The organism is Nostoc sp. (assembly GCF_036917415.1).
Taxonomy (GTDB): domain Bacteria; phylum Cyanobacteriota; class Cyanobacteriia; order Cyanobacteriales; family Nostocaceae; genus Nostoc.
The window spans coordinates 57,672-104,651 of the sequence record NZ_JBALDJ010000075.1 but is presented as its reverse complement, the minus strand read 5'-3'; the positions used below and the strand labels follow the sequence as shown (position 1 = coordinate 104,651).

The 46,980-nt window shown below is 40.4% G+C and carries 46 protein-coding genes and 5 pseudogenes; 17 read left to right on the top strand and 34 right to left on the bottom strand.

Going from position 1 to position 46,980, the window contains the following annotated elements:
• Nucleotides 1–35: 35 nt before the first annotated feature.
• The 5 genes from V7K41_RS15875 to V7K41_RS15855 all read right to left on the bottom strand — a co-directional run bounded on the left by V7K41_RS15875 (nt 36) and on the right by V7K41_RS15855 (nt 4,562).
• Entirely contained in the window at nt 36–410 is a 375-nt protein-coding gene (locus V7K41_RS15875) for a hypothetical protein (RefSeq protein ID WP_334849608.1), read from the bottom strand.
• 17 nt (nt 411–427) lie between these two features.
• On the bottom strand, nt 428–1,714 hold the full coding sequence (locus V7K41_RS15870; RefSeq protein ID WP_334849606.1) for a SagB/ThcOx family dehydrogenase: 1,287 nt from the start codon (nt 1,712–1,714) through the stop codon (nt 428–430).
• Nucleotides 1,677–2,165 (bottom strand): ankyrin repeat domain-containing protein, encoded by a 489-nt coding sequence (locus tag V7K41_RS15865; RefSeq protein WP_334849605.1) that lies wholly within the window; start codon nt 2,163–2,165, stop codon nt 1,677–1,679. The genes V7K41_RS15870 and V7K41_RS15865 overlap by 38 nt, the downstream gene beginning before the upstream one ends.
• A 339-nt stretch (nt 2,166–2,504) precedes the next feature.
• Complete coding sequence (locus V7K41_RS15860) at nt 2,505–3,644, bottom strand: homocitrate synthase (protein ID WP_334849603.1); 1,140 nt, start codon at nt 3,642–3,644, stop codon at nt 2,505–2,507.
• Nucleotides 3,645–3,680: 36 nt separating this feature from the next.
• The gene (locus V7K41_RS15855) at nt 3,681–4,562 is read right to left on the bottom strand and encodes an AAA family ATPase (protein WP_334849601.1); all 882 of its coding nucleotides are present in this window, start codon (nt 4,560–4,562) and stop codon (nt 3,681–3,683) included.
• A 316-nt stretch (nt 4,563–4,878) separates the two neighbouring features.
• Between V7K41_RS15855 and V7K41_RS15850 the strand changes: the two genes are divergently transcribed.
• Entirely contained in the window at nt 4,879–5,088 is a 210-nt protein-coding gene (locus V7K41_RS15850; protein ID WP_334849599.1) for a TOBE domain-containing protein, read from the top strand.
• Between the two features lie 801 nt (nt 5,089–5,889).
• Here the strand turns inward: V7K41_RS15850 and V7K41_RS15845 are convergent.
• From V7K41_RS15845 to V7K41_RS32905, 12 genes and pseudogenes are all read right to left on the bottom strand, one after another.
• Nucleotides 5,890–6,189, bottom strand: a complete 300-nt coding sequence (locus V7K41_RS15845; RefSeq protein WP_069069799.1) for a 2Fe-2S iron-sulfur cluster-binding protein — start codon at nt 6,187–6,189, stop codon at nt 5,890–5,892.
• Nucleotides 6,190–6,420: 231 nt separating this feature from the next.
• Complete coding sequence (locus V7K41_RS15840) at nt 6,421–6,795, bottom strand: HesB/IscA family protein (RefSeq protein ID WP_334849597.1); 375 nt, start codon at nt 6,793–6,795, stop codon at nt 6,421–6,423.
• 93 nt (nt 6,796–6,888) lie between these two features.
• Nucleotides 6,889–7,695, bottom strand: coding sequence for a HesA/MoeB/ThiF family protein (locus tag V7K41_RS15835; RefSeq protein ID WP_334849596.1), 807 nt, complete (start codon nt 7,693–7,695; stop codon nt 6,889–6,891).
• A gap of 10 nt (nt 7,696–7,705) precedes the next feature.
• Nucleotides 7,706–8,023: a nitrogenase-stabilizing/protective protein NifW gene (gene nifW / locus V7K41_RS15830; protein WP_334849595.1), complete on the bottom strand. Its 318-nt coding sequence runs from the start codon at nt 8,021–8,023 to the stop codon at nt 7,706–7,708.
• 91 nt (nt 8,024–8,114) lie between these two features.
• Nucleotides 8,115–8,315, bottom strand: coding sequence for a CCE_0567 family metalloprotein (locus V7K41_RS15825; protein WP_334849593.1), 201 nt, complete (start codon nt 8,313–8,315; stop codon nt 8,115–8,117).
• Between the two features lie 143 nt (nt 8,316–8,458).
• Nucleotides 8,459–8,935 (bottom strand): NifX-associated nitrogen fixation protein, encoded by a 477-nt coding sequence (locus V7K41_RS15820; protein WP_334849591.1) that lies wholly within the window; start codon nt 8,933–8,935, stop codon nt 8,459–8,461.
• The gene (gene nifX / locus V7K41_RS15815) at nt 8,932–9,345 is read right to left on the bottom strand and encodes a nitrogen fixation protein NifX (RefSeq protein ID WP_334849617.1); all 414 of its coding nucleotides are present in this window, start codon (nt 9,343–9,345) and stop codon (nt 8,932–8,934) included. Before nifX ends, V7K41_RS15820 begins: the two co-directional genes overlap by 4 nt.
• 51 nt (nt 9,346–9,396) lie before the next feature.
• Entirely contained in the window at nt 9,397–10,725 is a 1,329-nt protein-coding gene (gene nifN, locus V7K41_RS15810; protein WP_334849589.1) for a nitrogenase iron-molybdenum cofactor biosynthesis protein NifN, read from the bottom strand.
• 160 nt (nt 10,726–10,885) lie between these two features.
• Nucleotides 10,886–12,265 (bottom strand): nitrogenase iron-molybdenum cofactor biosynthesis protein NifE, encoded by a 1,380-nt coding sequence (gene nifE / locus V7K41_RS15805; RefSeq protein WP_334849587.1) that lies wholly within the window; start codon nt 12,263–12,265, stop codon nt 10,886–10,888.
• Between the two features lie 201 nt (nt 12,266–12,466).
• Nucleotides 12,467–12,820, bottom strand: a complete 354-nt coding sequence (locus tag V7K41_RS15800; protein ID WP_334849585.1) for a Mo-dependent nitrogenase C-terminal domain-containing protein — start codon at nt 12,818–12,820, stop codon at nt 12,467–12,469.
• Between the two features lie 179 nt (nt 12,821–12,999).
• Nucleotides 13,000–14,535: a nitrogenase molybdenum-iron protein subunit beta gene (gene nifK, locus V7K41_RS15795; protein WP_334849583.1), complete on the bottom strand. Its 1,536-nt coding sequence runs from the start codon at nt 14,533–14,535 to the stop codon at nt 13,000–13,002.
• Between the two features lie 205 nt (nt 14,536–14,740).
• Nucleotides 14,741–14,908 (bottom strand): annotated as a pseudogene (locus tag V7K41_RS32905) (nitrogenase molybdenum-iron protein alpha chain); the annotation flags it as partial.
• A gap of 178 nt (nt 14,909–15,086) precedes the next feature.
• Between V7K41_RS32905 and V7K41_RS15785 the strand changes: the two are divergent.
• From V7K41_RS15785 to V7K41_RS15770, 5 genes and pseudogenes are all read left to right on the top strand, one after another.
• Nucleotides 15,087–16,430 (top strand): annotated as a pseudogene (locus V7K41_RS15785) (site-specific integrase); the annotation flags it as partial.
• Between the two features lie 110 nt (nt 16,431–16,540).
• Nucleotides 16,541–16,606, top strand: coding sequence for a DUF433 domain-containing protein (locus tag V7K41_RS32900; RefSeq protein ID WP_442943201.1), 66 nt, complete (start codon nt 16,541–16,543; stop codon nt 16,604–16,606).
• A gap of 230 nt (nt 16,607–16,836) precedes the next feature.
• Nucleotides 16,837–17,970, top strand: coding sequence for an AAA family ATPase (locus V7K41_RS15780; RefSeq protein WP_334849581.1), 1,134 nt, complete (start codon nt 16,837–16,839; stop codon nt 17,968–17,970).
• A complete protein-coding gene (locus V7K41_RS15775; protein ID WP_334849579.1) occupies nt 17,963–18,736 on the top strand; it encodes a hypothetical protein in 774 nt (257 codons plus the stop codon). Before V7K41_RS15780 ends, V7K41_RS15775 begins: the two co-directional genes overlap by 8 nt.
• Before the next feature lie 228 nt (nt 18,737–18,964).
• A complete protein-coding gene (locus V7K41_RS15770; protein WP_334849577.1) occupies nt 18,965–19,579 on the top strand; it encodes an HNH endonuclease in 615 nt (204 codons plus the stop codon).
• A gap of 158 nt (nt 19,580–19,737) precedes the next feature.
• On the opposite strand, the gene V7K41_RS15765 is transcribed toward V7K41_RS15770, so the two are convergent.
• Nucleotides 19,738–20,307, bottom strand: coding sequence for a Uma2 family endonuclease (locus V7K41_RS15765; protein ID WP_334849615.1), 570 nt, complete (start codon nt 20,305–20,307; stop codon nt 19,738–19,740).
• A gap of 208 nt (nt 20,308–20,515) precedes the next feature.
• Here V7K41_RS15765 and V7K41_RS15760 point away from each other — a divergent pair, with 208 nt between their 5' ends.
• From V7K41_RS15760 to V7K41_RS15750, 3 genes are read left to right on the top strand one after another with little or no spacing between them, the layout of a single operon-like run.
• A complete protein-coding gene (locus tag V7K41_RS15760; RefSeq protein WP_334849575.1) occupies nt 20,516–20,932 on the top strand; it encodes a XisH family protein in 417 nt (138 codons plus the stop codon).
• The gene (locus V7K41_RS15755; protein ID WP_334849573.1) at nt 20,920–21,258 is read left to right on the top strand and encodes a XisI protein; all 339 of its coding nucleotides are present in this window, start codon (nt 20,920–20,922) and stop codon (nt 21,256–21,258) included. The genes V7K41_RS15760 and V7K41_RS15755 overlap by 13 nt, the downstream gene beginning before the upstream one ends.
• 2 nt (nt 21,259–21,260) lie before the next feature.
• Nucleotides 21,261–21,479 carry a hypothetical protein gene (locus V7K41_RS15750; RefSeq protein ID WP_334849571.1) on the top strand — a complete coding sequence of 73 codons (219 nt, stop codon included), beginning with the start codon at nt 21,261–21,263 and terminating at the stop codon, nt 21,477–21,479.
• Here the strand turns inward: V7K41_RS15750 and V7K41_RS15745 are convergent, their stop codons facing one another.
• Nucleotides 21,480–22,019, bottom strand: coding sequence for a DUF2267 domain-containing protein (locus V7K41_RS15745; protein ID WP_334849569.1), 540 nt, complete (start codon nt 22,017–22,019; stop codon nt 21,480–21,482).
• 283 nt (nt 22,020–22,302) lie between these two features.
• Here V7K41_RS15745 and V7K41_RS15740 point away from each other — a divergent pair, with 283 nt between their 5' ends.
• Nucleotides 22,303–23,100, top strand: a complete 798-nt coding sequence (locus V7K41_RS15740) for a dienelactone hydrolase family protein (RefSeq protein WP_334849567.1) — start codon at nt 22,303–22,305, stop codon at nt 23,098–23,100.
• A 444-nt stretch (nt 23,101–23,544) separates the two neighbouring features.
• Here V7K41_RS15740 and V7K41_RS15735 read toward each other — a convergent pair whose 3' ends face one another.
• Complete coding sequence (locus V7K41_RS15735; RefSeq protein WP_334849565.1) at nt 23,545–25,761, bottom strand: sensor histidine kinase; 2,217 nt, start codon at nt 25,759–25,761, stop codon at nt 23,545–23,547.
• 441 nt (nt 25,762–26,202) lie between these two features.
• On the opposite strand from V7K41_RS15735, the gene V7K41_RS15730 reads away from it, so the two are divergent.
• Complete coding sequence (locus tag V7K41_RS15730; RefSeq protein ID WP_334849563.1) at nt 26,203–27,087, top strand: glycoside hydrolase family 75 protein; 885 nt, start codon at nt 26,203–26,205, stop codon at nt 27,085–27,087.
• 145 nt (nt 27,088–27,232) lie between these two features.
• Here V7K41_RS15730 and V7K41_RS15725 read toward each other — a convergent pair whose 3' ends face one another.
• Nucleotides 27,233–27,658, bottom strand: a complete 426-nt coding sequence (locus tag V7K41_RS15725; RefSeq protein WP_334849561.1) for a hypothetical protein — start codon at nt 27,656–27,658, stop codon at nt 27,233–27,235.
• A 308-nt stretch (nt 27,659–27,966) separates the two neighbouring features.
• Here V7K41_RS15725 and V7K41_RS15720 point away from each other — a divergent pair, with 308 nt between their 5' ends.
• On the top strand, nt 27,967–28,125 hold the full coding sequence (locus V7K41_RS15720) for a hypothetical protein (protein ID WP_334849559.1): 159 nt from the start codon (nt 27,967–27,969) through the stop codon (nt 28,123–28,125).
• A gap of 135 nt (nt 28,126–28,260) precedes the next feature.
• Nucleotides 28,261–29,967, top strand: a complete 1,707-nt coding sequence (locus V7K41_RS15715) for a tetratricopeptide repeat protein (RefSeq protein ID WP_334849557.1) — start codon at nt 28,261–28,263, stop codon at nt 29,965–29,967.
• A gap of 134 nt (nt 29,968–30,101) precedes the next feature.
• On the opposite strand, the gene V7K41_RS15710 is transcribed toward V7K41_RS15715, so the two are convergent.
• Nucleotides 30,102–30,710 (bottom strand): TraX family protein, encoded by a 609-nt coding sequence (locus V7K41_RS15710; RefSeq protein WP_334849556.1) that lies wholly within the window; start codon nt 30,708–30,710, stop codon nt 30,102–30,104.
• Nucleotides 30,711–30,876: 166 nt separating this feature from the next.
• Here V7K41_RS15710 and V7K41_RS15705 point away from each other — a divergent pair, with 166 nt between their 5' ends.
• Together V7K41_RS15705 and V7K41_RS32895 are read left to right on the top strand one after the other, a co-directional pair.
• On the top strand, nt 30,877–31,455 hold the full coding sequence (locus V7K41_RS15705; RefSeq protein WP_334849554.1) for a hypothetical protein: 579 nt from the start codon (nt 30,877–30,879) through the stop codon (nt 31,453–31,455).
• Nucleotides 31,456–31,580: 125 nt separating this feature from the next.
• Nucleotides 31,581–31,760, top strand: a pseudogene (locus tag V7K41_RS32895) (hypothetical protein); the annotation flags it as partial.
• Between the two features lie 260 nt (nt 31,761–32,020).
• Here the strand turns inward: V7K41_RS32895 and V7K41_RS15700 are convergent.
• The 4 genes and pseudogenes from V7K41_RS15700 to V7K41_RS15685 form a co-directional block, all read right to left on the bottom strand.
• Nucleotides 32,021–32,239, bottom strand: a complete 219-nt coding sequence (locus V7K41_RS15700) for a DUF5615 family PIN-like protein (protein WP_334849553.1) — start codon at nt 32,237–32,239, stop codon at nt 32,021–32,023.
• Nucleotides 32,236–32,487, bottom strand: coding sequence for a DUF433 domain-containing protein (locus V7K41_RS15695; RefSeq protein ID WP_334849614.1), 252 nt, complete (start codon nt 32,485–32,487; stop codon nt 32,236–32,238). The genes V7K41_RS15700 and V7K41_RS15695 overlap by 4 nt, the downstream gene beginning before the upstream one ends.
• 352 nt (nt 32,488–32,839) lie before the next feature.
• On the bottom strand, nt 32,840–34,735 hold the full coding sequence (c2c8, locus tag V7K41_RS15690; RefSeq protein WP_334849551.1) for a type V CRISPR-associated protein C2c8: 1,896 nt from the start codon (nt 34,733–34,735) through the stop codon (nt 32,840–32,842).
• Between the two features lie 410 nt (nt 34,736–35,145).
• Nucleotides 35,146–35,727: pseudogene (locus V7K41_RS15685) on the bottom strand (nitrogenase component 1); the annotation flags it as partial.
• 449 nt (nt 35,728–36,176) lie between these two features.
• Here V7K41_RS15685 and V7K41_RS15680 point away from each other — a divergent pair.
• The gene (locus V7K41_RS15680; RefSeq protein ID WP_334849550.1) at nt 36,177–36,377 is read left to right on the top strand and encodes a hypothetical protein; all 201 of its coding nucleotides are present in this window, start codon (nt 36,177–36,179) and stop codon (nt 36,375–36,377) included.
• A gap of 531 nt (nt 36,378–36,908) precedes the next feature.
• Here the strand turns inward: V7K41_RS15680 and V7K41_RS15675 are convergent.
• The 4 genes from V7K41_RS15675 to V7K41_RS15660 form a co-directional block, all read right to left on the bottom strand.
• Nucleotides 36,909–37,592, bottom strand: a complete 684-nt coding sequence (locus tag V7K41_RS15675) for a transposase family protein (RefSeq protein ID WP_334849548.1) — start codon at nt 37,590–37,592, stop codon at nt 36,909–36,911.
• Nucleotides 37,593–38,489: 897 nt separating this feature from the next.
• Nucleotides 38,490–38,621, bottom strand: coding sequence for a hypothetical protein (locus V7K41_RS15670; RefSeq protein ID WP_334849546.1), 132 nt, complete (start codon nt 38,619–38,621; stop codon nt 38,490–38,492).
• A gap of 68 nt (nt 38,622–38,689) precedes the next feature.
• Nucleotides 38,690–40,786 carry a VapE domain-containing protein gene (locus tag V7K41_RS15665; protein ID WP_334849544.1) on the bottom strand — a complete coding sequence of 699 codons (2,097 nt, stop codon included), beginning with the start codon at nt 40,784–40,786 and terminating at the stop codon, nt 38,690–38,692.
• A 302-nt stretch (nt 40,787–41,088) separates the two neighbouring features.
• Nucleotides 41,089–41,379, bottom strand: a complete 291-nt coding sequence (locus V7K41_RS15660) for a hypothetical protein (RefSeq protein ID WP_334849543.1) — start codon at nt 41,377–41,379, stop codon at nt 41,089–41,091.
• Between the two features lie 379 nt (nt 41,380–41,758).
• Between V7K41_RS15660 and V7K41_RS15655 the strand changes: the two genes are divergently transcribed.
• Entirely contained in the window at nt 41,759–42,019 is a 261-nt protein-coding gene (locus tag V7K41_RS15655) for a hypothetical protein (protein ID WP_334849541.1), read from the top strand.
• Nucleotides 42,020–42,793: 774 nt separating this feature from the next.
• Here V7K41_RS15655 and V7K41_RS15650 read toward each other — a convergent pair.
• The 4 genes and pseudogenes from V7K41_RS15650 to V7K41_RS15635 form a co-directional block, all read right to left on the bottom strand.
• The gene (locus tag V7K41_RS15650; RefSeq protein ID WP_334849539.1) at nt 42,794–44,200 is read right to left on the bottom strand and encodes a site-specific integrase; all 1,407 of its coding nucleotides are present in this window, start codon (nt 44,198–44,200) and stop codon (nt 42,794–42,796) included.
• Between the two features lie 98 nt (nt 44,201–44,298).
• Nucleotides 44,299–45,213: pseudogene (locus V7K41_RS15645) on the bottom strand (nitrogenase component 1); the annotation flags it as partial.
• Nucleotides 45,214–45,376: 163 nt separating this feature from the next.
• Nucleotides 45,377–46,270 carry a nitrogenase iron protein gene (gene nifH, locus V7K41_RS15640; protein ID WP_334849538.1) on the bottom strand — a complete coding sequence of 298 codons (894 nt, stop codon included), beginning with the start codon at nt 46,268–46,270 and terminating at the stop codon, nt 45,377–45,379.
• Nucleotides 46,271–46,621: 351 nt separating this feature from the next.
• Nucleotides 46,622–46,978 carry a globin domain-containing protein gene (locus tag V7K41_RS15635; RefSeq protein ID WP_334849536.1) on the bottom strand — a complete coding sequence of 119 codons (357 nt, stop codon included), beginning with the start codon at nt 46,976–46,978 and terminating at the stop codon, nt 46,622–46,624.
• Nucleotides 46,979–46,980 lie beyond the last annotated feature (2 nt).

The following is a 46,980-nucleotide window of genomic DNA, read 5'->3' as shown; positions in this document are numbered from 1 at the left end:
AACTTTTAATTAACAATCCAAAATCTAAAATCGAATTACGCCCAATCTCGATAAACAGAAAGTTCATCTACCCTCATTTCAAAAGGTATGCCTTGACTTTCTGGCGGACAAACACGGATTTTAGCACTGTTAACAATTCCATATAGCAATGTCCCCATTGGCACAATTTTTTGTAAAATACGCCAATTAGTAACTGTATCGGGACATTCAATTACCAATGTTAGAGCATTGGCATGGGTTGTGACATACCACCGACAATCAGATAGCAGACTTTGAATCGTGCGATCGCACGCATCATAAAAGTATTTGCTAATAGAATCCTCTAGTTGTTGCCGCAGTATAATATCCGCAGATGTCGGTTGTATAGGATGTGAATCATCACCATTTAAGTAATACATCTTTCTAGCCATGTCGTTGAGCTTCCTGTTTATATTCCAATCACCATTCCATAAAGTACATCTTTATTTGTTTCTAATAATTCTTGGGTTTCGTCATCATAATAAGCCCCAATCCCACTACACTGAATTCCCAAATAATTACTAGTTAAATAAAGTCTCTGTCCGAGAAAACCAGCTATTTGCATAGCAGTTTGATAATTTAAATAATCTGATACAAAAAATAAAGTTACAGCGCCATCCCTTGCAATAGCCTGATTAATACATAAATAACCTGTCTTTTCACTAAAATTACCCGTTTTAACCAGATGTGTACCTTTATATAACCCAGGTGTCATTCCCTCTACTCGATGCACCACTGAGTAAATTTCTATTTCCTCATAATTTTCTGTTGGTATTGACTGCTGAAGTTGTTGCACTACATATAAATAATCTTCTTGAGAAATAGCCTCTTTCCGGAAACGTCTAATAGAACGTCTATCCCAAACAGTTTGATAAAATTTATCCCGATCGAAATCAAATTGAGGATACTCTAATTTTTGCTGACGACTCTTTTCTAGAGTCGTTGCTTGATAGGCATCTTCAATAAATTGATTGGCTTCAAAATAATCAGTACCACAAACAAAAGGAACTTTCAGCCTTAAGCGTCTGATTTTCTTGTCTTGTACTTCTCCTGACACCGCACAAGCAACGATCAACTCTTTATTCTCAAATCCCAAATCAAAATTGAGGGTAAGTTTATCAAAGTCAAAAATTAGTTGTATATCTCGGTTGTAGAGATAAGCTGAAGCTGCGATCGCACCTAAATGATGTCCGCTATCTAAGAAGCAATATCTTATGCTCCTGTTTTGATATTTCCAGCTAGACCTATAATAAACACAACTAATTAAAAAGATGAATCCGTTGATACTTTTACCCGGTATAATATAACTCTCTAACCCATCATCAATTAATTCATAGATGAGAGTTAGACAATTATTCTCAACTTCTAGATGGTATATACCATTTACTATTCCCTCAATACCGCGAACCTGTACGTAAACTTCTGTAGGATACAAAGCGCCTGCTGATGGATTCACTCGTAGTTTTAATGGGCCATCTTTATATACTTTTTCCAGTGTTATCGCACTGGTTAATGAGATAAAAGCATGAACAGGATTATTGAGATTTAATTTCACTCTCCGATAAAACTTGGGATAAACTTTAAATGAAGATGGCTGTGTTGAAGCATCTACATAATTTGGGTCAAGTTGTACCGATAAATAAGAATGCTTGGTAGCGTCATGATAGGCTTTGCCCGATATCTGACTTGATGGCATTTTTAATTATCCTTAAGACTTCTACGTTACTAGCAAAATCTATCGCTTTATAATCGTCTAAGTTTTTTAAATATAAATTAGGCTGATATTGTAAAAGTAACTTGACGACTTCTGTCTTTCCGGCTGATGCTGCGTACATTAAAACAGTTGCACCATTATCATTTTGGTTATCAATATTGATGTTGCCAGCCAAAAGTAAATTAATTAAATCGTAGTGATTACCAAAACAAGCAAACCACAAAGCATTGTTGCGATCGCTATTTCGAGCATTGATATCCGCACCAGCATCAATTAATTCTTTTACGACCGTATAAACTCCCTCTCTTGTCGCTTTCATCAAAGCGGTATCACCATTTTCACTCGGCTGATTTAAATCACCAGGATTATAGCTTTTTGCTATTAGCCATTGGGTTGTTGCTTCACTCAAATTTTGACAGTTTGTTTGATTCATCAGTATTCCTTAGTTAACTTTATTTCTGCCAATTTACTAATATAAATTTGCTTGGCAAACAGAATGGTGAGCAATACCCACCATTATTTAAAAAATATTATCTAAATTATTTAAGCTTACATATATGCTATCAGTTTTATAAGTTTAAATTATTAATCATTTATAAATATCGCCTGATATTTTTCTTAAAAAAGCTTGAAAAACAATAGAAAAGCAGTCATTTTTACAGTTTTGTTTGATAAAATAGATTAGTAGCAGATGTGTCATAAAGGTGAATTTAAATCCCCGATTTCTTCAAGAAGTCGGAAATTTAAGCAGTAAGTGTGTAGATTTTTAAATTTACTGGCAATGATAAAAATATAAAATCTTGTCTACATCTTCGATAGTAAGACTTTGTTTATCAGCTAAAATTTTTAACATATTGGTAATATCTTTAAGCTGGGATAAATTAAATGAAAGTCCTAATTCATTAGCTCGGTGATTAACTGCCTGTTTTCCAGCCAATTTATGATTGATTAAAATTGAGCGCGTTACACCAAAACTTCGGGGATTAATAGCTTCATAAGTCTCCGAGTTATTGAGCATAGCCTTAGTATGAATGCCAGCTTTATGACTAAAAGCACTCTCCCCAAAAAGACAGTGATTAAAAGGAATAGGAATTCCAACTTTTCTCGCAACTACTTCATGCAAGTAACCAAGTCGATCTAAGTTATATTTAGACTTAACCTGCTCTGGATTTGTAGCATATAACCTAGCGATGAATCCAGCTAGTGAGGTAATACCATTGCGTTCACCAATTCCTAGAACACAAGTGTCAATATGAGTTGCTCCCGCTTCCAGTGCTGTATAGCTGTTAGCATTTGCACATTCTGTATCATTATGACCGTGAAACTCAATATCTAAATTAGTGAACTGGCGTAAAGTCTTCACTAATTCAAATACTTGCATCGGCGTAATAATTCCTACTGTATCAGCAATTCCTATGCGTTTGACAAATCCTAATTTCTCAATTGCCGAGTAAATTGTGATTAAATCTTCTATGGAAGTGCGTGACGAATCCTCAGCCGAAAACCGTAACTCAATATCGGGAGCTTGTTGATGAATAAAAGTTAAAACTTCAGATGCTAAATCAATAATTTGATTAATATTTTTACCATGACTGAACTGACGCATTAAAGAAGAACTACCGATAGTTAAATTAATCCCAGCTACGCCTGTCGCTAAGGCAACTTTAGCATCTTCTAAGTGACAGCGAATGTGAGTTAATATTTTGGATGGCAAGCCTAATTGAGCCAATCTTTCGCAGTCTCCTCTAGACTGAGGTGAAGCAATTGGTGATGTTAACTCTATATATTCCACTCCAAATGCAGCAAGAGCTTCAGCAATTTCGACTTTATCGTCTGAAGAAAAATTGGCTTTGACAAATTGTTCGCCTTCACGGAGAGTGCTTTCTACAATTGCAAATTTAGATAGCGACATTAACCGTTCCCTTGTGCTAATTGTTACCAATTATGCTTACTTGTTAGTTTTAATATCACCATATTTGCATAATTGACAAATAATTGCTTTGGCTGATTCTTGGGGACTGGCTATAGTATCGATTATAAGAGAGCGATCGCTCGTATCCATCGCCTCTAAAATCTGTTTTGTCGGAACCGAATCATAGTTCTGACTCTCTTCGACAAATATTTTTAGTTTGTCCCGCAATTCTACACCTGTAACAACTCGTTTTTTTACAAGTTCTAAGATTTCTTGTTGTTCTTCAGGAGTAAAATAAGCAGAAGCCTCTGGTACGCCCAAACTAGCAAAATTGGTCAATACTCCTGGGATAATTTGCATAGGATCGTCTAACTCTTGATTAGCAATCCAATCGAAAGAATCATGACGTTTCAAAAGTCTTTCTAAACGCACTGTATTTGGTGCAGTTAACATTACAAATTTAGCATTTTTTAAAGCCTTAGCTGCATAGCGAACTTCATTTTCACCACGCAAACTATCGAAAACTAACATAGAGTTGACTTGTTGCGGATTGATGTGTAGCGAAGCTAAAATATGACCCATTCCACCAGGGAAGTATTCTCGATAAAGGCGAGTATAAGTTAGGCGTTTGATCCGGCAATGGGATTGCATAAGTTTCTCTTGTATTTTTAACATTGGCGCAATTATTATGCGTTCGGTTAAAACACGACGATTAGGTAAAAGTATAAAATCCAAGCCTTCTTCAACCAAAGCTTTTGTAATTGTACTTTTTCCCACCCCAGTCATACCTACTATGATTAGTAAAGGAAAACTTGTTATTGGCAACCAGTCTTTAGGAACAGGAAATCCTAAGCCTACACCTGGACTCAAGTGTTCAAAAAATAGATTTTGTCTTGTTGTATTAAGTCGATCCTGCACAATATAAACCTCTTTTTAGTCTAGTTATTATAAAAACGTATTTTTTTTATAACCTCAGTGTTTATACATAACTAGATAGCTAGATTAAATTGATGATAATATCCATCAATAATTAGTTTTTTTTAATTTTTATCTTACTTTTTGCAGCAAATGACCGCCTCACCCATTTGTGTAATGCTCGTCAAGCAGAGATACTACTGTTAAGTAAATGAGAATTATTTCAAAATTATTAAGATATCTTAAAAAAAGCTAGTTTTAAAATAAAAACTTGCTAACTTACTAAAGTATAAATAGTTCAATTTAGCGAATTAAAAACATGGAAATTAGCGCTCGTAATTCTCTTAAGGGTACTGTCAAAAAAGTTGTACATGGTTCAGTTAATACTGAGATAACTTTGGAACTAGGGCCAGGAGTAGAGCTAGTGTCAATCATCACAAAATCATCAGCAGAAAAGCTATCACTTGCAGAAGGTAAGCAGGCTTATGCTGTAATTAAATCATCAGATGTGATAGTTGCTGTTGATTAAAAAATAGAGTTGGCTTCCTTTACAAGCCACTCTATTTTTCCTATAAAATTGCATTTATATAATTTAGTGACTAAAAGATTGCAAGAGCGTAGTCAAGCATAATTACAGTAATCATATTAGATTGTAGATTTTTCAGAATTGAAAATTATAGATACCCGACTTATTTAAAAAGTCGGGTATCTGATTTTTCATAAATAATCAAGTAAGGCTATACATAAAGGTTAATTAATGGAATTATCAATAATGCGAACATAAATGGCTCGAACACTTTATAAATCTAGTACAAAATCTATGTTCTCAATATTGTTGAAGGAGGCAGGAGGCAGAAGGAACAATTGGGAGAGGATTCAGACCCCTCCCGCCAGTTCTTTTATGCAGGCGTTCCCGTCCATCAGACTGGCTCCCTTTTTGTTTGCGCCGTACGGTGAGGTCTTAAACCCCTGCTCCCAAGGCGTCGCGGCAGGAGGTAGAGGGCAGTTTTCCTCCACTCTTGAACTGCCCTCTGCCTACTGCCTTCCTTGATAATTAAAGAAGGAAAGTGTTGTTTTTAAGTGATGTGAGTTCCTGTTACTATTCCCATTGACAAAAGGGTTTTCAATATTGTTTTATCCTGAGTTTTACAAAAAGTTACGATTCCTACCTCTACCGTTATTAATAATTCTAATGAACAGCCAGTAACACTAAAGCGGGTAAACATTTTAATTATAAATTAGGAATTTTGAAAGGAAGAAGGAAGTATAATTTCATCCTTCATCCTTCATCTTTTATTTGGTTTCAAAAGTCAACAACCAAAGTAATAATTTAGACTAGATATGCTTCTTGATGTGTTTTAATTGTGCAATTAGAACGAGGATAAGTTACACAAAGTAGAGCGTATCCTTTAGAAACTTGATCGTCATCTAAAAAGTTTTGATCGTCTTGATTAACTTCACCTTCGACAACTTTACCAACACAGCTAGAGCAAGAGCCTGCATGACATGAAAAGGGCAACTCAATACCATTTTCTTCTGCTGCTTCTAAGATGGTGGTTTCTTCGTCAACTTCAATTGTGGTGTCGATGTCTTCTTTTTTGTTGATTAATCTAACTTGGTAGGAAGCCATTTTCTGATTCTCCTCAAACGTTATACAGTTGGTGTAATTTCTGAAGTTTTTGAGCAACCTATCCTACTTTTTGCTTCCCTTCTACTTACGGAGATGCTACGCTTAGTCGGCTTCTCTATAGGAGTAAGGGATGCAACGCGAACTAGAAGCCACCTCAAGCATCTATGAAAAACTGCGCGGAGTGCGTCTATGGGAAGCCTCTACAATTGACTTGGCACTAACGGAATGATGTTAGCTGCAAGGTACACCAGTAGGCTTACCGTCGCCTGCTTTGGAGGACTTTCCACAACCACTGCATTTATCAGTTGCATTGGGGTTGATGAACTTAAAACCGCTTTCCATCACTCCCTCAACGAAGTCAACCACAATTCCTTCTAATAACGACGCACTTTTGGCATCAACGTAAACCAGCACTTTACCTTGCTGGCTTACCAAATCATCTGGTTGGGGCTTGCTGGTGATATCCATTGCATATTCATGGCCACTGCAACCACCATCTTTTACTGAGATGCGGATACCTTTAGTTGCGCCATTAGCGTTGGGTGTGGAACCTTGGAGCAATGCCTGCAGATGAAATTCTGCTTTTTCTGATAAAGTAACGGTCATCAGGTCTCCTGATTTGTAGCGATTAGTTGTTCTGATTTCAGATGTGGGTTGTCCTTTGTCAGTTGTTATTTACTAATGACCAATAACCAATGACTAATGACTATTTTGTGCAATCCCTGTGGCTTCTATCGAATTGGATTGAGCGTGTCTCCAAGGCGCACTATTACCGCATACTGGACAAGAGCGATCGCGGTAAGAACGGCGTTTAGCAAATTCCATCCGATTTAAGTCGATTGTCAGCAATTGCGACAATAGAGGCTGACTAAACCCGGTGATCAGCTTGATAGCTTCCAAAGCTGTTAGACAAGCTAGTGTCCCAGAAACAGCGCCTAAAACTGAAAAGCCGCGCTGATCCCAATCAGGCTTTTCTGGAAACAGACAAGACAAGCAAGGAGTCACACCAGGAATAATCGTTGTCAGGTAAGCCTCCATCCCATTCATTGCGGCTTCTACCATTGGCTTACGCGATCGCACACAGGCTTCATTTAACAAATTCCGCTCTGTAAAATTGTGGGCGCAATCAAGAGCCATATCAGCAGATTGCACTAACGAATCTACATTTTCCGGGGTGATGTAATCATGAACAGCTTCCACTTGGACATCAGGATTAATCGCATCCAGAGTTTCTTTAGCTTTGAATACCCTTGGCTTACCTACCCAATCATCAGTCATCAGAACCTGACGATTCATATCATCTAGCCGCAAGTCACCACCCCGGACTAAGATTAGCCGCCCAACGCCTGCTACTGCTAAGTAAAGCGCCGCCGTACCACCTAATCCCCCCACACCCGTAACCAGAACTGTCGCTGACTTTAGGCGCTTTTGTGCTGTTTCGCCAAAGTTCGGAAGCATCATTTGGCGACGATAGCGTTCTAATTCGGTAGGCGTTAGGTTAACCAATTTATACCTCCTAATCAGAAGTGATTTCTGTCAGTGTGACTACATTTTTCGGCTTGTCGTTAAACACTTTGAACAGCTTTTGTTCGTGGGGTGTTGATTCGATAAATACCTGATAAGCTTTTTGTAAAGCCAAAAAATATTGATTTAATTTCTCTTCTTGACTCAAGTCAGGAGAATTCTCATCAATTTCCTGGATGTATTGAGAAAACTTTTTCAAAATATGTAGACGATTTACATTCACAACTTCTAAGTCGTAGGACATATTAAAGAATTGAAAAAATTCTTCTGCATCTACGAGCTTCTTGAATTCATCAATAGTTCCAGTCACGTCGCTTCGCTCCGAATTCAAAATTCAAAATTCAAAATTCAAAATTAACAATCCCCACAATTTTAGGGGGTTGTATCCTTTTCCTCTTAGGTCATTTAGCATTCTCCAATTGTTTCAAATGTTGCTTAAGTTCATCTAACTGGCGATAGATTTCATAAGTTGCAGCTGCAACATCCATAAGTTGTTTGTAATCTGTTGGCAGACCTTCGGCTAAATCATGCAGATCCATTTTCATTTGACCTGCTTTGCTGTTGAGCCGTCTGATTTGTCCTTGTATTTCCTCAATTGTCATTTTTCATTTGTCTTTTGTCTTTTGTCCTTTGTCATTAGTCATTTGTCTTTTACTAGTGACCAATGACCAATACTTCGACTACGCTCAGTACAAGTGACCAATGACTAATGACTAATGACTAATGACTAATGACTAATGACTAATTAAAGTTTGCCAACTTCAGGAAAGCGTTTCGCCAAATCAATGCCTTTTTTGACGTAGTTTTCTCCCTCTTCTGCCAATTTATCTAGCGAGTCAAAGCCAAAGCGATGAGCATCTCGCAAGGTTTTTACAGTTAGCAAAAGACGACTAGAAAAAACTAGCGCCCAGCCAAATCCTTCATGGCTCAAATCAACCACAACCTGAGATATCAAACCTGTTTCTTGTTCAATCCCAGCAGCTACAGCTCGAAAAAATGCCATAATCCGTGCTTGAGTGATCGGATCGACTTCACCCTCAATGGAGATTTCCCGTTTCTTTTGTTTGGTGACAATAAAGGGTTTGAGAATTAACTCATCCGACCAACTACGATAAACTCCATAACTGTCTTGACCACGGATTTGTTTAATTAACACCTTAAGAAAAGGTGAGTTCAAGACTTCAGTTGTAGCAGTTCCGTTAACACTATTATTTGTGGTCATACTGTTGCTTCATTTTCAACTTCATCGGCAAAATTTTTGGGTTTTTGCTGTAAAGCTTTACGCAACCAAGGTGGAGGATTACCTTTGAGGGTTTTTACTAGCTTGTTTAGTACTTTGCTAATTTCGTCCTCTTCCGATCGCGCCTTCACTGGGGTGACACCTTTCTTGATTAACCGAGCAGCCGCGCTCCCGCCAATTGCGAAAACATAAATAATTGTGCAGTCAGTTAATGCTTCAATTTTTGGTGCGAGTTTACCCTCATTATTCTCTTCTTGGATTTCATAATTAAATTTGAGACTTTCTACAAATTGATATCCTTCATCTGAAATTTCATAAACATCAATTTGTTCTGAGCCTCCAAAGTGAGTATTAATATGAACTCCGTCACTCGTCGTAAAGGCAATCTTCATCGTAATTTGTCCTTTGTCATTTGTCATTTGTCCTTGGTCATTTGTCCTTTGTCATTTGTTTCTTACTAATGACGAATGACTAATGACTAATGACTCTTCTTGCTCTAAAAACAGGTTGCCGATGCCATACACAAGTTCCATCGTGCCTCGATAGCCAACTTTGGTAAATTGACCATTACCTAAGCGGTCATAAATGGGCAATCCTAGACGATAAAGAGGAATCGAGAGTCGTTTAGCGATCGCACTGACATTCGAGTTACCAATCAGCAAATCAGAACCGTCTGCAAGACTCTCAAAGTCTTCTAAATCACCGATGGTGACACTTTTAACCGGGAGTTTCTCCAAGAGGTGCGATCGCGTGGTTGTCACCGTCGCATGAATTTGCGCTCCCATCGATTGCAAAAAATGCACTGTTGACCACAACAAATCTGGTTCCAGCGCGAGGGAAACTCGTTTTGCACCGAAGTAAAAGTGCGTGTCCAGCATTGCATCTTGCAACTGACAGCGTTGGCGGCGGTATTTTTCGGGTACGCTGTTACCACTCAGAAACGCCAATGCTTGGATAAATTCATCTACTGGTTCTAATCCAGTCAGATCGCCAAACACCTCATAAGGTGTGCCAAACCGTTCTTCCAGAATCTTTGCAGCATCTCCCATACTTTCACCCAATGCTAGGGTGAAAGCAGAACTACCTACTTCTCGTAGCTGTTTTAAGGTAGTCCCACTGACTGTAACTGCACTATAATTATCCTCTAAGTGTCCATCTAGGGAAGCGCCAAGGTCAGGTACAAAGATCGGCACTAATCCAAAGGAAGTGACTATCTCTTTGATTTCCTGTAGATCCCCTGGTGTGAAGGCAGAACCCGCCAAAATCGTCACCTGTTCAGTTCTGAGTTCACCTGGTTGAGGAATTTCTTTAACTATGCTTTCCACAGCAACAGCAAAGCCATCTTGCAACGCCCCTTTAAAATCTGGGGTAGGCGCAAAAACGATCGCCAAATCATTCAATTCAGGATGGCGATCGCGGATTTCCTTAATAAATCCTTCGATGTCATCGCCTCTGGTTTCCGTTAACCCAGTGCTACATAAACCAATAATTTCTGGGTTAGCCTTTTCTACCAGAGTCAGAATTGCTTCTTCCACATTTTCTTCACCACCCAAGATAGTGGTGACTTCCGTCATTGCTGTGGTGGCTAGGGGAATCGCTTCTCGGAAATGCCGCACCAGGACAACTTTGGCGAAAGCAGTACAACCTTGAGAACCGTGGAATAAGGGCATCGTCCCTTTCAATCCTAAAAAGGCTAAGGTTGCACCCAAAGCTTGACTTTGCTTGAGGGGATTAACTGTCAGTGCTTTGTTAGAAGTGGTAACGATCGCCATTAAACTACCTCCTCATTTGGAAGCTCTTTACTCTGCGTTCTCTGCGCCTCTGCGGTTGAAAAATGATTTTTTTGAACCACAGAGGACGCAGAGTACACAGAGAGAAAAAGATGAGAATTTGGTGTTGTCACCAAGGAATTTAGGAACATTGCGATCGCCATTAAACTACCTCTTCGTCCCAAGGAGCGGGCTTGCGTATTTGTTCCCAAATCGGGCTATACAGAGCTTCGTACAATTCCCGCGCCATCTCAATCATTCCCACATAACCTGCATAAGGATGGTGGCGTTCTTGGTTGATATCAAGGAAAGGAATTCGAGCTTTCAAAGCAGTGTATTGGTTGCGTCCACCAGCAATCAGCATATCTGCTTTGGTATCTTTAACCACTTGTAGCAATTCCTTAGCGTTGCCCTTCTCCAACATGATGCCATCGTTGCCAAGCAACTTCTTGATTTTGGCTTTATCTTCCTCAGTACTTTTGCGAGTACTGGTAGCAACAACTTCAATGCCCAAGTCTCTAGCTGCTGAGATAATCGACCAACTCTTGACACCACCAGTATACAAAACAACCCGCTTACCTTTGAGTCGAGCGCGATAAGGAGCCAATGCCAAATCTAAAGCAGCAATTTCTTCTGCAATCAGCTTTTCTGTCCGCTCCTGTAAATCAGTGTCGCCTAATTTAGCAGCAATATTTCGCAGACAACGATTCATATCATCGATGCCGTAGAAAGACTCTTCAATGTAAGGGATGTTGTAACGCTCCTCCATCTTTCTCGCCATATTGAGCAGCGCTCGTGAGCAGATCATGACGTTGAGCTTGGCACGGTGGGCGTAGCGAATTTCATCGTAGCGAGCATCGCCCGTAATTTTAGACAAAATGCGGATGCCTAACTTTTCTAATAGTGGTGTTACTCCCCACATTTCCCCGGCGATGTTGTATTCACCGATTAAGTTAATATCATAGGGCGTTGTATGTTCCGGTTCTGCTGTGCCGACAACATATTCCAACAAAGCTTCACCACCAAAACGGTTGCCCAGATTTTTACTGCCAATGAATCCTGGGGCAATGACGGGAATAACAGGAATACCAATTTTCTCAGCCGCCGCTTTGCAGACAGCATCCATATCATCACCAATTAAGGCAGTAACACAAGTGGCGTAAACGAATACTGCTGAGGGTTGGTAGCGCTCTTTAAGTTCCAGAATCGCTTTGTAGAGTTTCTTTTCGCCACCGAAGATGACATCATTTTCACCCAAGTCAGTGGTAAAGCCCATTTTGTAGAGTTGCGGGCCAGACGACAGACTACCACGACTGCCCCAGGAATTACCAGCACAGGCTATAGGCCCGTGGACTAAATGAGCAGCATCTGCGATCGGCACTAGGGCAATCATTGCACCATCAAAGGCACAGCCCCCTTGAGCCGCGCCAGGTTGTGCCTGTTGAGCGCATGACTTGTTTTTCTTTTCGGATTGTTTGTGCTGATTATGCTCGCATCCTGTTTCAGTGAGCAGTTCGTTGATTTTGCCTTGGGTGATTTTCATCTCTCTTCTTGTACTGAATCGTTAATTGTCCTTTGCCATTTGTCCTTTTTCATTTGTTAATTGTCATTTGTCCTTTGAATAACTAACAACTAATGACCAATGACCAATGACTAATGACTAATGACCAATGACCAATGACCAATGACCAATGACTAATGACCAATGACCAATGACCAATGACTAATGACTAATGACTAATGACTAACAAATGTATTTTGTGACATCCTCTCCACATACATCTGTGAGGTAAGATAGAGCACGGAAACGCAATCCTACAAATTCGTCATATAAAGGATTGAGTTTACATAGTGCTGGGATATTAATAGACCGTCCAAATAATTTAATTTGTTGCTCAAAGGGACAACAACAAGGAATTGTTTGGCAAATTAGATGAGCGATGCGATTATGTTTAACCTGAATTCCATCCACCACACGGCGCAACGGATTAAGAAGATTGTTGAACCACCCTCGTTTTTTCTGGTTGGGTGGATGGTAATTAGGATGAGGATGAGTGTGAGTATGTTCGTGAGTGTGAGTGTGATTGATGGTTTCCATTTATAGACACCTTGGGTAAATGCTAAATTGGGTACTGGGTATTGGATACTGGGTACTGGGTATTTGGTATTTGGTATTGGGTATTGGGATTATTTTTTAATTGCCAGTCCCCAGTTCCCAGTCCCTAGTCCCCAGTCCCCAGTCCCTAGTCCCTAGTAACCTGTATTTCTACGCAATTTCTAACGAATCAAGTCGTAGGAAATATCTGTCTTAGAAGGAATGTTGGTGTTGCGATCGATTTCTTCAAACAGGGTGTTTACAGTCCAGTTGAGCAAGTTGATCACGCCTTGATAACCAATGGTGGCGTAGCGGTGTAAGTGGTGGCGATCCATGATGGGGTAGCCGATTCTCACGAGGGGAATCTTGGTGTCGCGCCACAGGTACTTACCGTAGGTGTTACCAACAAGGAAATCTACTGGTTCGGTGAACAGCAAAGAACGCATGTGCCACAAATCTTTACCAGGCCAAACAGTTGCATTTTTACCGAAGGGGCTAGAAGCAAGCAGTTCTTTCATTTCTGCTTCAAACACTTCGTTGCTGTTGTGAACCAAGATATGCACAGGTTCAGCACCCATTTCTAGCATAAAGCTAACTACGCTGTATACTAAATCTGGTTCGCCGTAGATAGCGAAGCGCTTGCCGTGAATCCATGAATGGGAGTCAGTCATGGCATCAACTGCCTGACCGCGTTCAATTTCCAATTGTTCGGGAATGGGGATACCACTCAGTTCGCTGAGTTTCATCAATAACTCATCAGTACCCTTAATACCCCAAGGACGGAAAACTGAGGTTGGTTGCTTCCACTCTTTTTCAATGTACTCGCGGGTTTTGAGGGTGGAGTGTGCTTGCAGAGCAATTGTAGCTTTAGCATTAATTGAATCTTCTGCATCTTCTAGCTTTGTACCACCTGGGTACATATTGAACTCACCTGTGTTGGGTGAATCCAGGTAGTCGCTGTTGTCAGCTAGAATGGTGTAGTCAAAGCCGAACAAGGAAGCAATCCGTTTGATTTCCCGGTTATTGCCTACATAGGTGTCAAAACCTGGGATGAAGTTGATCTTACCGTTGCTAGTTTCTTTCTTATGACCTGCGGTCAAGTTAGAAAGAATTCCCTTCATCATGTTGTCATAACCAGTGATGTGGGAACCAACAAAGCTAGGGGTGTGAGCGTAGGGTACTGGGAAATTTTGAGGAACTGAACCAACTTCCTTGGCGTTGTTGATGAAAGACTGTAAGTCATCACCAATTACTTCTGCCATACAGGTGGTGCAGACAGCAATCATCTTGGGCTTGTAGAGTTGGTAAGAGTTCGCCAAGCCGTCAATCATGTTTTGCAGACCACCAAACACGGCTGCATCTTCAGTCATTGAAGAAGATACACCAGAGAATGGTTCTTTGTAGTGACGGGTTAAGTGGGTGCGGAAATAAGCGACGCAACCTTGAGAACCTTGAACAAAAGGTAGAGTACCTTCAAAACCAACAGCAGCAAAGATTGCTCCCAATGGTTGGCAACCTTTAGCAGGGTTGACGGTTAAAGCTTCACGAGCGAAGTTCTTTTCACGATAATCCCAACCCTTCGTCCACTCTGCAACCCGTTGTACTTCTTCGGTTTCGTGAGCATTTTCAAACTGCTTTTTGTTTTCAAAAAGTTGTTTGTACTCCGGTTGATGGAATAACTCTACGTGGTCTTGAATTTTTTCAGGATTCTGAGGCATTTTTGGATCTCCAAGCTTACTGAATTCTTTACTAATCGAGGAATGAGGATTTGAGGCGGGAGTGGGAATTGAGAATATGATTCAAAATTCAAAATGCAAAAATCAAAATTAATTTTTAATCTTTTAATTTTGAATTTTGGATTCCCAACTCCCTCCTGGGGTTCTAGCCCCAGGTTATCCTTACTTATCTCTCTCTCCCATTTCCCTAAACGGCAGCCTTAGCCTTAGCTTCAGCCTTCTTAGCCTGAGCTTTTTCATTCCAAGGAGCGCCAATTAATCCCCAGGTTGGGCTGTTGAGTGCCAAATCCATGTCACGTGCGAAGATGGCGAAGCCGTCATAACCGTGATAGGGGCCGGAGTAATCCTTTTTATGGTTTAATTCTTTTCAATAGCCTAATGTTTGCAGTAAACAGTGTCAGCGATAAGCATTGTTCGCTGATAACACATTTATTTTTAGGCTAAATATAGGCTAAAAACACAGCATAATTAGGTTCAGGACTAACGCATCATCTAAATGTTGTTCTGAGCCAAGGTGATTAAAAAATCGCCCGTTTTTTTGCTCATCTCTGCAAGCACAGCAGCAAAAAGAACACATGAGAACCAAAGTACTACTAGAATTAGAGAAAGTTAATCTGCGTTTGAAGTCTGCAAAGGCAAAGGTAACAATTAGAGAATCGAATGGAAGTCTGCAATTACGGGCAACGTTACCAATTAAGCCGGGAGACAAAGATAGTAATGGTACTGGAAGAAAGCAATACAATCTCAGTTTGAATATTCCCTCTAACTTGGATGGACTCAAGACGGCTGAGGAAGAAGCCTATGAATTAGGGAAGTTAATTGCTCGTAAAACATTTGAGTGGAATGATAAATATTTAGGTAATGAGGCAATAAAAAAAGAATTTAAAACTATAGGCGAATTGCTCGAACAATTTGAAGAAGAGTATTTCAAAACTCATCAACGAACTACCAAAAGCGAACATACTTTTTTTTATTACTTTTCCCGAACTAAGCGATTTACAAATTCCAAAGATTTAGCGATCGCTGAAAATCTCATAAGTTCAATTGAACAAATCGATAAGGAATGGGCTAAATATAATGCAGCTAGAGCTATATCGGCATTTTGTGTCATATTTAACATCGACATCGATTTATCTAAATATTCTAAAATGCCTAAGAATAATTCCCGAAATATACCGACCGATGCAGAAATCTCTGAAGGAATTAACAAGTTTAAAGATTACCAACATAATAGAGGTAATCAAGTTAATCAAAGTGTTCAAGATAGCTGGCAGCTTTGGCGCTGGACGTATGGAATGTTAGCGGTCTTTGGTTTACGTCCACGGGAACTTTTTATTAATCCTGATATTGATTGGTGGTTGAGTCAAGAAAATGCAGATTTGACATGGAAAGTCCATAAAGATTGTAAGACTGGTGAGAGACAAGCATTGCCATTATATATGCAATGGATTGAGGAATTTGATTTGAGAAATCCTAAATATTTGGAGATGTTAAGGGGTGCGATCGCTAAAAAAGATAACACTAATCATGCGGAGATAACGGCGTTAACACAGCGAGTTAGCTGGTGGTTTCGCAAAATCGGATTGGATTTTAAACCCTATGATTTACGTCACGCTTGGGCAATTCGGGCGCATATTTTGGGGATACCAATTAAAGCGGCGGCAGATAATTTGGGCCATAGTGTGCAAGTTCACACGCAAACTTATCAGCGTTGGTTTTCTTTAGATATGCGGAAGTTGGCGATTAATCAGGCTTTGAGTAAGAGAAATGAAGTTGACTTGATTAGGGAGGAGAATGCTAAATTGAGAATGGAGAATGAACAATTGAAGCTGGAGATTGAAAAATTGAGAATGGAAATAGTTTATAAGCGGAGTTAAATTTACTAATAAATTATACTAATTTTATATAAGTTGCTATGATTTATGGGTAAAAATCATTAAAGTAAACTCATTAGGATATTTATGTCGACTACTGACATTGGAACACTATTGTTAAGTCACCTGAAACTCTAGGCGGTCGTCCCTGCATTGCTGGTACTAGAGTTTCTGTTTAACGCATCACAGCTTGGTACAAACTTGGGCTGAATGCAGAAGAAATTGCTGAACACATGGGAAATGTAAATCTTGTACAGGTTTATGCTGCTCTAACTTATTATCACGCTAATCGAGAGGAAATTGAGGCGTACATTTTTGCTAAAAAGCAGATTACAAGCGGTTAGCTACATAAATGGAGTAAGTAATATGAGTTCAATTCAATTATTTCTAGAAGGATGTTAGCAATCAAATGCTAGAAAAAGTAATACTTCATAATTTCAAAAGTCATAAATCTACGGAACTTAGATTTGATAGTTCTAGATTACATGCCCTTGTGGGAAAAAACAGCGCTGGTAAAACAACCGTATTACAAGCGCTACATAATCTCAGTAGACTTGCTGCTTCACCATTTAAAAGTATTTTTCAGTATGAAAGATCACCTCAATTCATTACAACAATTGGGGAAAAAGACATTTCTGTTACTGCAAGTGGTTTTTGGGGATATACCAATCGGCAGAATTGGCAAGCTTCCTATAATTGGAAGCAGGAAAACAATGATTCTTGGTATCCGACAGCATCATGGAAGATAGATGGAAAGCCAGGAGAATTAGGAGGATGGTCAAGTTCTTTAAGTGAATCTCCATCTCCAATTCCTCAATCTCTGAAATATGCTGTTTACCTGAAGTTAGTTGCAAGTAATCTTGCTAAAGCAACTTACAGTGAAGAAATTACGCCGAGGGTTGAGTTTGACGGTTCTGGATTAGCACCCACTTTAGATTTTTTGCGTAATGATGCTCCAGACAAATTTGAATTAATAGAAGAAATGTTAAGTCGGATTGTACCAAATGTCCGCAAAGTTGGCATAAAGCGAGCAAAAGTTCCAGTTATTCGTAAACGTTTAATCGAAGTTGATGGTAAGTCCATTTCCTATGAAGAAAGTCAGGAAATGACAGGGCAAGAAGTGATATTAGATATGAATACAGGTAAGCGGATTCCAGCCCATGCAATTAGTGAAGGGACAATGCTAACATTAGGTTTAATAACTGTGTTAATGAACCATACTCAACCTAATTTAGTTTTTTTAGATGATGTGGAACAGGGACTTCATCCAAAAGCACAACGTGAGTTGATGACTGTTTTTAAGGAAATTATTCAAAATAATACAAATCTGCAAATTATTTTTTCTACTCACTCTCCTTATATTATTGATGAGCTTGTTCCTTCTCAGGTACATATATTAAATAACAGTAATTCCGGCTTCACAATCTCCAAGCGATTGGATGAACATCCTGATGTGGAATGGGCCAAACAAACTTTAACAACTGGTGAGTTTTGGGATGCTGAGGGTGAAGAGTGGGTTGTTGCAGGAGAAGTCAGTGATTGAGTTCATTGTAATAGTGGAAAGTGGTGCAGATGCACGAACAGCTACTAAATTAGCCGAGCGCGTTTTGACGGAGCAAATCGATTGGTTAGAGCCTGAACTAATAAAACATATATTTAACTGGAGTGGCTTAGAGCTAGGAACAGAACATTCCTGCTGGAGCGACGTTACAAAAATCATTGATGATGCAAAAGATCAACTAAAATATAAACCTCCAAGATTTCTCGGCCATGATAGTAAGAATCTATCGTTAAAAGCCGATGGAGCAGCATCTATCAAGGTTCTTAATTTGGTACGTTTTCTTCAAAGAACACGACAGATTAAAGCTGTTCTCTTTATCCGTGATTTAGACAATCAACCAGAGCGTAGAGAAGGAATTGAGCAAGCACGCTCAGAACATATTAATCGACAGCCCCAACTAAAAATTGTTATTGGTGCAGCTAACCCAAAGCGTGAAGCATGGGTTCTCAATGGGTTTATTCCGTCTAATCAAGAAGAACGAATTCTACAAGAAATTAAGACTCGATTGAATTTCGATCCTTGCATAGAGTCACACAGACTACGCTCTAACTCACAGGAAGAACCCGAGCGAATTAGAAATCCAAAAGTAATAGTTGAGCAGCTAACAGGTAGAGATATGGAACGTGAACAACAGTGTTGGGAAGATACAAGTTTGAAACTTCTACGTGAAAGAGGTGTTCATACAGGTTTAAGAGCCTACATTCAAGAAATTGAGCAACACTTGACTCAAATTATTTGGTCTGAGTAAAAAATTAAGATAATTATGAGTGCGATCGTGTGGTGGAAGTATTAGCATTACAGATGCAACAATAACATGCAATCAGTTCAAACGTGATTTACAGAAAGACTATCAAGTCGTTGAAATTACAGAAAGTATTTAGTTTTGTTATTTATATAGATGAGTATGTGCTATATAATTTGAAATAGTACAAAATAACTATTAACATTACTGCTAAATTTAACAAATTTTAGTTAGATGAAAAAACGAAAACCTATTGAAACTTCCCAGCAAGATATTGTCAGCTATTGGGCAAGGCATGAAGACGAGAGTGGTCTTGCTATTGATTGGTCAGATGCTTATAAGCGGTGTTGGCGTTGTGGATATCAGTCACGCCTTGAGCGATGTCACATAGTTCCTGATTCCCTTGGAGGTTTGGATGCTCCATCCAATCTCGTTTTACTGTGCCGTCGTTGTCATGGAGAAGCTCCTAATGTTGCTGACCCACATTTTATGTGGATATGGCTTCGTGCAACTTGTGTACCCTTCTATGACTCATATTGGTCAATTCGTGGCTACTTTGAGTTTGAGCAAATGTTTGGACGGCGACCATTTATAGGTATTGGACTAGATAAATCACAAGCAGACCAAGTAGAGGAGTTACTTTGGAAGGAGATGCAAAATGCAACTATTCACTTTGGTGAAGGTCGAATGAACCCTGCAACTCTCGCTTGTATATTTGCAAAAGTAGAGGAAACACTAACCGGAAATCCTCCGAAATTAAAGTGTCCTGAATGGGGACAGCAATATACTCATCAGGTAATAGGATTGAGGATAATCCCATCAAATATTTTAGAAGATGAAATCAGCTAATAAGTATGATGATCGCATCTTTGAGATCAAAGATATCATATTTGATTGCTGCTTAATTCCCACACAGCCACATATAAACTTGTTCAACTACTGGAATCGGACCAGCGATGTCTACGCCTATGCACCCCTCCCAAAGCATACATCGTCACAAAGCTGATTTACTCAAAAACAACGCCGCGATAAATTTCTGCCATCGATAATGCGATCGCAACTGAATCTAAAGAAATAGATACCTCCAAACCGCTAAAATCACTGAGCAACCAACCATTGCCTTGTTTACTGTAGCGTTCCACAAAAGGTTCATCCTGCTCGACTAATAAATATTCGCTAAAACTCGGAATTGATCGATACATCCGAAATTTACTAAGTCGATCGTAATCTGCGGTGGAAGGAGATAAAACTTCAACAATCAAAATGGGATTCAAGACTTCATCTAAACGTTCACCATTTAGTTGCGGTTCGCCGTCAAAAACCATTACGTCTGGATATACTCCGCGTCGATGTTCGGGAATCCACAGCCGTAAATCGCTGTTAATTGGCTCAAATTGAGTATCGCGCAGCAGAAACTTGAAAAAGGCAAAAATGTTTCCACCGATGCGGCTGTGTTTAAGCGTTCCTGCGGCCATGGGTACAATTTCTCCATCTCGATATTCGCTGGGTCCTTCGGCTTTTTCTTCGATCGCACGATATTCGTCTAAACTGTAGCGGCGCTTGATGGTAGAAATCATAGATTGTAACCGATCGCATTGGCTGTAGAGCAACAAAACTATTTTGTCACAAATTTGATAGTGAGGGGATATTTTTTCTTTTCTACGAGATGCTGCGCGATCGCCTTCAGATTCTGTAAAGGGGAATGCATCTACATTTAATGCTGCTTGAGTGGGATACACGATAGAATTTAGGCAAAGACTTTATTTTTGTGGTTAGCTGTCTACGATGTCTGCAAGGGATACGTTTCATGAACTGGTCAGGACTGCCCTTGAAAAGGAAGAGTGGGTGATTACTCACGATCCGTATCACATTGATTTGGGGTTTGTTGATTTCTACATCGACTTGGGTGCAGAACTGTTGCTAGCAGCGACAAAGGATGAAGTAAAGATTGCAGTTGAAATCAAAACGTTTTTGGCACCCTCAACGATTTCTGAGTTCCATACTGCAATTGGACAATTTATTAACTATCGCATTGCGTTGGAAGATGATGATCCAGAACGGCGGTTGTATTTAGCAGTTCCGCTCGATGTTTATAGGCGATTTTTCAGATATCCATTTATTCAAACGGTCATTGTCCGTAACAAAATTCCCCTTTTGGTGTACGACACAGAAAAACAGGAGATTGCAGAATGGATAAGCTAAATTTGTATCGTGAACTAATTCAGAGATTATTAACGGCGCGAGCAAAGTTGCGTTCTGGGAGCGATCCAATAGAAAGTCAAACCATTTTTGATACTACAAAAGACCACTATCAGCTTGTGCATGTAGGATGGAAGGATAGCAGTACCCGGATTTACGGCTGTGTGCTGCATATAGATATCAAGGATGGGAAAATTTGGGTGCAGCATGATGGAACGGAGGATGCGATCGCAGATCAACTAGTGAGTGAGGGAGTGCCTAAACAAGATATTGTGATAGCATATCATGCACCTCATGTAAGACAATATACAGAGTTTTCTGTAGGGTAACTTTGAAGCTATCAACTGTTTTTAACCATCCAAACAAAAAATCCGAGAATTTGTTCCACTGGTGGGAGAGGATAATCCATTTATCGCCGGAAACCACGCCCAGTGGTGAACCAAACAGTGAAGCTTGGGGAGTGATTGGCTGTGAATCAGTAAACCTATTATATAGAAAACCTGTTTGCGATCGCTACTCACAAACAGGCTTGACTTTTTTAGCTTTCTAATTAAGCCTGCTCCCAAAGCTGACGTACATAGTCAGGTAGCCAGCTAGCAATTTCCTGAATCCGCTCTTCGGAAAGCTCGTCTTTGGTGGCAGAAAATACTGCTTTAACCGCTTGCTCTCGATCGACCGATCGCGGCATTCCACTTTCATTAGCAACTCGGAACAGGAAGCGATCGGAATCGATATTAAAGATACCTGGGCCTTTCCAGGGTGGACGAACCCGGCTTAAAAATCCCACAATTGGATTGGTGTCTTTCCAGAGATCGGACACTTCAAACTGGAGTGCTTTCTCATCAGTAGGTACAGCCTCTGTATGCAGTTCTGCCTCGACGCGATCGCTGGCTTCTGTGGTCATCACGTCGCGCATCACGCGAAATACAACTTCGGTAAAATCTCTTGCATCATAGGGGTCTGCAAATCCGGCTTTGACCTGAACTTTTTCTAGGAACGAGCGATGTTCGTCGGCGATCGCAGCTCGATTATCTTCAATCTCCGTTGGATCAATTTCTGGAACGTTTGTTCTAAAACTTTCGTCGGGCATTGTTTTTTCTTGTGCTTATTAGTTTTGAGTTTTTATGCTTACTTTAAGTAAGATTGCACAAATCAAAAACCCTTGGGATCTTCCAGAAGTTTGAGATGGCATCTATTCAAAAGTTAGAAATTCATCCGATCTACTCATTACAGCAAAGTCATACTTGAGGTAAGCAATTTCCCTTTATTGAGCAGAGCAACACTCTGGTGTTTCTGCGTGTCGTAGTCATCGCCCATTGGTCTTAAAAAACAGTCAGAATAGATGAATTGGTATAAATTCTGTCGAAACAAAGATGCTAGAAACAACAAACATCGAAATTAACACTTGTTATGTCAAAGTACCTAATAATGACTTAGAAATCGATGCTTACTTAGCTCAACCAGCACAAAAGGGAACCTTTGGGGCGGTTATAGTTTTTCCAGAAATTTTTGGAATCAACAGTAATATTAGAGATATCACCGAACTAATCGCTAAAGAAGGTTATGTAGCGATCGCTCCGGCGATGTATCAACGTATTGCTCCCGGTTTTGAGGCTGATTTTAGCCCTGAAGATGTTGGGTATAGCCCAGAAAGCTATCGGCTGGGCTTGCAATACTATCAACAAGTAAAATATCAAGAAATATTCAGCGATATTCAAGCTACCATTACTTACCTCAAAACTTTACCCAATGTCAAAGATAATGCGCTCGGTGTCATTGGTTTCTGTTTTGGCGGTCATGTTGCTTATATGGCTGCAACTTTACCGGATATCAAAGCTACAGCTTCGTTTTATGGTGGCGGGATTACCACTGCTAGTTATGGTGAAGACACTCCAAACATTAATCGCACCTCAGAAATTAAAGGTACTATTTATGCATTTTTTGGTACAAGAGATGCATTAGTTTCCCAAGAAGAAAACGAGCAAATTGAAGCAGAACTCCAGAAACATCAAATAAATCATCGTGTATTTCGATACGACGCCGGACACGGATTCTTCGCTGGATTCTTCAAAGATCAATACCCATTTTTAGCCCAGCACCCAAGTTATAACCCAGAAGCCGCTCCTGATGCTTGGCAATATATTTTAGAACTGTTTCAAAACAACTTGTGATATCAAGTCCGGTTAATCACTTCTGATTACCGCATCTGTGCAAAAATCCCAAAAGCCTCTTTCCCCCTGCCCCCTGCTCCCAGCAAGAACTGCGGTCTAAATGATAAGTCTTTACCCGGACATGACATGATGCGGCTTGTCGTAGATATCGCACTCTTGTCCAATGAGTGCGATACTGATTTTTATTATTTAGTTATGCGTATAATATAGGTCAATAAAAATATTGACTACCGTAATAATAGCTAGATTATATAGCAATTCGCAATTAGTATTAAGTTATATTAAGTCCGGTTAATCACTTATAATTACCGGATCTGTGCAAAAATCGCAAAAGTTTCTTTCCCCCTGCCCCCAGCTCCCTGCCCCCTGCTCCCTCCTGCTCCCTGCCCCTTGCCCCCAGCAAGAACTGCGGTATAAATGATAAGTCTTTGACTGGACATGATATTAAACCACTCCATGAACCTTTAGCCGCAGAGGAATCTGAATGATAAACTCGGTTCCCTTTCCAGGAGTTGAGAAGCACTCCAGCTTACCACTATGTTTTTGTGTGACGATTTGGTAGCTGATAGACATACCCATTCCAGTTCCTTTGCCAATGGGTTTGGTGGTGAAAAAGGGATCGAATATTCGTTGCTGAAATTCTTGAGAAATACCAACTCCGTTATCAGCGATCGCGACTGACAGCCACGTTGAATTAACTACCGATGTGCGAATCTTAATTTGACTGGGATTGTTCTCAATCTCCTGATAGGTACGCTTAATATTATTTTCTTCTAAAGCATCAATCGCATTTACTAAAATATTCATAAACACCTGATTAAGTTGTCCGGCATAGCATTCTACTAGGGGTACATTGTCGTAGTCTTTAATCACCTCAATTTCAGATTGTTCTGGTTTACCTTTGAGGCGGTGCTGCAAAATCATCAAAGTACTGTCGATGCCTTCATGAATATCGACCCTTTTAAATTCCGCTTCATCAATGCGAGAGAAATTCCGCAGCGACAGTACAATTTGGCGAATGCGATCGGTGCCCACTTTCATAGAAGACAATAATTTTGGTAAGTCTGACTGCAAAAACTCCAGATCGATGTCTTGAGCAACAGTTTGAATTTCAGCAACAGGGTAGGGATGATATTGCTGATACAACTGCATAAGTGTTAATAAATCCTGCGTATATTCCTGCACATGGGCGAGGTTGCCATGAATAAAGTTGACTGGATTATTAATTTCGTGTGCAACTCCAGCAACTAGTTGTCCCAAACTAGACATTTTTTCACTTTGAATAACTTGAGATTGACTGCGCCGCAATTCCTCTAATGTATTTTTCAGTTCAATGGTACGTTCTTCTACCCGGTCTTCTAGTTCTTCCTTGCTTTTCTCTAAAGCCGTAAACGATTCATGCAGTTGTCCTGCCATGTGGTTGAAAGAGTTAAACAGAGTATTAAGTTCTCGAATACCGCTAGTTTCTACTGTCTGATTTAGATTGCCAGATGCCATTGCCTCACTTGCCCAATTCAAGCGCAGAATTGGGCGTACAATCCAATGAGAGGTAAACACGCCCATCGCTGAGGCAACAATTAATGCGCCCAAACAAAGAGCGATCGTGGTGTGCGTGTTGGCGTTAATTTGGGTCATGAATGTGTTCTCTGGCACACTCACCACCATCAGCCAATCCAAACCATATTTGTCACGCCAAGGTACAACATTGACAAAATTCCGTTTTCCTTCCACCTCAAGTTGAAAATCTGTATCTTGGGTGATAGAGCCAAACCCGGAGATTTGGAGGTGTTTGGCAATGTTCTGTATTATTGGGTCAGAACTGTCGATCGCCTGCAATCGCCGGATCTCTTGATTGACCACAACAAAAGGCTTCTCTGTACCGGAACTGGCAATTAATGTGCCATCCCGCTCCAAAAGGAACACGTGCCCAGACTGACTAATATTCAAACTGCGTAAAAAATCGCTGAGTTTCAACAGGTGAATATCCGTTGCAATCATTCCTAGTAAGCGACTTTGCGAATCATAAATCGGACGACTGGCAGAGGCGGCAATGTAGGGGCCGGTGGGATAATTTCCAGTTACAATCTTTGTCCAAATAGGTTTAGCAGCAGCGATGGGTTGGGTATACCAAGATTCAGTGAAATTGTTCCAAGTCCACCGAGCATTCACCTGAGTTCGATTACCTTGATTATCTGTGGTGTACGTAGAGGTATTATTGGAAAGCTTGGCAGTCCAATCATCAATGGTAATAGTCTTGCCATCATAACGAGCGGCTCCCAGCCCCTCACCTGTTGTTAGTCCAATACCAATATAAGTTAGGTCATAAGCCTGCATCTGATCCCAGAAATACTTGCCAAGGGTTTTGCGATGCCTACGGCTGGCTTTGCCTACGCCCACATCCAATAGTCCCCTGTGAATAGCATCTGCGTTGATCTGATTAAGGGTTTGTGGAATGGAAAGATAAGACTTCAGGTGTTCATCCACGACATCGCTGGTGCGATCTATCAACTGTTCGGCTAGGTCATTAACTGCTCTTTGTCCATTTTTAAAGGACAAATAACCCACTAAGCTGACCGCTGCAAAAATTTGGATAAGGAAGGGAACAATAAGAACAATCTGTAATGGGAACGCCTTAGCTTTGCTGAGATAGTGAGTCTTCATTACTGGAAGCTGAAACTTGTGCTAATTTGATTTGCTTCTATAGTTCCCAAGATGTTTGCATACTCACGTTTGTTTAAATTTTTTTGTCAAGTCAAAGGCAGCTTTAGGGTGGAATGGTACTTTCTTAAGCAAAAATTGCTGCCCAAATCCCCAACTTCTACCCTCCGGGTGTCTGCAAGAAGTCGGGGATCTAAATCCAGCGATTTAGTAAGTGACATTTAGACTTAGGGTGCGTTGCGAGGGTTCCTTCTCCTGTATTCGCCTTGCTTCCTTCCAGGGAAATTAGGTATTGCCCGCCCAACTGACTCCCTGTTGTAGCAGCTGGCGCGACACAAAAAAATCAGAGTTTGAGATGTTTTAGATATTAGCAATAGCATCAGCACAAAATTTTGTTTTCTTAATGTATTTTCATGAGTTCAACTTTTAAACTTGGAGTAATTTATGCAGCAATTTCAAGTAATCTCAGATAGTTTGAATATACGTTCAGCACCGATTGTTGACGAAGCTAATCAAATAGCAACTCTTCCAAAAGGATATATTGTATCTAAAATTAAAAATTCGGATAATGACAAGTGGTGGAAGGTTGCAACCATTATTGAAGGAAAAACTTTAGAAGGTTTTGTAGCTCAAAAATTTCTTAGTCCAGTCACAAAATTTTCTATCAAGACTGTTCTTAAAATTGGTGAAATTACCATTCTCCAGGCAGATGGAGAATCTGCATTTTTCTATGAAGCAGGTATGAGCATTAATGCTGATGGTGCGCCTAATGCTTATCACCCCGCAGATAAAGGGATTGATTTTTTGGCAAATGCTGGGTATTCGGATAACTGGTGGGCACTAGCTGTAGATAAAAACGGCAATCCATTTATTCAAGGCAGTACCGATCCATATCCTGGATACTATATTTCTACAACTGCATTATTCGACTCTGGATTTGTTAAACAAGATCCACGTCGCTATGTTGATTCAACAAAGATTCCGTATATTGTTCTTCCGGGAAATGGTGATTTTAGAAAGGCTACAGGCGTTAAATTAGGAGATTTTGCAGTTGTTTACAACACTAATAACGAAAAACTCGCTTTTGCAATTTATGCTGATGTTGGCCCTAAAAACCAGATTGGAGAGGGTTCAATAGCTCTGTCTCAGACTCTGGGAAACGATCCATTAGTACAATCAAGAGTCAGGCGAGGAATTCCCAAAGACATCGTTTATATTGTTTTTCCAGGTTCTGGGAATGGACAGCCAAGAACAATTTCAGAGATAGAAGCTGAAACTAAACGGTTTTTTGAAATATGGGGTGGCGTAGAACGGATCAAGTCTTTATAAAAGTTTACCTGATGCAAATTTAGTTGCAGTAGAGACGTAGCACTGCTACGTCTCTTTTTACGGAGAGCGATGTCTACGATACGCTTTGCGAATGCGTCTATGCAATCATTTTTGCTTGAAAAAATTTTCCGTATAATAGCACATATTAAGTTGTCGCTGCTGGTTTCTTTCCATTCTTGCTCTCCACACAGGCAACGAATGACGGTTGCTCATCATTGAGAGTTGGCGACTCCCCTCGCAGTCCCTTACGACGCTGATTTTTAGGAACTCCTCCCGCCATACCGTACTCCACACTGCTTTTGCCATATCGAGTCCCCACTGCCATTAGCATGTGTTCTGTCATATCTCCCAACTTGCCTTCTGTTTCCAGCATTTCACGATACAATTTATCCAAGCTGGAAAGGGCACTGTTATATGCATTTTCTCTAGTTCGCATCGTTTCGATTAGGGTAGAAAAGGCAGGTAAAGTAAGTCCATTGCCTAAATCTAAACTTGGATCGATTGAGTTGATGCTAGCTGCACGACGCACTGCTTTTTCTAGCACTAAAGAAGTTCTTTTTCTCCGAGCCACGATCTACACCTTCTAATAGAGTACGGTTAATATTCTTTACCTTAAAAGGCTTACGTATAGTTCAGCCTGAGAGAATTCCGGCAAATCTGCAATAGTTTTTGCTACAAGCGCGATATTTGTCATAAATGCGCGAAATACTGAAATGAGAAAGCAAACTGGGGTTTGAGAAAGTAAAAGCTGCTTTTGAGTAAGTAAAAGCTTGTTTTACTTGCGGAAAACACCAAAATGAGTAAGTAAAAGCTGCTTTTGAGTAAGTCAAATGTCATTTTGCTAACTAAATTCGACTTTATCTATATTTTTGTGCTGTGATGACTAGTTTCGATCGGTGTGATGGTGGTGCGATTCGGGAAGATGCTGTGTTTGTACTTCATGTCTGTCACAGATTGCAAGCTTCACTAACGAGTGAAAAAGCTGACGTAAAAGAAAAAATAATAACTGCGATCGCATTAACCCAGTTGCTTGTATAAGTGCGATCGCAACATCAAAAATACTGATTCCAACAAGTTGCAGATGTATTATGAACTTTTCTTACAGTCTTAATTAGTGGTAATTTTAGGTCTAATTTGTCAGAATAGTTATTTCAGTTAACAGTCTCCAGAAAGATGACAGAAGTTACGCCACATCCAGAGTGCCCATTTACACTAAAAAGCTTTGAGCTTCTTGAAAAGTTTAAAAATAGTTCAAGTGAAAATTTTTATTTAACGCATGAAGAAGAATTTAAAGAGTATATTGAACAGCCTCTTCATCAAATTTATATTCATGTGATTGCTCAACTTTCAGGTGAAATAACAGGAAGATTAAATGTACAAAATTCCGACCTAATTAAATTATACAATAGTGGGGCTATGGGTTATTATTTAACCAATAAAGAAGCAACATATAACTTTAATAATCCTAACTTTTTTGTTGAGATTGCAAAAGATGATTTTCGTTTTGGTCTAATCATATATGAGAATAGTGATGCAAGGCAAATTTTTATTAAAAATATTCATAATAAAAGAAATAAAGAAATAATTTTACAACATCTTCATCCAATAGATGATTTATATTTACGTTCTGAATCTAATAAAGAAATTAATCTAGTAAATCGTCTATCTGATTGGCTTGGAGTAGTAGGTTGGTTAAAAAGTGCTACAAAAAATATTCAAGTTAGCAAACATTTAGCACCAACAGATATATTAACTTACTCCATAACACAAATAATTAATTTTATAAAAGAGACGTGGGAAAGAATTTTTATTTTGTTCTTAGTAGCAGAATATGAAGAACCAAATATTTTTATTGAAGCATATTTATTTAAACATAGCTATAAAGAAGCTCTTCTTTATTATTATGAAATAGGATTAAGCTTTTATCATAAAAATTTATATTTATTTGCAATTAAATATTTTAACTTGGCTATAGAGAAAGCTCCTAATTTAGGAAATGCTTACAATTATAGAGGAAAGACAAAAGCTAAATTGGGAGATATCAACGGTGCAATATCAGACTTTAACCAATTACTACTCATCCAGCCAAAAAATGCTGAAGCCTATGATAGTAGAGGGAATCTTTATCGCAATCAAGATAATTATAATGAAGCCATTCAAGATTACAGCCAAGCAATATCGATAAATTCTAATTATGCTCTAGCCTATTATCACCGAGGAGGTGCGTATTTAGAATTTAAAACGAAACTAAAAGCAATTGCATCCCAAATTGGTGAGTCTGTAGTACAGTCTTCTAGTCTGCTATGGTTAATATTCGGAAGTAAGATGCTTCCACTAATAGTGTCTCTTCAAAATTGGGATGATACCCAAAAAATAATTGAAGATTTACGTAGAGCAGTAGACTTATTTGAAAAGGAAAAAGATGTGGAAAATTATGAAGAAGCACAACGTCTTTTCAATACAATTCATCCAGACTATTCAGAACCAGTATTTTCAGTAATTTACCAAAATATATGCTTTAAAAAACTACAAATATCTAAAAGTTTACTGCGCCGTTATCACTTGGCACTTAAAACAAGAAAATTTGTAATTCTTTCTGGAATTAGCGGAACAGGAAAAACTTGGTTAACAAAAGCATACGCTGAAGCTATTGGTGCTAAATATCTTTTAGTTCCTGTTGCTCCAAATTGGACTACGAATGAAGACTTGCTGGGATATTTTAATCCCATAGATAAAGACTATCATCACACAGAATTCAGTCAATTTTTAGAACAAGCAACTGAAGAATATGAAAAAGCCAAAGCTAATAAGCATACACCCATACCTTATCATTTAGTTTTAGATGAAATGAACCTAGCACGCATTTATATCGCATTTTAAGTAAAGCTTTGAATTCAGATAACCGCAACAAGATAAATTTGAATTCAACACGTACAACCTAACATTACTTTGCCTATTATCAAATCATAAATCCTATCTTGACTGTATAAAATAATTAATTATACCTAAAACAATTAAATGAGCCGGTTAAAACACATAAAACCATCTAGCTCGTGAACCTTGTTTATGTTGAATTGAAAAAGAATAAATCCTGCAATAATTGCCCAATATTGCACTATATCACGCATAAATAGAGTTACTAAAATAAAGTGAAATAAGCACCAGTAGAGCAACCATACTTTAGGCTTTAGTTTGTCTGCTAGGGCCATTAAGAAAATTACTCCAATCCCATATATTCCATATTCAACGCCTAAGCTCTCGGCAACTACTGCACACAACCCAGTAATTATTAATTGCTGCCATAATTGCGAATAACGCTTTACTAAGCGCAACATCACCAGTCCAAGAAGAAGTGTGAAGAGAATATTCAGTGCTAAACTTTGGAAAACAACACTATAGATTGGTTGAGATATAATTGCTGTAATTAATAGTCTACTCCCATAGCGGTATACATTTCGGGTATGTTTTTCGCCTTCAGCCAGAAGCCATGCAAACATAGGAAAACTTAATTGCCCCAATAAGTGCAAGACTACCAACTCTGGCATTAGTAAATAGCACACACGATCCATAACCATGAACACTGCGGCTAAGATTTTAATGCTGAAAGCTGAAATTTTAATCACAACGTTACAGTTACCTTGGATTCCTTGATATAAAATCCCTAAAATCTGATTAACTTAATATAATAGTTATTCAAAATCCTAGCAATTTGATAACATTAACAAAAAGGGCAATGTCTACGATCGGCTATTCCGTGTCGCCCTCTTCAGCAGAAAATGCAGGAGCACTATGGCAAAGCGTAAGAAAAGTAATCTTCAGTGGATAAAAGAAACGCTTGAATTAAAACCTGACCATCGTTGGGAATCTCCATCAGGCTACAAAATATTTGTAGCAGATCGAGGCGCTGTTCGCTTGAATGTTCCCCAAAGTTGGGTTTTTGAGCCACAAGAAAAATCTTTCAAGTTCCTCGATAAAAAACCACCTAACGATGATTGCTGTCTAGAAGTATCTTTTAATCGCCTGCCACCCAACGACTGGAGTCAGTTTCCGCTAAAATCTACCTTGAAGAAAGTCCTGGAAGACGACAGCCGCAACATCATTGCCAAGGGAGAAATTATTACCGTCAAGCGCCAAACCGCCAGAATTGTCTGGACAGAGATGAAGTTCATTGACACCCAAGAAGAACCACGGGAAGCTTTTTCGCGGACTTGCATTGGTTTGGGCTCGAATGTTCAATGCTTAATTACATTCGATTATTGGGCAGATCAAGCAGAACAATTAATACCCGTTTGGGATGAAGCGATGCGTAGTCTCACATTAGGGTTGTATATTCGTGACCCCATGACTGGTTTAGCTTTCCCAGATTGAGCCACAAAAACAAATCTTGAGTATAGGTCAAATGAAGACAATGCCGAATAGCGCTAAGACTAAGGCATTGTACAAATTAATTATGGTATGAATTTAGCAAAATAGGTCATTTGAGGCATTGTTAATTATGCTATTATTTGGCTCGACTACATCGTAAAACTTTTTGCTACTCTAAGTCAAGAGAAATGCTGAAATTTTCGATTCGACTAGTTATATCATGTTCGGTAAAAGACTTATCATTAAGAGCGCAGTTCTTGCTGGGGGCTCTTAGCTGGGGGAAAGAGGGTTTTAAGATTTTTGCATAGATGCCTGGAATAATAACTAATCAAGCGGACATTATATTATACATTATCTCAAGTATGGTTCAGTACCTCTGACAACTTGTCGCACCCGTCTAATTGTAGCGATCGCCTGATTCATATTTTGATTCAGCAACGCCCAAAAAGAAGCTCTAGTACAATTCCAGGCAATGCAGACTTGGATTATTGAGTAGTTTCTGAATTACCTCCACCCCAGAACGAAGTAGAGATTCAACTTGTTTTGTTGGTGCATTTCCGCAGCGTAGCTATACAACTTTCGGTGGAGAACCGTACAAACGGCTTCTTTCGGCAAAGTCTACATCTTGAGTTACGATGCAAAAGTCATTAGTTTTAGCAAATTCCCATATTTCAGTATCAGTCTTCACTTCCAGCCCATGAAACTGAACATGACTGGAATCAGGGAAAACATCTGCTAATTGAGTTACCAGCTTGCGACTCAAATTTTGATCAAAAAGCAGCTTCAAAGACCACCTACCGTTCGCGTAGCGTCTTGTAGAGAAGCAACTAAACGATGCTCACGATCAGCAGCAAACTCTAGACTTGCTCTAATATCTTCTTCTGTTAATTCAGGGAAGTCGTCTAATATCTCTCCATGAGACATACCAGTGGCCAACCATCCTAGAACATCGTACACAGTAATTCGCATCCGTCGAATACAGGGCTTACCACCTCGCTTGTCCGGCTCAATGGTAATAATATCGTGATAGCTCATGGTGATTATAAACTGCATAGCATTTTTCTAAGTCTAAAACAGCTTCACATCGCGCTGCAACGAAGCGATCGCAGCAAGGAGCTACTTTTTTACTTCTTATGCATCTCAGAGATAATCTCTGTGATGCGATCGCACCAACGGTCTACTTATTATGAATCTCACACACAAAGTCTATCATGCGATCGCTCCAAGGGCTAATTCTTGTGCATCGCACACATCATCAAAGATACAGTTGCGTGTTGTCGAGTTGGGGTAAATCCTATATCTACCCCTAAAATTTATAAAGAAGTAAGTCGGCAATAAAAAATCAACGTATATGAACAAATACCGAGAAGTATGGCAGTTTTTTCAACTATCGCTTTTTCTTATTTTTCTCTGATTTCTTCCACCTTGGTTTTTTTGTAACCTCTGGATTGCTTATTTCCCACACACTGTTAGCGAATCTTGCTCGGATAGCATTCTCTGACAGCACTGCATGTGGGTTGTTCCCAAATTGAGCCAATTCTATATTTATTCCAGAATTTACATCGCGATCGCATTTCCACCCACAATTAGTACATTGATAATAACGATCGCCCTCATCATTTACTTCATAAGATGCTTCATTCATTGATCCACAAACTGGACATTCTTTTGTTGTATAAGGTGCTGGATGCTGATTAAAAATTCTGCCAGCCTTCTCAGATTTCTGTTTCAGTAGGGCAATTTTTCGCCCAGGTGATGCATCAGCAAGGCTTTTACTCAATCCTGATTTCCGCTTTGCTCCTGTTTGCTCATAACCTTGCCCATTTTCGCGTTCTTTTGGTTTAGTACGCTTTCTTAATTTCTCATCTTGTAAACCATCTTCTACTGCAATAAAACCATAGTTGCGAACAATCATAGTGGTAATTTTTTGATCGTGGTTTCGTCGTTGCAAGCTGATTTTCCGATCGAGTTTTCGGATGGTTTTCTCAAGAGATTTTTGATTTGCTCCTGAAAATGGATTTTTATCCTTCAGTTTAGGTGGTGCATCAGGAACAATATTGTATTTTAGCGTGTTGAATCTGGAAGCTCCTATCGCTTTAATCATCTCAGCCTCTGTTTTTGATGTCCTCAAGGCTTCATAATTCTCATTGCTTATAGAAAAAAAGTTTTTACGAATTTCTTGAATCGTTCGGGTAGGATGGTGAACCCACAAAATTAGTCTTTCAGTTAATTTTTTGGCAAGTTTTTGCTGTAATTTAGTCCTACGTTCTTCTGACTTTCGATAAAATTTTTGGGGCTTAATTCGAGTACCATCCGATAGGCTTAACTCATATTGTAGCCCTGGATCAATCCCCACTGAGGCATTAGTCGTTTTAACGGAGAAGCTTCGTTGTAATTCACCTGAAAGCTGTATGTAGTAAGCATCAGGACGTTTACAAATTTTATATGTAGCAATTCTAGGAACAGAGCCATCGGGATTCCGCCATCTTTTATCAAGTCCTTTACATCGCACTACTCCCAGTTTTGGAATTCCTGCAAGGATATTTTTACCGACTAATTTTTCACTACTAAGGTTGGTGTTAATTAGAGTTTGGAGCTTATCTCCTTTACGTTTATATTGCGGTTTTCCTCGTTTGACTTCAGACTGACCATACCGACTCTTCAGATACTCCTGCCATGCAGTATCGAGTTGCCCCATCTCTCCAGCACGAAATCTTTGAGGAATATCGCTGTTTTTCATCCATTGAGGTAGATTTTCAGTTTTGCTTACCAAACTTAATCCACCAGAACCTTTATAGGTTGGATTGCGAATTACAGGTTCATACCAACTGGGATTTTGAACAGAACCATAGCGAGGTATAGGACAGGAATATCCAGTGCAGTTGGAATACTTGCGATCTTCATTATGAGAAGAAGGGAGCCAGCCCCAACTATCTTTCTTTTCAGCAGGTGTAGGAACTTTATAAGTTGGCATTTTTTTAACATGCCAACGTGATTGTTCAGAAAGGATTCTACAAAAGGGAGCTAGATATTTTTGACCTGAAATTCTTTCTTGTTGAGTAATAGTAGCGATTTCCTCCTCCTTCAAAGGTCGATACTCGTATGGAACCGGACAGCATCTTGCATATTCTTTGTTATCCTTAATGTAATATCCATAAAAATCATCCCAACCTTCCAAGGCTGCTAAACCTATATTCCAAAGCGATCTATTAATCTCAAGCCATTGCTCGATTTTTGCTTGCTGATCTGGACTGAAATTAGCCTTAAACTCTAGGGTTAACATGGATTACAATGTTCAGTACAAATGTATTTTTATATGCTATCTTAGCTAATTAAGGCAGGGAAGTTTCGTACCATAGCCCTGAAGTTCTTGAACTTCTAAATGACCGTGTAGCCTTTGGCAGCGGTAATCGAAAGAACTCCTGCAACAACAGGAGAATCCCTAATAGGTAACGAGGGACTGTGTAATACAGTCCCTCGTTCTCATTTATAAGCTACGATCATGCCTAGCAGACTAACTCTTTCAAACCGATCGCACTATTTAATCTAAAAAATCGTCATTAAAAATAGTCTTTAATTTTACAGTTTTTCTTTGAGCAAAATGCAAGCAAAATTTAAAAACTAGACTGAATAAGAGTTATAATGTCTAAAGCATCAAAACAGATTGTTCCTACATAACTCTGCAACTTGTATTTAGGCTAGAAATACAGTCTTTTTTCTCCCGCCGCTAAAAAAACCTGCATTATTATGATGTTGAAGTGCGTTGGCGCGTAGCCCGCCGTAGGCATCGCTAGGTTCGGAGTAATCCCAAGAGTGCATTTGACGGAAAGGTAGACCCATCTTTTGGAAGACGTACTTCTCTTTCACACCAGAAGCTACCAAATCAGGCTTCAGCGCTTTGATAAATTCCTCGAATTCGTAAGCGGTAACGTCGTCATAAACGATGGTGCCGTTTTCGATCATGGTAGTAGTACGTTTGTAGTCATCATTATGAGCGAACTCATAACCTGTACCAATCATTTTCATGCCCAAGTCTTGGAAGGCTGGGACAACGTGGCGAGGACGCAGACCACCAACCATGATGGCGACAGTCTTACCTTCTAAGCGGGGGCGATACTTGTCAAGAATCACATCCATTGTGGGCTGATACTTGGCGATAATCTTCTCAGCATTTGCTTGGATTGTTTCGTCAAACTTAGAAGCAATTTCCCGTAAAGATTCAGCAATCTTGGTGGGGCCGAAGAAATTGTATTCCAACCAGGGTATATGGTAAGCTAAAGCCTAAAACCCTTGTATATCAATAGTTCTGCAAGTCTGCGTTTCACGTGGCTTGTTTTTGTCTTAAAGCTTATGATTTAAACATCCAAAACCCTACTGCAATGGTAATTTAATTTGCGAATTGTGGCTTACTGGAGTGAAGGGGCGTGAAGTTTTAGCTATATACGCAACAGAATTAGTAATCGAGCCTGAAAGCTTACATATAGTATCTCGAAGTAGGAGATGTATATGTTTAGTTGGTTTCTTTAGGGTTAATGCGGAAGAGAGTAACTTAAAACTTGCTGACGGATAACCTATAGGTTGTCCGGTAAATTTTCGTCAATTTTCGCTGACGGATAACTTAAAGTAGTCCAGCAAATTTTTGCAACTGCTTGCAGAACCTCTGTCAAAGTTTATACACTTGTTTAAAACACGGGTGTATGAGCATGGATGTATTAGGAAGGCCAATGAGCCAAAACAAGGCATTGCATCTAATGGACAACGAGAAACCGGGAGAGGAAACTTGGTTTACTTTGTGCGGTCGCAAGATTCGCGCTGCTCACGCTCTACCGTTGCAAAAATTTGATGCTGGCGAGAACTGCTGTACAGTGTGCGTGAAGATGCAACGCGGTAATTCACTGCTGCACTCAAGGTTTAGGGCGGCATGAGTGCGCGGCCCTATAGCCGCTCCAAGAGAGCCTTTAAAATCCTTAGAACTTTCTGGCGAAACCTATTAGGTTTTTATCTTTATTGTTCACCAATAGACATCTCCGAAAACTGCCCAAGTATCTCTGTGGCTAACTTATAGGGTGCGATCGCCAGTGAGAGCAATCAGCTAGTTTCGACAAGAGAATAGGAGCTTGAGATGTTTGTTGTTAATAATCCGACAAAAAAACGTGGCTATGTGCATTCATTTTCTCTCAGGTAAATGCGTATATTTCTGCTGGTAATACAAGTGCCCCAATTCGTAATCTTACTACTCCACAAATTGTCAAAATTACCTCAGCATACTTTTTCGGATTTAACCGAAATCTTTCTTGAACAACTCGAAAGATTTTTACAGAACGGCAGTCGCTACAACGGGGGGAACCCCCGCAACGCGCTGCCTCACGAATTCGGTGTTCAACAAATACTCGGTTGGATGAAAACTCCTTGTTCTCTTTTTTCTGTTCAATTGTTAACTTTCCATTTCTTGGCGTTTAAGAAAGTGTATCAATTAAATCTTCTCCAAGATATCCTAAATCTCCCTTAAATTTTTGTTTTGGGTCAAAGTTATCGCGGTTTTCTCTAAACATTGTTATATCGCTTTTTGGTCCAGGTTCGCCAGCTACAACATCAACGATATCCTTGGCATCTGGCAAGATAATTATCTGACTTTTAAATGTATGTTTACATGCCTTACCAGAGTAATATTTTTCTTGTTCTTTATTATCCACAGGTCTTTCCCTTAGTTGTTCATAGCTATCTACAATTAATTCATAATCTGTAAGTATTTCTTTGACTACCATCAAGTCAGATTCGTTTTTTTTTACTTGTTCAATTAAACTGGATGGTAGCAATTCTCTGAGTATTGGCAACCAATAGTTAAATGTATCATTTGCAGTGGACTCACTCACACCAAACTGGATACCAAGAAGCTCAAATGTAGTCAGATGCCTGAGATAAACCAACGTTAAAATTATTTGTTCTTTGAGCGATAATTTTGGTTTACGACCTCCACCACCAGCAATAATTCTCACTTTTTTGGATTCTAATAACTCTTGTTTGTCATGGTGTAATCGCTCTGCATTTTGAATTAATTGTTGTAACTGTTCATACTCCAGATCAATTAACCGCTTTGTTCTTTTATGATTCTCTTCAATATGATTCAGTATATCGCTCATTTTTCTGTGTCAAAAAGCTCCTTGATATTCTTTTACCACAGAATCTTACTATTTTGGAGATGTCTAATCTTTTTGAGCGGAAACATTAATGTTTCCTGCTTGTAGCGTGAGTACGGGACATAGGGAAATGTTATACATTTCCAAAGTACGGAACACTCGTTATGCTGTCGTAGCTAGTGAACCCCTATAGGGTTCCAATACCGTTGTGCAGTCGTTATACAAGTGTTTTTAAACCACGCGAAAAACTAGGGAGATATTTAATATCTCCGAAAATCAAACCACGTGAAAATTGCAGCTTGCACGACTGCTGTTATAGAGCGTTATAGCGTTGAGCGAGGGTTAATATTTCGCATAGCGCAACATGGGGTTTAGAAAGGCTTGTAATGAGTTGGTAAGATTTTCCACCCATAGGGTGGTTACATCCCTAGCAGGGGTTGAAATGTTATAGCAGAGAATAGCGTTTATAGAGACTTAAGGAGTCACAAGAGAGAACATAGAAAAAACCAATAATTCCACATCTGTTCTACGAGCGCTCAACGACGATATTGCATATCGCGCCTTAATGGGTGAGTAGAGCTACGACGCTGCTACGGAGTTGCTAGAACGGCCGTATAAAATCGTCTAATAAAAATGCAGACCCAAAGGGTTTATGTTGTAACGCGTCCATTGATTTAGATCCCAATTATAAAAAGTGCTTTGTGTGACTTCAAGGTAGCGCTGCACCTTGCGCTAACTTCCAACTTCAACTTACAACTTCACCAGCTAGTTGTGGAAGTCGGAAGTCAAAACCGGAAGTTTCGTCTACTCAGTTGCGATCGCAATCGAGCGGGCGTGTACCCCATTGCGTTGTCGTTGAGTGAAACTCAACAAGGATTTTTGTGTACAAAAAATTTTTCTTCACTGCAAAAATCTCAAAAAAGGTAGCAACGGTAGCAACGTTTCGGCTGTATTACTTGCTGTATCTGGATTAGAGGTTGTTGCTACCTTTGTTGCTACCTTTAAGGATAGTTCATTAATATTTATTGCCATACTGCTTGTTGTGGCTGGATTTGAAGGATTTTCATTTTTTGTTGCTACCTCTGTTGCTACCTCAGTTGCTACTCACCCTCTTCCGGTTGCCGCCTCCTCCACATCTGTAAAATCTTGCCGCTAATCCTCTGCTTCTCGCACTTTAGCCACCCAATGCGCTTTAAGCACTCAGCCACCCGCATCTGTAAAGTGCGATCGTGCTTGCCAAGTTCTATTTTGAGGCAGTTACTCAAAATGTCGCTGACGGTGGTTTCTGATTGAAACTCCAAGAATGCGTCGATTGCTTCGTCCCAGGTATCGCTTACCTCATGGCGTTTATTTAGCAGAGCGTTGCGCTTTTCGTCACTTTTGGTTAAGCGGTTTTCCTCTCCATTGCGATAGGCGATAACAGCTGCTGCCCACAACCTGTCCCGTTCTTCAGCCAGTTTCTCTACAGGGATTTTGTCAACGGTGACGGGAATAATCCAGTATCTTCTGTGTCCCTCTGGGTCAACTAAGAATTGCGTCGGGTTAACACTGCCCACAAAGCAGCTAGTTCTGGGAAAGGATTCAATCGACCGCCCATAGGGAACCCGCAAGTTATCATCCTTAGTTGTGAGAAAACCCCGTAAACTCGCTATCTCTTTGCGTCTAAAAACTGATTCGAGTTCTGCTAGCTCTAAAATCCAAAATCGCCTCAGCTTGAGCCGTTCGTCTTTGTCATTGTTACCGCTGGTAATCGTATCATCGAACCAGTCAGGGTTAACAGCTAGCGTTCGCCAAAAAGTCGATTTTTTGATGCCCTGGTTTCCCTGCAATACTACAGCTGTGTCATGCTGACACCCAGGTTCAAATACCCGCTTCACTTGTCCAATTAAGTGTTTTCTCATGAAAACGTTATGCAGCGGTTCATTGCTGCCAAAGTAGCGAGTCGCAAGATCATCTAATATCCCCAGGTCAACAGATGAATAATGCTCGGCTACGCGTTCCAAGTACTCTTGTACTGGAGAGTATGAACGTTTTTTGGCAAGACTAAGTACTATCTGCGATGCCTTCTCGCTGCTGATGTCGATGTCAAACTCATCAATCAAGTTAATTGCCAAGATGTCCATGTCTAGCGGTTCACTGTCTAATTCCGGTTTGATGGTCATGGTGTTAAACCGCAGGCGATGTCCCCATTCAGCGGTAATCAAGTTAAGCATTTGCTTACTTTTACTCCGGGCTGACGATACCTGATCAGTGATTGACTCAGCAGTGCTTTGAATTTCTCGCTCCAGGCGCTCTATGAAATCTTCTCGGTTAAAACCTTGTGCCATTCCCCATTCCACCCAATCTGCTACATCGCCTTTGTCTGGACAATATGACCACAGCGCTGTGGATAGCACTTCTATAAATGGCATCTCGGATTTGATAGCTGCATTGGCTAGCGCTGCTGATTTTTTCCGCCCTGGGTTGTCATTGTCAGGAATGTAAATTACTCCGGCAACGCCCGCTGCTTGAAACATCTGCATCCCATTTAATAGATCAGCTTCACCCCAACAACTCCCTTGGAAAGTGAACGCTATCAGTCCCAAAGTCCGGGCTACCTCTACACAAGTTTCACCCTCAACACCTAAAATCCATTTCCCTTTGCCATATTCCTTAACTTCATCTATTCGGTAAGGCGGCCACGGATCTAATCCTTTGCCATTGAGAGGCCACCCCTCTTCGTCCATGCGTACTGGATAAACCTGCTTGCTGTAACCCTTGGGTTTGGTACAATCTGGTTTCTCAACTCGTAGTACACTCTGTGTCTTAGAGTACCAATATGTGGAGCTATTTCTCCCTGTCCATTTTTCTGGCGTGCTGACAGATAATGGTAGCGTGGCTAGGCAAATGCTATTTGCAATTACAGGTTTTGGTTTGGGTGGTGTCAGTTGGAGTCGCTGACGGTGATTTTGTACGTAATCGCTAACCGCTCCCGTTTTCACGTAGATGGGGTAGCCGTCTTTGCTGTCTTTGATGTGCTTCCAGCCAGCGGGCGCTCTGTCCGTGCGACGGCATAACACCGCATCACCGCTGGCAGCTACGCTACACCAGTCAGGTTTATCGCATAACGGACAAGGGTTTGCTTTGGTAGCTTCTGCCCAATCTCCTTCTTGTTTAGAGGCGCTTAAACGGTAGACGTGGTAAACTTTCTTTGTCATGGTTCGACAATCTCAAATGTTTTAAGTTTGTGGATGTTTGGTTCACTTTCACGATTGTTCTCACCGGTTCGAGTTTGGGATATATGGTGGTTTAGTCAAATAGTTCGCTGAAACTAACAACTTGACTGCCACTGTCCGGCACTTATTTTTTGCAAAAAGTACTGCAAAAATCGCACCAGGCGCGGGACAATAAAATTAAGTATACTTCCCCTTGGAGCGACTACCGATGTATAAAGTGGTTTAACTGAGTGGGATTTAGCCTTGGAAGGTGGCGTTAACACTGACCAAGGCATTTTAATTAATTACATCGGCTCAAGCTCCCGGTCATCAACCCATTCTGATTCGTTATCGTCTACCTCAAACCAAGGGTGGTCTTCTGGCAAGGAAACCCTGTACTGCCAGTCCAAGCCTGTCCAGGAAAGTCCCAGAACTGTTACTGGGTACAAGATTTCACCCTGCTTCACCTTTGTCTTGTGCAGCACGGTTTGACCAATGTAATATTCGGGCTTGTCGAATTCTTTACTGACTCGCAAACGCCAAAACTTTGACGCTTGCTGAAAAATGCCCAAAGTGGGCGCGTCAGACGCTAACATACTATTGCCTCCTTACTGGCGTGAGAACTTTTAAGGGGGAAGTCGTGCCAGTCAGAGGAGGTCGAAGTCCTCTGCACTGGGGCGCATTCAAGCGCTGACCTCATTTGTCGTATCAGGTATCTGAAATCATTGAAGCAGATTTCGCAACAAATTGCGATCGCACTTCTTCGGGACAGATGATCATTTATCCATCAGCCGTGGGTAGGGAGCGAAACGACACTACGATTTACTCGCTACAACCTTGTTGACTAATGTCTACTTTTGTCTACAAATAGTCTAGGCTGTTTACTGGTGATTGTCAACATTGTCTACAGTTTTGTAGACAATTGCTTACCGTTGACATAAGATGTTGACAGGTTAGTTTACAGATAGTCTACAAATGCGTAGCAATATAATTTCATTTCGCTTCACCGATGCTGAACTAGAAGCGCTGCAAGCTTTCCAACTTTCAGAGGATAAATCCCCAAGCCAAACAGCTGCTAGATTACTTAGGGGAATGTTGGTAGGGATTGTAGAACCGTCTACAGTATCGTCTACACCTGTAGACATCAAGTCATTGGTTAAGCAAGAAGTGGAAGCAAGCTTAACTGAAGTGCGATCGCAACTGGAGGAACTGCGGGGAAAATTGAAAGCCCGGTAGCAGAAGAGAATAGCGCTACTACCGGGCAACCAAGCAATGAAGAATTAATCCTAACCCGCGATCGCACGCTCAACAAGCTAAAAGTTGGCAAGCAATCAACGGCAGGAAAGGCGATTGAAGCCTTTATTAAAGAGCTTACGCGTGGGTCAATCGGCTCTCTATAACCTGACTTAAGTAGCTCATGTGTGCGTCTACAGTCCGCCTACACCTTGTCTACAGTTGACTTAAGCAGTCCATATCTAGCTCATACCTACCTCACATGTGCCACCTATGAGCTAGATGTGTGGTACACAAGTCGCTCACTACCTCACCTGTTATCTGTCTACACTGTCTACAGAAAAATCGCCCTAAATTTTGGGCTGTAGATGGCTAAAAACCGCTCTGGATGCCGTTTTTAGCAACTGTAGACAAAATTTTCCAGTGCCATTTTTTAACAGAAATTCCCAAAAAATAGGCATTTTGTCTAGAAGGATTTGCAGGCGTGAAGGTAGCAACAGGAATATGGTGAGGTAGCAACAGAGGCTAAAATCCAGCCACAGCAAGCAATACGGCAATAAATATCAATCAATTATCTTCAAAGGTAGCAACAGCCTCTAATCCATATATAGCAAAGGATGTAGCCGAAATGTTGCTACGTTGCTACCTTTTTCTCAAAAAAAAAGGCCAGCGAGAAAAAAAAATTGTTACCTTTTTTTCAAAAAAAAAGACAGCGAAAAAAAAATTGCACACAAGAATCAAAATCATAAAAGTAGATGTTGAGAACTCCGTAGTGTATCAATTAGACAACACCTCACTGATTTGATACCGTGCCAGAGCTTGCCTGAGATATTCCACTTCAGCCCTTAGCCGTGCATTCTCATCCTTGAGCGCATCGATGCCATCTTTTTTATCTACTGCCTGCTTAATTACCTTCTTCCGATTCTCCAAGCTGAACCACTTCTGATAAATCTCAGTGTGAATCTCTACAGAATGCCCCAAGTTATCAGCAGCAGCTTTAATTGGAATGCCCATAATATGCGCTCGAATCGCCCAAGCATGGCGTAAATCATAGGGCGTAAACGGAATATTTACGCGCCTAAACCACGATGAGCAATTAACCCGAATAGTGTTGATATCTGTAAAACTAGTTCTGTCATCAGTTTGAGCTTTTAACAGTTTCAAAGGCTCTACATTTTTTAAATCAAACAAGTAAACCCATTCAGGATGTAGTGGTAAAGCTTCTCTGTAACCAGTCTTAGTATCTGGATGAACCTTCCATGTATTATCTTTATTTTCAGGACTCAACCACCAATCAATTTCAGGATTTACAAACAGTTCTCTTGGGCGTAGTCCATAGGTTGCAAGCATTCCATATACCCATTCCCACATCTTCCAACTGTCTAAGCAATTCTTTTTAATTGTTAAGCTCCTAGTCAATGAGTACTGATGAAAAGATTCATAATATTTGATGATATCCTCATCACTGGGAATGTCCCTAACCTGACTTTTTGGTTGTGTAGCTTTAAAATGTTCGAGAGTGAAACTAGTTAAATTAAGAGTTGCTTTTAAAACCTTCAACGATTTAACGGCGCTGTATCTAGCAGAATCTCCCGTTAATTCTGCAACTTTCCTATCAATCTCCGATTGAGTCAATAAAGTATCTAGCCCAATCAGTCGTCGTAAATACTCTTTGTAATAGAAAAAGGTGTGTTTACTTTTTTCTGTTATTTTGTGTGTTTTGAAATACTCAGTTTCAAACTCTTCTAAAACATCACCAAGTGTTTGACATCTGTTCGCGTCCCTAGCTGTTTTACCCAGATATTTGTCAGTCCATTCAAACTGTTTCCGGGCCATCAGCTTGCCTAGCTCGTTCGCCTCTTCCTCTGCTGTTTTCAGCCCGTCCAAACTTGCAGGGATGTTTAGTGAAATCTTGTACTGCTTAAAACCAGTCCCCTTGGTGTCGCGATCGCCAGGTTTGATGGGTAGGGATGCTTGCAATTGAATAGTCTCCCGTGCTACGACCAAACCCACTTTGACCTTAGCGCCTTTTAGACGGGCCCTAGTGTCTGCCAAGCCCTTCTCAAATTTGCGTTCCAGATGCTGCCGAGTAGCCTTCATGTGTTTCTGCGTTCCTAGATAGCTGCCATCGGTAGATGCTGGTGGAGTGAAATCTTCAAAAACGTCCTGCGCCTTGCTTTTCATTGTGTCTTAAATGTGTCTTAAAATTTAGTCCATTTAGAACAATGTTTAAACTAAGCAAAGTTAGACGTGGACTAAATCCTGGTATCACAATATATTGAATCATACTTTGTACAGGGTATACCATAAGCTTCTTCCATGTGACGGCTGATGTAGTTCATCGACCGATAACAGTGGATGAGGTTCATCTTCACATTGGGGGTCATCAACATTTCGTTGATGGTGCCATCACCTGACCACTGAGCGACTACGCGCAAGCCGAGTTCTTCTAACAGGATGCGGCTAGCCCAAGCATCACCACCGATGTTGTAGTCACCAATGATGGCTACATCATAAGGAGTACCTTCAAACTGAAGTGTACCGTCTTTCTTGGCTTGGTCTGATCTGGTAAATACCCAGTCACGAACCATGTCGTTAGCAATGTGGTGTCCCAAAGATTGGGAAACACCCCGGAAGCCTTCGCAACGTACAGGTACAACTGGCTTGCCAATTTCTTTCGATGTCTTGCGAGCAACAGCTTCGATGTCATCCCCAATTAGACCGATGGGACATTCAGATTGAATGGAAACACCACGGTTAAGGGGGAAAAGTACATCAAGTTCTTCGATTAACTTGACAAGTTTTTTGTCACCACCGAAGACGATATCTCGTTCTTGGAAGTCGGAGGTGAAGTGCATGGTACCAAAGGTATCAATACCTGTGGTGCCGATGTAGTAATTACGACGACCAGACCAAGACCAGTAACCGCAACCTACAGGCCCGTGGCTGATGTGGATCATGTCCTTAATAGGACCCCAGACCACACCTTTAGAACCGGCGTAAGCACAACCACGAGCGGTCATTACCCCAGGAAGGGATTTGATGTTAGACTTAACGCCGCAATCGGACTTACCTTCTTCGTATACGTTTAAGTGTTTTTCCCGCTTCTTAGCGGCTTTTTCAGGATAAGCACTGAGAACTTCTTTAATTAGTTCTTTTCTTTCTTCAATGATGTTTTGATTTTCTGGAGGTGTCATACTTAGCCTCTGTGATTCGTAACGATCGGGGCATAGGGGGACTAGGAGTCCCCTGTAAGATTAGGGGGGAGATTAGAGGGAAAGGTCAAAGGTCAAAGGTCAAAGGTAAAATATGAGATTCTTCCTTTTTCCTTGTGCTAAAGCGTTATTTTTTAGCGGTGACTTATACTACAGGAGCTTCAGCAGCAGTCTTACCAACCAACATTGCAGCATTTTCGTCGCTTTCGAGAATACCGAATTCAATCAACAAGTCTTCTAGTTCTTCCATTTCAATAGGTGTAGGAATAGCCAGATTTTTGTTGTCGATGATCTTTGTAGCCAATGTCCGGTATTCGTTAGCTTGGTTGCTGTCAGGTGCGTACTCGTTAACAGTCATCCGGCGCAATTCTGCGTGTTGAACGATGTTGTCACGGGGTACGAAGTGAATCATTTGGGTGTTCAACCGTTTTGCCAAGGTTTCGATCAGTTCGTGTTCCCGGTCAGTTTTACGGCTGTTACAAATCAGACCACCCAAACGCACGCCACCTGTGTGAGCATACTTAAGAACACCACGAGCGATGTTGTTAGCAGCATACATCGCCATCATTTCACCTGATGTCACGATGTAGATTTCTTGTGCTTTTCCTTCACGGATAGGCATAGCAAAACCACCGCATACAACGTCACCTAACACGTCGTAAGATACAAAGTCTAGGTCTTGGTAAGCACCGTTTTCTTCTAAGAAGTTGATGGCGGTGATGATACCGCGACCTGCACAACCTACTCCGGGTTCTGGACCACCAGATTCTACGCAACGAACGTCACGGAAACCGGTCAGCATTACTTCATGGAGTTCGATATCTTCTACTGCACCACGTTCTGCGGCGAGGTGAAGAACGGTGGTTTGAGCTTTGCTGTGCAGCATCAAACGGGTGGAGTCAGCTTTAGGGTCGCAACCGACGATGAGGATGCGTTGACCCATTTCTGCCATAGCTGCCAAGGTGTTTTGGGAAGTGGTAGATTTACCGATACCGCCCTTACCGTAGAAAGCTATCTGTCTAATCTTTTCTTCTGTCATGATCCGTATTTCCCTGCAATTGGTTGGTTAGTGGGTATGCGCGTTTGTCAGTTGCGTTCACGCCAGTTGAGCGACAGTAGTGAGCGCGTGTAGAGCATCGTTGGTAGCGTTGGCATAAATGCCTGCTGGGGGCGATCGCTCCACAGCTAAAATTATTGAAAGCAAGTACATATATTTCCTGGTTAAATTTCTTTTCTTTTCTTTTCTTTTTGTCCTTTGTTCTTTGTCAAAACAAATGACAAAGAACAAAGAAAATTACACGATTTACAAATACGTCATAATGTGTTTCAGCTTGAAAGACTCAATAGGACTTGACTTTGCTATTTGTCAACAATCAATGCATCAGTCCTATTACTTGTTCAAAATAGCGCCCTTGAAATTTGAGACGCGCTCTAGTGCAGCTTGGGTGTCTTCTAGCGACTCTCCACGCACAGCCATTGATTCACTCAAAAGCTTGGCGATCTCATCAAAGTGTTGTTGCTGTAGATTCATTCCGGCGTGTGTTTTGTCCATTGGACGACCGGCGTATTGCTTTGGCCCCTCAAAAATCTGAGATAAGAAGGCAACTAAATGATTACGTTGCTTGACCATATCTGTACCAGCAAAAATGGGATTGAGGAGGTTATCTGTCGCAATACGTTTGTGGAGTTCATCTACTATTTGTTCAATAGCTGGTTGTCCGCCAAGTTTGTCGTACAATGTACTCATAT

What these genes read in the sequence shown, in the direction of transcription:
- V7K41_RS15735 (WP_334849565.1), bottom strand. Translation starts at nt 25,761, where the DNA reads ATGAAGACTCACTATCTCAGCAAAGCTAAGGCGTTCCCATTACAGATT.
- V7K41_RS15670 (WP_334849546.1), bottom strand. Translation starts at nt 38,621, where the DNA reads ATGGCAATAAATATTAATGAACTATCCTTAAAGGTAGCAACAAAGGTA.
- V7K41_RS15845 (WP_069069799.1), bottom strand. Translation starts at nt 6,189, where the DNA reads ATGGCTTCCTACCAAGTTAGATTAATCAACAAAAAAGAAGACATCGAC.
- c2c8 (WP_334849551.1), bottom strand. Translation starts at nt 34,735, where the DNA reads ATGTTAACCCTAGAGTTTAAGGCTAATTTCAGTCCAGATCAGCAAGCA.
- V7K41_RS15675 (WP_334849548.1), bottom strand. Translation starts at nt 37,592, where the DNA reads ATGAGCGATATACTGAATCATATTGAAGAGAATCATAAAAGAACAAAG.
- V7K41_RS15760 (WP_334849575.1), top strand. Translation starts at nt 20,516, where the DNA reads ATGTCTGCAAGGGATACGTTTCATGAACTGGTCAGGACTGCCCTTGAA.
- V7K41_RS15870 (WP_334849606.1), bottom strand. Translation starts at nt 1,714, where the DNA reads ATGCCATCAAGTCAGATATCGGGCAAAGCCTATCATGACGCTACCAAG.
- V7K41_RS15660 (WP_334849543.1), bottom strand. Translation starts at nt 41,379, where the DNA reads ATGTTAGCGTCTGACGCGCCCACTTTGGGCATTTTTCAGCAAGCGTCA.
- V7K41_RS15755 (WP_334849573.1), top strand. Translation starts at nt 20,920, where the DNA reads ATGGATAAGCTAAATTTGTATCGTGAACTAATTCAGAGATTATTAACG.
- V7K41_RS15780 (WP_334849581.1), top strand. Translation starts at nt 16,837, where the DNA reads ATGCTAGAAAAAGTAATACTTCATAATTTCAAAAGTCATAAATCTACG.
- V7K41_RS15695 (WP_334849614.1), bottom strand. Translation starts at nt 32,487, where the DNA reads ATGAGCTATCACGATATTATTACCATTGAGCCGGACAAGCGAGGTGGT.
- V7K41_RS15770 (WP_334849577.1), top strand. Translation starts at nt 18,965, where the DNA reads ATGAAAAAACGAAAACCTATTGAAACTTCCCAGCAAGATATTGTCAGC.
- V7K41_RS15705 (WP_334849554.1), top strand. Translation starts at nt 30,877, where the DNA reads ATGGCAAAGCGTAAGAAAAGTAATCTTCAGTGGATAAAAGAAACGCTT.
- nifE (WP_334849587.1), bottom strand. Translation starts at nt 12,265, where the DNA reads ATGAAAATCACCCAAGGCAAAATCAACGAACTGCTCACTGAAACAGGA.
- nifN (WP_334849589.1), bottom strand. Translation starts at nt 10,725, where the DNA reads ATGGCGATCGTTACCACTTCTAACAAAGCACTGACAGTTAATCCCCTC.
- V7K41_RS15650 (WP_334849539.1), bottom strand. Translation starts at nt 44,200, where the DNA reads ATGAAAAGCAAGGCGCAGGACGTTTTTGAAGATTTCACTCCACCAGCA.
- V7K41_RS15825 (WP_334849593.1), bottom strand. Translation starts at nt 8,315, where the DNA reads ATGACAATTGAGGAAATACAAGGACAAATCAGACGGCTCAACAGCAAA.
- V7K41_RS15865 (WP_334849605.1), bottom strand. Translation starts at nt 2,165, where the DNA reads ATGAATCAAACAAACTGTCAAAATTTGAGTGAAGCAACAACCCAATGG.
- V7K41_RS15840 (WP_334849597.1), bottom strand. Translation starts at nt 6,795, where the DNA reads ATGACCGTTACTTTATCAGAAAAAGCAGAATTTCATCTGCAGGCATTG.
- V7K41_RS15715 (WP_334849557.1), top strand. Translation starts at nt 28,261, where the DNA reads ATGACAGAAGTTACGCCACATCCAGAGTGCCCATTTACACTAAAAAGC.
- nifX (WP_334849617.1), bottom strand. Translation starts at nt 9,345, where the DNA reads ATGAAGATTGCCTTTACGACGAGTGACGGAGTTCATATTAATACTCAC.
- V7K41_RS15765 (WP_334849615.1), bottom strand. Translation starts at nt 20,307, where the DNA reads ATGATTTCTACCATCAAGCGCCGCTACAGTTTAGACGAATATCGTGCG.
- V7K41_RS15720 (WP_334849559.1), top strand. Translation starts at nt 27,967, where the DNA reads ATGACTAGTTTCGATCGGTGTGATGGTGGTGCGATTCGGGAAGATGCT.
- V7K41_RS15745 (WP_334849569.1), bottom strand. Translation starts at nt 22,019, where the DNA reads ATGCCCGACGAAAGTTTTAGAACAAACGTTCCAGAAATTGATCCAACG.
- V7K41_RS15875 (WP_334849608.1), bottom strand. Translation starts at nt 410, where the DNA reads ATGGCTAGAAAGATGTATTACTTAAATGGTGATGATTCACATCCTATA.
- V7K41_RS15680 (WP_334849550.1), top strand. Translation starts at nt 36,177, where the DNA reads ATGAGCCAAAACAAGGCATTGCATCTAATGGACAACGAGAAACCGGGA.
- nifH (WP_334849538.1), bottom strand. Translation starts at nt 46,270, where the DNA reads ATGACAGAAGAAAAGATTAGACAGATAGCTTTCTACGGTAAGGGCGGT.
- V7K41_RS15850 (WP_334849599.1), top strand. Translation starts at nt 4,879, where the DNA reads ATGGAAATTAGCGCTCGTAATTCTCTTAAGGGTACTGTCAAAAAAGTT.
- V7K41_RS15665 (WP_334849544.1), bottom strand. Translation starts at nt 40,786, where the DNA reads ATGACAAAGAAAGTTTACCACGTCTACCGTTTAAGCGCCTCTAAACAA.
- V7K41_RS15800 (WP_334849585.1), bottom strand. Translation starts at nt 12,820, where the DNA reads ATGGAAACCATCAATCACACTCACACTCACGAACATACTCACACTCAT.
- V7K41_RS15655 (WP_334849541.1), top strand. Translation starts at nt 41,759, where the DNA reads ATGCGTAGCAATATAATTTCATTTCGCTTCACCGATGCTGAACTAGAA.
- V7K41_RS15740 (WP_334849567.1), top strand. Translation starts at nt 22,303, where the DNA reads ATGCTAGAAACAACAAACATCGAAATTAACACTTGTTATGTCAAAGTA.
- nifK (WP_334849583.1), bottom strand. Translation starts at nt 14,535, where the DNA reads ATGCCTCAGAATCCTGAAAAAATTCAAGACCACGTAGAGTTATTCCAT.
- V7K41_RS15860 (WP_334849603.1), bottom strand. Translation starts at nt 3,644, where the DNA reads ATGTCGCTATCTAAATTTGCAATTGTAGAAAGCACTCTCCGTGAAGGC.
- V7K41_RS15730 (WP_334849563.1), top strand. Translation starts at nt 26,203, where the DNA reads ATGCAGCAATTTCAAGTAATCTCAGATAGTTTGAATATACGTTCAGCA.
- V7K41_RS15635 (WP_334849536.1), bottom strand. Translation starts at nt 46,978, where the DNA reads ATGAGTACATTGTACGACAAACTTGGCGGACAACCAGCTATTGAACAA.
- V7K41_RS15820 (WP_334849591.1), bottom strand. Translation starts at nt 8,935, where the DNA reads ATGACCACAAATAATAGTGTTAACGGAACTGCTACAACTGAAGTCTTG.